Origin of the sequence: Roseomonas sp. KE0001 (assembly GCF_016107285.1) — a bacterium.
Taxonomy (GTDB): Bacteria; Pseudomonadota; Alphaproteobacteria; order Acetobacterales; family Acetobacteraceae; genus Pseudoroseomonas.
The window spans coordinates 273,600-328,719 of record NZ_RCVQ01000002.1; the positions used below are offsets into that span (position 1 = coordinate 273,600).

52 protein-coding genes (2 of these 52 only partly in view) are annotated in these 55,120 nt (G+C 73.7%); 16 read left to right on the plus strand and 36 right to left on the minus strand.

Annotated elements, in window-relative coordinates; translation table 11 throughout:
• The 9 genes from D9598_RS04840 to ddpX all read right to left on the minus strand — a co-directional run.
• A protein-coding gene (locus D9598_RS04840; protein ID WP_232476908.1) for a lysophospholipid acyltransferase family protein crosses the window boundary here: on the minus strand, positions 1–653 show its 5' portion. 205 nt of this gene lie to the left of the window's left edge; 653 of the gene's 858 nt are visible here — the first part of the coding sequence; its start codon is at positions 651–653; its stop codon lies beyond the left edge, outside the window.
• The gene (locus D9598_RS04845; protein WP_198365268.1) at positions 650–2,323 is read right to left on the minus strand and encodes an NAD(P)/FAD-dependent oxidoreductase; all 1,674 of its coding nucleotides are present in this window, start codon (positions 2,321–2,323) and stop codon (positions 650–652) included. The genes D9598_RS04840 and D9598_RS04845 overlap by 4 nt, the downstream gene beginning before the upstream one ends.
• Entirely contained in the window at positions 2,320–3,909 is a 1,590-nt protein-coding gene (gene crtI, locus D9598_RS04850) for a phytoene desaturase family protein (protein ID WP_198365269.1), read from the minus strand. Before crtI ends, D9598_RS04845 begins: the two co-directional genes overlap by 4 nt.
• A gap of 121 nt (positions 3,910–4,030) precedes the next feature.
• Complete coding sequence (gene galE / locus D9598_RS04855; protein ID WP_198365270.1) at positions 4,031–5,038, minus strand: UDP-glucose 4-epimerase GalE; 1,008 nt, start codon at positions 5,036–5,038, stop codon at positions 4,031–4,033.
• Between the two features lie 150 nt (positions 5,039–5,188).
• Positions 5,189–6,010 carry an exodeoxyribonuclease III gene (locus tag D9598_RS04860; RefSeq protein ID WP_198365271.1) on the minus strand — a complete coding sequence of 274 codons (822 nt, stop codon included), beginning with the start codon at positions 6,008–6,010 and terminating at the stop codon, positions 5,189–5,191.
• 106 nt (positions 6,011–6,116) lie between these two features.
• Positions 6,117–6,800, minus strand: a complete 684-nt coding sequence (locus tag D9598_RS04865) for a fumarylacetoacetate hydrolase family protein (protein WP_198365272.1) — start codon at positions 6,798–6,800, stop codon at positions 6,117–6,119.
• A gap of 250 nt (positions 6,801–7,050) precedes the next feature.
• Positions 7,051–7,851, minus strand: coding sequence for a gamma-glutamyl-gamma-aminobutyrate hydrolase family protein (locus D9598_RS04870; protein ID WP_198365273.1), 801 nt, complete (start codon positions 7,849–7,851; stop codon positions 7,051–7,053).
• Between the two features lie 72 nt (positions 7,852–7,923).
• Positions 7,924–8,577: an outer membrane lipoprotein carrier protein LolA gene (locus D9598_RS04875; protein ID WP_198365274.1), complete on the minus strand. Its 654-nt coding sequence runs from the start codon at positions 8,575–8,577 to the stop codon at positions 7,924–7,926.
• 40 nt (positions 8,578–8,617) lie between these two features.
• A complete protein-coding gene (gene ddpX, locus D9598_RS04880; protein ID WP_198365275.1) occupies positions 8,618–9,166 on the minus strand; it encodes a D-alanyl-D-alanine dipeptidase in 549 nt (182 codons plus the stop codon).
• Between the two features lie 61 nt (positions 9,167–9,227).
• Here ddpX and tsaB point away from each other — a divergent pair, with 61 nt between their 5' ends.
• Positions 9,228–9,893 (plus strand): tRNA (adenosine(37)-N6)-threonylcarbamoyltransferase complex dimerization subunit type 1 TsaB, encoded by a 666-nt coding sequence (tsaB, locus tag D9598_RS04885; protein WP_198365276.1) that lies wholly within the window; start codon positions 9,228–9,230, stop codon positions 9,891–9,893.
• Positions 9,886–10,341 carry a GNAT family N-acetyltransferase gene (locus D9598_RS04890; protein ID WP_198365277.1) on the plus strand — a complete coding sequence of 152 codons (456 nt, stop codon included), beginning with the start codon at positions 9,886–9,888 and terminating at the stop codon, positions 10,339–10,341. The genes tsaB and D9598_RS04890 overlap by 8 nt, the downstream gene beginning before the upstream one ends.
• Here the strand turns inward: D9598_RS04890 and D9598_RS04895 are convergent.
• Positions 10,316–10,579, minus strand: coding sequence for a sulfurtransferase TusA family protein (locus D9598_RS04895; protein WP_198365278.1), 264 nt, complete (start codon positions 10,577–10,579; stop codon positions 10,316–10,318). The two genes, D9598_RS04890 and D9598_RS04895, sit on opposite strands and share 26 nt — an antisense overlap.
• 128 nt (positions 10,580–10,707) lie before the next feature.
• Between D9598_RS04895 and D9598_RS04900 the strand changes: the two genes are divergently transcribed.
• From D9598_RS04900 to D9598_RS04915, 4 genes are all read left to right on the plus strand, one after another.
• A complete protein-coding gene (locus D9598_RS04900; protein ID WP_198365279.1) occupies positions 10,708–11,151 on the plus strand; it encodes a MucR family transcriptional regulator in 444 nt (147 codons plus the stop codon).
• Positions 11,152–11,414: 263 nt separating this feature from the next.
• Complete coding sequence (locus D9598_RS04905; RefSeq protein WP_198365280.1) at positions 11,415–11,939, plus strand: Fur family transcriptional regulator; 525 nt, start codon at positions 11,415–11,417, stop codon at positions 11,937–11,939.
• Positions 11,936–12,742 (plus strand): GNAT family N-acetyltransferase, encoded by an 807-nt coding sequence (locus D9598_RS04910; RefSeq protein WP_198365281.1) that lies wholly within the window; start codon positions 11,936–11,938, stop codon positions 12,740–12,742. Before D9598_RS04905 ends, D9598_RS04910 begins: the two co-directional genes overlap by 4 nt.
• Positions 12,743–12,776: 34 nt before the next feature.
• Positions 12,777–13,673 (plus strand): 1-acyl-sn-glycerol-3-phosphate acyltransferase, encoded by an 897-nt coding sequence (locus D9598_RS04915; RefSeq protein ID WP_232476909.1) that lies wholly within the window; start codon positions 12,777–12,779, stop codon positions 13,671–13,673.
• A gap of 42 nt (positions 13,674–13,715) precedes the next feature.
• Here D9598_RS04915 and D9598_RS04920 read toward each other — a convergent pair whose 3' ends face one another.
• The 6 genes from D9598_RS04920 to miaB form a co-directional block, all read right to left on the minus strand.
• On the minus strand, positions 13,716–14,168 hold the full coding sequence (locus D9598_RS04920; RefSeq protein WP_198365283.1) for a helix-turn-helix domain-containing protein: 453 nt from the start codon (positions 14,166–14,168) through the stop codon (positions 13,716–13,718).
• A 129-nt stretch (positions 14,169–14,297) separates the two neighbouring features.
• Positions 14,298–15,842, minus strand: coding sequence for an apolipoprotein N-acyltransferase (lnt, locus tag D9598_RS04925; RefSeq protein ID WP_198365284.1), 1,545 nt, complete (start codon positions 15,840–15,842; stop codon positions 14,298–14,300).
• Between the two features lie 125 nt (positions 15,843–15,967).
• On the minus strand, positions 15,968–16,876 hold the full coding sequence (locus tag D9598_RS04930; RefSeq protein WP_198365285.1) for a hemolysin family protein: 909 nt from the start codon (positions 16,874–16,876) through the stop codon (positions 15,968–15,970).
• Complete coding sequence (gene ybeY, locus D9598_RS04935) at positions 16,873–17,376, minus strand: rRNA maturation RNase YbeY (protein ID WP_370591933.1); 504 nt, start codon at positions 17,374–17,376, stop codon at positions 16,873–16,875. Before ybeY ends, D9598_RS04930 begins: the two co-directional genes overlap by 4 nt.
• Positions 17,377–17,395: 19 nt before the next feature.
• Entirely contained in the window at positions 17,396–18,475 is a 1,080-nt protein-coding gene (locus tag D9598_RS04940) for a PhoH family protein (RefSeq protein ID WP_198365572.1), read from the minus strand.
• A 56-nt stretch (positions 18,476–18,531) separates the two neighbouring features.
• Positions 18,532–19,908: a tRNA (N6-isopentenyl adenosine(37)-C2)-methylthiotransferase MiaB gene (miaB, locus tag D9598_RS04945; protein ID WP_198365287.1), complete on the minus strand. Its 1,377-nt coding sequence runs from the start codon at positions 19,906–19,908 to the stop codon at positions 18,532–18,534.
• A gap of 384 nt (positions 19,909–20,292) precedes the next feature.
• Here miaB and D9598_RS04950 point away from each other — a divergent pair, with 384 nt between their 5' ends.
• Complete coding sequence (locus D9598_RS04950) at positions 20,293–20,913, plus strand: LysE family translocator (RefSeq protein WP_198365288.1); 621 nt, start codon at positions 20,293–20,295, stop codon at positions 20,911–20,913.
• Positions 20,914–20,947: 34 nt separating this feature from the next.
• Here D9598_RS04950 and D9598_RS04955 read toward each other — a convergent pair whose 3' ends face one another.
• The gene (locus tag D9598_RS04955) at positions 20,948–21,424 is read right to left on the minus strand and encodes a GNAT family N-acetyltransferase (RefSeq protein WP_198365289.1); all 477 of its coding nucleotides are present in this window, start codon (positions 21,422–21,424) and stop codon (positions 20,948–20,950) included.
• A gap of 170 nt (positions 21,425–21,594) precedes the next feature.
• Here D9598_RS04955 and hemW point away from each other — a divergent pair, with 170 nt between their 5' ends.
• Positions 21,595–22,749, plus strand: coding sequence for a radical SAM family heme chaperone HemW (gene hemW / locus D9598_RS04960; RefSeq protein WP_198365573.1), 1,155 nt, complete (start codon positions 21,595–21,597; stop codon positions 22,747–22,749).
• A 28-nt stretch (positions 22,750–22,777) separates the two neighbouring features.
• Here the strand turns inward: hemW and D9598_RS04965 are convergent, their stop codons facing one another.
• The 5 genes from D9598_RS04965 to alaE form a co-directional block, all read right to left on the minus strand.
• Complete coding sequence (locus D9598_RS04965; protein WP_198365290.1) at positions 22,778–23,896, minus strand: glycosyltransferase family 2 protein; 1,119 nt, start codon at positions 23,894–23,896, stop codon at positions 22,778–22,780.
• Between the two features lie 102 nt (positions 23,897–23,998).
• On the minus strand, positions 23,999–25,138 hold the full coding sequence (locus tag D9598_RS04970; protein ID WP_198365291.1) for a hypothetical protein: 1,140 nt from the start codon (positions 25,136–25,138) through the stop codon (positions 23,999–24,001).
• Positions 25,139–25,213: 75 nt separating this feature from the next.
• Positions 25,214–26,197, minus strand: a complete 984-nt coding sequence (locus tag D9598_RS04975) for an L-threonylcarbamoyladenylate synthase (RefSeq protein ID WP_370591934.1) — start codon at positions 26,195–26,197, stop codon at positions 25,214–25,216.
• Entirely contained in the window at positions 26,194–26,955 is a 762-nt protein-coding gene (gene cysQ, locus D9598_RS04980) for a 3'(2'),5'-bisphosphate nucleotidase CysQ (protein WP_198365292.1), read from the minus strand. Before cysQ ends, D9598_RS04975 begins: the two co-directional genes overlap by 4 nt.
• A gap of 67 nt (positions 26,956–27,022) precedes the next feature.
• On the minus strand, positions 27,023–27,484 hold the full coding sequence (gene alaE, locus D9598_RS04985; protein ID WP_198365293.1) for an L-alanine exporter AlaE: 462 nt from the start codon (positions 27,482–27,484) through the stop codon (positions 27,023–27,025).
• 249 nt (positions 27,485–27,733) lie between these two features.
• Here alaE and D9598_RS04990 point away from each other — a divergent pair, with 249 nt between their 5' ends.
• From D9598_RS04990 to D9598_RS05000, 3 genes are all read left to right on the plus strand, one after another.
• Positions 27,734–29,221, plus strand: a complete 1,488-nt coding sequence (locus D9598_RS04990) for a leucyl aminopeptidase (protein ID WP_198365294.1) — start codon at positions 27,734–27,736, stop codon at positions 29,219–29,221.
• Positions 29,222–29,223: 2 nt separating this feature from the next.
• Entirely contained in the window at positions 29,224–30,675 is a 1,452-nt protein-coding gene (locus D9598_RS04995; protein WP_198365295.1) for a leucyl aminopeptidase family protein, read from the plus strand.
• 224 nt (positions 30,676–30,899) lie between these two features.
• Positions 30,900–31,346: a DNA polymerase III subunit chi gene (locus D9598_RS05000; RefSeq protein ID WP_198365296.1), complete on the plus strand. Its 447-nt coding sequence runs from the start codon at positions 30,900–30,902 to the stop codon at positions 31,344–31,346.
• A gap of 4 nt (positions 31,347–31,350) precedes the next feature.
• On the opposite strand, the gene D9598_RS05005 is transcribed toward D9598_RS05000, so the two are convergent.
• The 7 genes from D9598_RS05005 to D9598_RS05035 form a co-directional block, all read right to left on the minus strand.
• The gene (locus tag D9598_RS05005; RefSeq protein ID WP_198365297.1) at positions 31,351–32,163 is read right to left on the minus strand and encodes a creatininase family protein; all 813 of its coding nucleotides are present in this window, start codon (positions 32,161–32,163) and stop codon (positions 31,351–31,353) included.
• A gap of 64 nt (positions 32,164–32,227) precedes the next feature.
• Positions 32,228–33,727 (minus strand): phospholipase D family protein, encoded by a 1,500-nt coding sequence (locus D9598_RS05010; protein ID WP_198365298.1) that lies wholly within the window; start codon positions 33,725–33,727, stop codon positions 32,228–32,230.
• Positions 33,728–33,733: 6 nt separating this feature from the next.
• On the minus strand, positions 33,734–34,636 hold the full coding sequence (locus tag D9598_RS05015; RefSeq protein ID WP_198365299.1) for an endonuclease/exonuclease/phosphatase family protein: 903 nt from the start codon (positions 34,634–34,636) through the stop codon (positions 33,734–33,736).
• Between the two features lie 131 nt (positions 34,637–34,767).
• Positions 34,768–36,522 (minus strand): signal recognition particle-docking protein FtsY, encoded by a 1,755-nt coding sequence (gene ftsY, locus D9598_RS05020; RefSeq protein ID WP_232476910.1) that lies wholly within the window; start codon positions 36,520–36,522, stop codon positions 34,768–34,770.
• Between the two features lie 3 nt (positions 36,523–36,525).
• Positions 36,526–37,800, minus strand: a complete 1,275-nt coding sequence (gene mtaB, locus D9598_RS05025) for a tRNA (N(6)-L-threonylcarbamoyladenosine(37)-C(2))-methylthiotransferase MtaB (protein WP_198365300.1) — start codon at positions 37,798–37,800, stop codon at positions 36,526–36,528.
• Positions 37,801–37,810: 10 nt separating this feature from the next.
• Entirely contained in the window at positions 37,811–38,641 is an 831-nt protein-coding gene (dapF, locus tag D9598_RS05030; protein ID WP_198365301.1) for a diaminopimelate epimerase, read from the minus strand.
• 59 nt (positions 38,642–38,700) lie between these two features.
• Complete coding sequence (locus D9598_RS05035) at positions 38,701–40,041, minus strand: serine hydrolase (RefSeq protein WP_198365302.1); 1,341 nt, start codon at positions 40,039–40,041, stop codon at positions 38,701–38,703.
• Between the two features lie 339 nt (positions 40,042–40,380).
• Here D9598_RS05035 and rpmI point away from each other — a divergent pair, with 339 nt between their 5' ends.
• The 4 genes from rpmI to pheT all read left to right on the plus strand — a co-directional run bounded on the left by rpmI (position 40,381) and on the right by pheT (position 44,677).
• On the plus strand, positions 40,381–40,587 hold the full coding sequence (rpmI, locus tag D9598_RS05040; protein ID WP_198365303.1) for a 50S ribosomal protein L35: 207 nt from the start codon (positions 40,381–40,383) through the stop codon (positions 40,585–40,587).
• A gap of 16 nt (positions 40,588–40,603) precedes the next feature.
• Entirely contained in the window at positions 40,604–40,975 is a 372-nt protein-coding gene (gene rplT / locus D9598_RS05045) for a 50S ribosomal protein L20 (protein ID WP_198365304.1), read from the plus strand.
• A gap of 125 nt (positions 40,976–41,100) precedes the next feature.
• Positions 41,101–42,195 carry a phenylalanine--tRNA ligase subunit alpha gene (gene pheS / locus D9598_RS05050; protein WP_198365305.1) on the plus strand — a complete coding sequence of 365 codons (1,095 nt, stop codon included), beginning with the start codon at positions 41,101–41,103 and terminating at the stop codon, positions 42,193–42,195.
• A gap of 4 nt (positions 42,196–42,199) precedes the next feature.
• Positions 42,200–44,677 carry a phenylalanine--tRNA ligase subunit beta gene (gene pheT, locus D9598_RS05055; RefSeq protein WP_198365306.1) on the plus strand — a complete coding sequence of 826 codons (2,478 nt, stop codon included), beginning with the start codon at positions 42,200–42,202 and terminating at the stop codon, positions 44,675–44,677.
• A 30-nt stretch (positions 44,678–44,707) separates the two neighbouring features.
• Here the strand turns inward: pheT and mutL are convergent, their stop codons facing one another.
• Positions 44,708–46,534: a DNA mismatch repair endonuclease MutL gene (mutL, locus tag D9598_RS05060; RefSeq protein WP_198365307.1), complete on the minus strand. Its 1,827-nt coding sequence runs from the start codon at positions 46,532–46,534 to the stop codon at positions 44,708–44,710.
• Positions 46,535–46,651: 117 nt separating this feature from the next.
• Between mutL and D9598_RS05065 the strand changes: the two genes are divergently transcribed.
• Positions 46,652–47,374, plus strand: coding sequence for an MgtC/SapB family protein (locus D9598_RS05065; protein ID WP_198365308.1), 723 nt, complete (start codon positions 46,652–46,654; stop codon positions 47,372–47,374).
• Positions 47,375–47,383: 9 nt separating this feature from the next.
• On the opposite strand, the gene pgi is transcribed toward D9598_RS05065, so the two are convergent.
• The 6 genes from pgi to ileS form a co-directional block, all read right to left on the minus strand.
• Positions 47,384–49,048: a glucose-6-phosphate isomerase gene (gene pgi, locus D9598_RS05070; protein ID WP_198365309.1), complete on the minus strand. Its 1,665-nt coding sequence runs from the start codon at positions 49,046–49,048 to the stop codon at positions 47,384–47,386.
• 123 nt (positions 49,049–49,171) lie between these two features.
• Entirely contained in the window at positions 49,172–50,458 is a 1,287-nt protein-coding gene (locus tag D9598_RS05075; RefSeq protein ID WP_198365310.1) for a pitrilysin family protein, read from the minus strand.
• Positions 50,455–51,891: a pitrilysin family protein gene (locus tag D9598_RS05080; RefSeq protein WP_198365311.1), complete on the minus strand. Its 1,437-nt coding sequence runs from the start codon at positions 51,889–51,891 to the stop codon at positions 50,455–50,457. The genes D9598_RS05075 and D9598_RS05080 overlap by 4 nt, the downstream gene beginning before the upstream one ends.
• Before the next feature lie 29 nt (positions 51,892–51,920).
• The gene (locus tag D9598_RS05085) at positions 51,921–52,493 is read right to left on the minus strand and encodes a DUF3035 domain-containing protein (RefSeq protein WP_198365312.1); all 573 of its coding nucleotides are present in this window, start codon (positions 52,491–52,493) and stop codon (positions 51,921–51,923) included.
• Positions 52,490–52,987, minus strand: coding sequence for a signal peptidase II (lspA, locus tag D9598_RS05090; RefSeq protein ID WP_198365313.1), 498 nt, complete (start codon positions 52,985–52,987; stop codon positions 52,490–52,492). The genes D9598_RS05085 and lspA overlap by 4 nt, the downstream gene beginning before the upstream one ends.
• Positions 52,984–55,120 carry the 3' portion of an isoleucine--tRNA ligase gene (gene ileS, locus D9598_RS05095; RefSeq protein ID WP_198365314.1) on the minus strand. Its footprint extends 800 nt past the window's final position, so 2,137 of the gene's 2,937 nt are visible here — the last part of the coding sequence; its start codon lies beyond the right edge, outside the window; its stop codon occupies positions 52,984–52,986. The genes lspA and ileS overlap by 4 nt, the downstream gene beginning before the upstream one ends.

Below are 55,120 nucleotides of genomic sequence, written 5' to 3' on the forward strand. Positions count from 1 at the left end.
AGCCGGTCCATCGCCGCCGCCAGGGCCCCGGCGAGGGCCGCGGCCCGCTCAGGCCGAGGCATGGCGCGCAGCGCGGCGCCTGACAAGGGCGGACCGAAGCCGGCCAGCATCTCGGCGCGGCGCTCGGTCCAGAAGGGGTATTCCAGGGCGAGCGGCAGGAAGGCGGCGTCGGGGGCCAGCTCGGCCAGCCGCACCAGGCCGGGCGCGATCGGCACCGGGCGCTCGCGGACATCGGCGAAGCGGCCGGGAGCGTTCATCCAGAGCATGGCCTCGGGCCGCGCCAGCACGCCCCCGGCGGTGCGCAGGAAGGCGACGGCGCCGCGCGGCGAGTCGCGCTCGACGCCGAAGACGCCGATGCGGCGCATGAAGCCGTAGCGGGCCAGCGCCGCCGCCTCCATCGGGATGACCATCGGCCGGCCGGGGAAGAGCCGGCGCGAGAGCAGCATGAAGGCCACCCCGTCCCACCAGGAGGCGTGGCTGGCATAGACCACCAGCGGCACACCTGGCGGGGGCGCCGGCCGGGCATCGCGGGCCAGCCGCAGGGCCCGCATGTGGCGCCGGGCGAAGCGGGTGAAGACAAGGTCGAAGAAGGCGATCCGGCGCCGGGAATAGAGCGCCAGGGGGTCCTTGCCGTCGGGGCCGCCGGGTTTCATTCCGCCGCCAGCGCCGCCTCCCGGCCCTGCTCGCCGGCGTCACGCTCGCTGGCATCCCGCTCGCTGGCATCCCGCTGGCCGGCCCGCTCCGCCGCCGGGCTCATGCCGCGCCCGCCGAGATCCCGGTCCAGTGCGTCGGCGGCGATCCAGCCGGACATCATCACCATCGGCATGCCCGGCCCCGGATGCGCGGCGCCGCCGGCGAGGTAGAGACCCTTCACCCCGCGCGCCCGGTTGCCCGGCTTGAAGGCGCCGGTCCAGCGGCCGTGGCTGGCCAGGCCGTAGATGGCGCCGTCCAGGACCTTGTAGCGCTCGTGGATGTCCTGCGGCGTCAGGTGCCGCTCCACCACGATGCGGCGCTCGATATCCTCGAGCCCGGCGGTGCGCTTCAGCTTGTCGAGGATCACCTGCCGGTAGGCCGGCAGCATCCGGGACCAGTCCTGGCCGGGACGCAGATAGGGCGTGTGCACCAGCACGTAGAGCGCCTCGCCGCCCTCGGGCGCGACGGTGGGGTCGGTGGCGGCGGGGGCGGCGAGGTAGGCGGTGGGGTCGGGGGCGGGGATGCCCTTCCGGTAGATGGCGTCGAACTCCTCCTCGGCATCGCGCGAGAAGACGAAGTCGTGGTGCGCCAGATGCTCGTAGCGGCGGTCGAGGCCGAGATAGAGCACCACGCCCGAGCAGGCCGGCTCGTGCTTGCGGCGGTGGTAGCGGCGGGCCGGGGCGCCGCCGACCAGCTCGGCATAGGTGCGGATGGCGTCCATGTTGGAGATCACCGCATCGGCCGGGATGCGCTCGGCCCCGGCGATCACGGCGCGCACCGTGCGGCCCCCGGCGGCGTTCTCGATCTCCAGCCCCGTGACCTCGCAGCCCGGGCGGAGATCGACGCCGAGCTCGCCGGCGACGCGCGCCAGCCCCTCGGCCACCGCGCGGGTGCCGCCGCGTGGATACCAGATGCCCTCGGCCGCCTGCATGTCGCCGATGCCGCAGAGCACGGCCGGCGCCAGATAGGGCGAGGAGCCGACATACTGGCAGTAATGATCCAGCATCTGCGCCAGCCGGGCGTCCGGCACATGGCCGCGGATCACCCGGGCCACCGTCTGGCCCATGCGCAGCGCCAGCACCTCGCGCAGCGTGTCGGGGCGGAGATTGGCGCGGAAGTCGAGCGTGTCGGCGATGCCCTCCACCGGCTTCCAGAAGAAGAACTTCTCCGAGATGCCGTGCAACTCGCGGGCGACGTCCTGGAAGCGGCGATAGCCCGCGCCATTGCCGGGCGCGAAGCCCTCCATGGCGCGGGCCATGGCGCCGACGTCCTGCATCAGGTCGATGCGCGAGCCGTCCTCGAAGAAGCAGCGCCACTGCGGGTCGAGCCGGAGCAGCGGCACCTCCGCCGCCGGATCGCGTCCGGCCTCGGCCAGGATGCGGCGGAGCACGCGCGGCATGGTCAGGATGGTCGGGCCCATGTCGAAGCGGAAGCCGCGCGTGTTGCCCCCCTCCGCGCCGGAGGCCTCCCCTCGGGCTCCCCCTGGGGCCGGCAGGTTCAGCACCGCCGCCTTGCCGCCGAGCCAGGGGTTCTTGTCCAGCAGGGTGACGCGGTGGCCGCGCGCCGCCGCCACCACCGCCGCGGCCAGCCCGCCCAGCCCGCCCCCGATCACCACCACCCGCGCGCTCATGCCGTCAACTCCCGTGAGGCCTCCGCCTGTCTCCCCTCCAGATCCGGCGGCAGGGCGGTGGGGATGCCGCCCAGGCCGAGGTCGCGCGCCAGCAGGTCGGCGCTGATGCGCGCGCCTTCGTAGATCACCGGCAGGCCGCTGCCGGGATGCGTGCCGCCGCCCACCATGTAGAGCCTCTCGGTGTCGGCGAAGCGGTTGCCGGGGCGGCGGTGCAGCATCTGGCCGAGATCGTGCGCCAGGTTGAAGGTGGCGCCGAAGCCCACGGCATAGCGCGATTCCCACTCCTCCGGCGTCACCATGCGCTCGTGCCGGATGCGCGACTCGATGTCCGGCAGGCCGAGCGCGGCCAGCCGCCGCAGGGCGAGCGCGCGGAAGGCGGGAGCGGCCCGCGACCAGTCGATGCCGGCGCGCAGGTTGGAGACCGGCACCAGCAGGTAGAGGCTGCTGTGCCCGGCGGGCGCCATGCCCGGATCGGTGGCGACGGGATTGTGCAGATAGAGCGAAGGCTGAAGCGGCAGGCTGCCGCCCTCGATCTCGCGCAGGTTGCCGCGGTAGTCGCCCGAGAGCAGCACGGTATGGTGGGCGAGGTCGGGGAAGCGGCCCTCCACGCCGAGATAGAGCATGAAGGTGGAGCAGGAATAGCGCGCCTCGCGGATGCGCCGGTCGGACCAGCGGCGGCGCAGCGCGTCGGGGATCAGCCTTGGCGCGGCATGGGCGAAGTCGGCGTTCATCACCACGGCGTCCGCCGCCAGCACCGCGCCGCCGACCCGCACGCCGGTGGCGCGGCGGCCCTCGAAGACGATCGATTCGACCGGGCAGCCCAGCCGGATCTCGGCGCCCAGCCGGCCCGCAACGCGCGCCATCGCCGCCGCCACCGCGCCGCAGCCGCCGCGCGGGTGAAACACGCCGTGCTCGTATTCCAGGAAGGAGAGGATGGTGAAGAGGCTGGGGCAGCGGAACGGGCTCATCCCCAGATACTTGGTCTGGAAGGAGAAGATCAGCCGGGTGCGCGGATCGCGGAAATGGCGCTTCAGCTCGGCATCCACCGAGAGATGCGGCCGCAGATGCGGCAGGGCGCGCAGCATGTCGCGCCCCAGCAGGTCGGAGGCCGAGGCGAAGCCGCGCTCCAGCACGGGGCGGAAGGCGGCGAGCTTCTCGCGGTTGGCGGCCATGAAGCCGGCCAGGGCGGCGCCGTCGCGCGGGTCGAGCTTGCCGATCTCGGCCGCCATCCGCGGCAGGTCGGGCGTCGCGTCGATGGTCGGGCCGCCCTCGAAGACCAGCCGGTACTGCGGGTCGAGCCGCTCCATCGGCGCCTCGGCCCCGAGATCGGCGCCACAGGCGGCGAAGATCTCCGCCAGGATGCGCGGATACAGGAAGAAGGTCGGGCCGAGATCGAAGCGATAGCCTTCTGGCGTCTCCAGGATGCGGCTGCGCCCGCCGACGACGGCATCCTTCTCGAGCACGGTGACGCGGGCACCGCGCGCCGCCAGCAGCATGGCGGCGGCCAGGCCACCGGGCCCGGCACCGATGACGACGACATGGGGCCGGGAGGCCGGAGGGTGGCCCGATCTGGAGAAAAGCTTCATGCCGGCCGCGTCCACCTCTCTGCCTCAACCAGGGGGAGGTGCGGACGGGCGGGGATTTGCCAAGGGTGATGCGCGGCTCACGCTTCCGTGATATCCGCTGGTTTCCCCGGCCGGGCGGCGGTCAGGCGGCGCGGGCCACCCGGTCGCCGTAGCCCTCGGGGCGCGCCACCCGCCAGGCCCAGGCGGTGCGGACAATGTCGTCCAGCGCCGCGTAGCGCGGCGTCCAGCCGGTCTCCTCGCGCAGCCGGGCGTTGGAGGCGACAAGCACCGCCGGGTCGCCCGCGCGGCGCGGGCCGAAGCGGTGTGGCACCGGGCGGCCGCCGACGCGCTCCACCGCCTCGATCACCTGCTTCACCGAGTAGCCGCTGCCATTGCCCACATTGTAGCGCAGGCTGCGGCCCTCCTTCAGCACGTCGAGCACCCGCAGATGCGCGTCGGCGAGGTCGGTGACATGCACATAGTCGCGCAGGCAGGTGCCATCCGGCGTGTCGTAGTCGGTGCCGAAAACCGTGAGCTCCGGGCCGCGGCCGAGGGCGGCGTCGATCGCCAGCGGGATCAGGTGCGTCTCGGGGGCGTGGTCCTCGCCGAGGCGGCCCTGCGGATCGGCGCCGGCGGCGTTGAAGTAGCGCAGCGCGGCGGATTTCAGCCCATGCGCCTGATCGGCCCAGTCGAGCGCCGTCTCGGCCATCAGCTTGGACTGGCCATAGGCCGAGGCGGGCAGCAGCCGCGCCGTCTCGTCGATCGGCACGGTCTCGGGGTAGCCGAAGAGCGCGGCGGTGGAGGACAGCACGAAGCGCAGGCAGCCCGAGCGCGCCGCCTGCTCGGCGAGCGTCGCGGTGTTGGAGAGATTCTCCCGGAGGTAGCGCATCGGCTCGCGCATGCTCTCGCCGACGAGGGATAGGGCGGCGAAATGCAGCACGCCGTCGAAGCTCCAGCCGGCGAAGACCTCGGCCACCCGCCGCTGATCGGCCAGGTCGAACTCGAGCAGCTCCACACCCGGCGGCAGGGCGGCGCGATGGCCCTGCCGCAGATCATCGATGACGACCACCGTATCGCCGCGCTCGACCAGGGCGAGCACGACATGGCTGCCGACATAGCCGGCGCCTCCGGTGACGAGGTAACGCGCCATGCGGGATCCCTTCCTTACTGGGTCAGCTGCCAGGCTCGGCGCGAAAACTCTAGCGGCATGCTGCGATGCAGCGCAGCGAATTTTCCGTGTGCGTCCAGGCCGAGCGGGAGGTTGCCAGGAGTTGACAACAGATTGCAACCTTGAGTTGCGTCAAGCCGCCATTTTGCTCAGATCCAGCTCGATCATGACCGGCACGTGGTCGCTGGCCTGCGGCCATCCACGCGCGGCCTTGAGCACTGTCCAGCCGGTCAGGGCGGGAGCCAGGTCGTGGCTGACCCAGACATGGTCGAGCCGCCGGCCGCGATCCGCCGCCTCCCAGTCCCGCGCCCGGTAGGACCACCAAGTGTAGAGCTTCTCGCTCGGCGGCACGAAATGGCGCAGCGCATCGTACCAGTGGCCGGCCTGCTGCCAGGCGGTGAGCGCCTCGACCTCGACGGGCGTGTGGGAGACGATCTTCAGGAGCTGCCGGTGGCTCCAGACGTCGTGCTCCAGCGGGGCGATGTTCAGGTCGCCCACCAGCACGCTGCGCCGGGACGGGCCGCGCGCCCGGTTCCATGCCGCCGCCTCGGCGACGAAGTCGAGCTTGTGGGCGAATTTCGGGTTCAGCGCCGGGTCGGGGATGTCGCCGCCGGCGGGGACATAGAAGTCATGCAGCTCCAGCCCCCCCGGCACGTCGAGGTCGACGCCCAGGTGCCGGCAATCGCCCTTGGCGCACCAGTCCGGGTCGTCGCCGCGCGCGGTGAAGGGAATGCGCGAGAGGATGGCGGTGCCGTTGTAGCCCTTCATGCCGCGCACCGCCCGGTGGCCGAAGCCCAGGGCCGCCACGCCCTCGTGCGGGAACAGCGCGTCCGGGCACTTGGTCTCCTGCAGGCAGAGCACGTCCGGTTCCAGCGCGCGCACGAGTTCGGTCAGGAGCGGCAGGCGCAGCCGGACCGAGTTGATGTTCCAGGTGACGATGCGGAGCTTGGACATGGGCGGCAGCAATAGGCGCGGGCGAGGGCGGGAAAAAGGCGCCGGCCCGATAAAAAAAGCCCGATAAAAAGGGCCGGCGGCGCCCCACCGCCGGCCCGCGGCCGGATCAGACCAGCCGGGTGCGGACCGTGCCGACGCCCTCGACCTCGCCTTCCAGCACATCGCCCCGCACCACGGCGGCAACGCCCTCCGGCGTGCCGGTCATGATCAGGTCGCCGGGCGCCAGGGTGACGAGACGCGAGAGGTTGGCGATGATCTCCGGCACCGACCAGATCATCTTCGACAGATCGCTGCTCTGCCGCACCTGCCCGTTCACCTTGAGCTCGATCCGGCCCCTGGAGGGATCGACGCCCTCGGCCCGGACGATCGGGCCGATCGGGCAGGACTGGTCGAAGCCCTTGGCCATGTCCCAGGGCTTGCCGGTCTTCTTGGCCTGGGCCTGGAGGTCGCGGCGGGTCATGTCGAGGCCGGCGGCATAGCCCCAGACATGCCTCAGCGCCTCCGATTCCGCGATATCCTTGCCGCCGGTGCCGATGGCGATGACCAGCTCCATCTCGTGATGCAGGTCGGAGGTGGCGGGCGGATAGGCCGTGTCGGCCCCGCCGGTCACCACGGCATCGAAGGGCTTGGTGAAATAGAAGGGCTGCTCTCGCGTCGGATCGCCACCCATCTCGCGGGTATGCTCGGCATAATTGCGGCCGACGCAGAAAATCCGGCGAACGGGAAAGCTGCCGCCGCCCTGCACGGGGACGCTGGCGGCGGGGGGGGCGGCAATGACGTGGTCGGACATGGATTCCTCCGTCTCGGGAGCCGGAGCTTAGACCCGGTGGCGGAGGCATGAAATGGGGGGAGGGGCGCGGAGAGGGCGGCGCCCGGCCAGGGGGGTGGCCGGGCGCCTTGGGGGGATCATTCCTTGGGGGAATGGTCGGGTCGGCTGGGGTACCGATCCGGTATCAAGATGGCAGGTTTACGGGGAAAAATAAGGGTTTTCCACAGCAGTTCAAAAACGTTTGATCGCCCCTCTTGAGGCTTGGCTGTGGCTATTCCGCCGCAATCGCCGCTGTGGCCGCGCCATGCCGCTGGCCTGCCCATCGGCAGGCCTCGGCGCCGAAGCACTCGAAGAGCCGGCGCGAGAGCGCGTCCTCCGCCCAGTCGTATTCCGGATGCCACTGCACGCCAACGGCGAATCCCTTGGCGTGCTCGACATGCGCCGCCTCGATGGTGCCGTCCGGTGCCCAGGCCTCGGGCACCAGGCGCGGCGCCGGCCGGGCCACGCCCTGGTTGTGCAGCGAGTTCACCGGCACCGAGTCGGGAGACCAGGCCAGGCCGGCCCAGAGCCGCGCCAGCCGGCCCTCGGGGGAGACGCGGATCGCATGCGCCTTGCCGGTGCGGACGCGCGGAAGCGCCTGATCGACCGGCGTCGAATGATCCAGCCGGCCGGGCAGATCCTGGATACGCTGGTCCAGCGTGCCGCCGAGGGCCACGTTCAGCTCCTGGAAGCCCCGGCAGATGGCCAGCAGCGGCATGCCGGTGGCCAGCGCGGCGCGGATCAGCGGCAGCGTGGTGGCGTCCCGGTCCGGATCCTCCGGCGTGCCCTCGAGATGCGGCGGCCCGGCATAGAGGCCCGGCTGCACGTTGGAGCGGCTGCCGGTGAGCAGCAGCCCGTCGAGCCGTGGCAGGATCTCCTCCGCCACGCCCTCGCCGGCCGCGGGGATCAGCAGCGGCACGCCGCCGACCGGCCCCAGCACCACCTTGATGTAGTGGTCCGACACCGCGTGGTTGGGCATGGCGAAGGCCCCGAAGGCCTTCATGCAGCAGGGGATACCGATCAGCGGGCGCATGCGCCAAAGGTCGCGCCGCGCGGTGGCGCAATCAAGGCATGATTTCGCCGTGTCCGGGCGGTCAGGGCTGCGTCAGCGGCGGCCCTCGTCCTCGAAGAAGCGGGGATCGTTGAAGGTGAAGAGACGGCGGTCCAGCGGCATCCCGGTCTGGATCTGCGTCAGCGTCACCCGCGTCTGGCGGCCCTGGCCGTCCACCACGACCCATTGCCGCAACTCCATCGGCTCCTCCTGCAGCACGAGGGTGAGGCGCCCCTCGGCCGGGTTCTCCCGCCGCCGCAGGGTGATGCCGAGGAAGCCGCCCTGGCGCTCGACACCCATCACCTCGACATCGCCGCCGAAGCGGATCTGCGGCCGCAGCAGCAGGCCGAGCGGGGTGGAGGAGACGGGGACGATGGAGGGCTGCTTCAGCTCGCGGTCATAATAGAGGAACTGGCTGTCCGAGGCGACGAGCAGCAGCGGCTCCGGCGGGTCGTACTCGAAGCGCATCCGGCCGGGCCGGGCGATGAAGGCGGTGCCCTCGGCCGAGCCGCCGTTCTGCGCCACCTGCAGGAAGCGCGCCCGCAGCGTGGTGATGCCGTTGAGATAGGCCTCCGCCCGGGCCAGCAGGGCCTGTTGCTGCTGCGGCGTCAGCCGCTGCTGGGCACGGGCGGCCGAGGGGAAGGCCAAGGGGAAGGCCAAGGGGAGAGCCAGAGCCAGGGCGGAGAGCAGGGCGGTGCGGCGGAGCATGGCGCCTATCTGGCGTCGCATCGGGGCGAAAGGAAGGCCGTCACATCGGGCCCGCCGGCACGGCGGCCGCCGCCAGCGGCGGGAAGTCGCGGAATTCGGGGAGCTGGTAGTGCCACCATTCCAGCCGGTAGTGGTCCCACCCGGCGGCGGTCATCAGCCCGAGCAGCAGGGCGCGGTTGCGCTGATCCTCCGCCGGCACGCCCGGATGGCCATGCGCCGATTCCGGCGCGACGGCGTCGAAGCCGGTGCCCATCGGCAGCTCCGCCCCCGTCGCCGCGTCACAGAGCGTCAGGTCCACCGCGGCGCCGCGTGGATGGACGCCGCCGCGCCGCGGGTCGGAGACGAAGCGCTTGTCCTCCACCGCGTGCCACAGCGCCCATTGCGCCTCGATCGGGCGGAAGGCGTCGAAGACCTTGAGCCGCAGGCCCCAGGCGCGGGCCTGGTCGCGCGCGGCCAGCAGGCGCCGGCGGGCGAGCGGCAGCAGCAGCGCCACCGGGCGGCGGTAGATCGGCACGCCGGCCAGGTTGTCGGGCGTGGCGTAGCGGAGGTCGAGGAGGAGGCCGTCCTCCTCCGTGATCGGCTGGAGCATGGCCGCATCCTGGCACTCCGGCCCGGTTTCGTTGAGGCCCGTTTCGGCCTATGCAGCGGCGATGCGGATCCTGGCACTGGATGGCGCCCTGGCGCGGGCCTCGGCGGCGGTTTGGACGGAGGGGCGGGTCGCCGCCGCCGCCCAGGCCGATGGCGCGCGGGGCCAGGCGGTGGCGCTGCCGCCGATGGCCGCGCGCGTGCTGCGCGAGGCGGGGCTGGCGGCGCCCGAGCTGGACGCGGTGGCGGCGGTGGTGGGGCCGGGCGGCTTCACCGGCCTGCGCGCCGCGCTGGCGCTGGCGCAGGGTCTGGCCCTGGGCGCCGGCTGCCCCGCCTTCGGCGTCACCACCGGCGAGGCGCTGCTGGCTGCCCTGCCGCCGGCGTCGCGGGCCGGCCGGCCGGCCTGGTCGGTCACCGACACCCGGCGCGGCCACCTGTTGCTGGAGAGCTTCGCCCCGGATGCCGAGACGCCGGAGGGGCCGCCACGCCCCTTCGATCTGGCGGCGCTGTCGCCGCCGCCCGAGGGGCTGGTGCTGGTCGGCGACATGGCGCCTCTGGTCGCGGCGGCGCTGCGGGAGCGCGGCGCGGCGCCCTGGCTCAGCGACAGCCTGCTGCCCGAGGCCGGCGCGGTCGCCGCGCTGGTGGCGCGGCGGCTGGCCTCGGGCCTGCCGCTCCGGCCGGCCCTGCCGCTCTATGTCGAGCCGCCGGCGGTGCGGGGGCCGCATGACTGAGGCGGCCCCCGCGTCCGCGCCCGAGTCGGTGGGGGCCGAGGCGGCGGCGGCGCTGGCCCCGCTGCACGCCGCCGCCTTCCCGCCGGCGGAGCGGTGGGGCGCCGAGGCGCTGTGCCTGATGCTGGAGATGCCGGGCGCCTTCGCCCTGCTCTGCCCGGAGGAGGGCTTCATCATCGCCCGGGTGGCGGCGGACGAGGCGGAGATCCTGACGCTGGCGGTGGTGCCGGAGGCGCGCCGCCGGGGGGTGGCGCGGCGGCTGCTGCAGGCGGCGTCGCGCCAGGCGGCCGGGCGCGGTGCCGCGCGCCTCTTCCTGGAGGTCGCGGTCGGCAATGCCGCGGCACGGGGCCTCTATGAAGGCGCCGGCTTCACCGTGGCCGGGCTGCGGCCCCGGTACTACGCCGATGGCGGGGACGCGCTGGTGCTCAGCCGCCGCCTTTGCGGAGCCTGAGCCAGAGGCTGCCATCCGGTTGCTCGGTGGCGTCGAGCACGGCATGGCCCTGCTCGACGGCGGTGCGCGGGATATTGGCGCGCGGCTCCTCGCCCCGGAGCTTGACCAGCAGAATTCCGCCGGGCGCCAGCCGGTCCAGTGCCAACCGCGTGCGAACGAAGGTCATCGGGCAAGTCTCGGTTGTGATATCGATGGACTTGTCATGGTGTAATTCTTGTGACGCGCGGTCCTGGGACATGCTCTTCATCGTCTTCGATTTTTGCCGATTGGGCGTTGCGAAACACCTTAACCTGCCGATATCTTGACTCAAGTCATGACGTTGGCGGCGTCTAGGCTGTGTTCACATTTCTGCATAAAGGCTGAGGGATGTCTGAAGAACAGGGCGCCCGGGAATTGCTCGGACTAACGGCCCAGATCGTCGCTGCGCATGTTTCCAACAATCCCGTGCCGCTGGCCGAGGTGCCTTTACTGATCGAGCAGGTCCATCGCACGCTGCACGGACTTGGCGCCGCGCCGATCGTCGCGCCGGCCCCGGTCGAGCGGCCGCAGCCCGCCGTGCCGGTGAAGAAGTCCGTCACGGACGAGTATCTTGTCTGTCTCGAGGACGGCAAGAAGCTCAAGATGCTGAAGCGTCATCTCAAGACCGCCTATGACATGACGCCGGAGCAGTATCGCGAACGCTGGGGCCTGCCGCCGGATTACCCGATGGTGGCGCCGAACTACGCCCGCCACCGCTCCTCCCTGGCCAAGAAGATCGGCCTCGGCACCAAGCCGCGCACCACCCGCCCGCGGCGCGGCGCGGCGGGCTGAGGTTTCCCACCCTCCGGCGCCAGCGGCGGAGGGGCGCGCAGGGCAGGTTTTCGCTGGCGCCTTGCCTTGCCGGGGCGATAGTGGCATGGCAGCCGCGTCGGCGGTCGCGGTGACTCGTGGCGCGGGCATGGTGATGGTCCACAGGGCCACCGGTGGCGCCGGGACGGGCCCGGCTTGGCGGCCCCCGCCATCGTGTCATACAAGCCGGAGGACGGAGAGGCGGACCTTCGCCGCCCGGCACAGGAGAGCTTCCGACCATCCCCATGGACACGCGCACCGATACGCCCCAGACCGCCGCGGCCACCAAGCCCGATCCTCTGCGCATCGAGCGGCTGTGTGTCGAGCGCGGCCTGAAGATGACGGGGCAGCGCCGGCTGATCGCGCGCGTGCTCTCGGAATCGCTCGACCATCCGGATGTCGAGGAACTCTACCGCCGCGCCCTGGCCCTCGATTCGCGCGTCTCCATCGCCACGGTCTATCGCACCGTGCGGCTGCTGGAGGAGAAGGGCATCCTGGAGCGGCATGACTTCGGCGGCGGCCGCGCCCGCTACGAGCCGACCGATCATGGCCACCACTACCACCTGATCGACATCGATTCCGGCAAGGTCATCGAGTTCTCCGACGCGCAGCACGAGGCCCTGGCCGAGGCCATCGCCGCGCGCCTCGGCTTCAGCCTGATCGGCCACCGGCTGGAACTCTTCGGCCGCCGCGCGCCCGAGGCGAAGGGCGCGGCCGGGGCCACGACGGCGCGCCGCTCCGGGCGCCGCCGCGCCGGAGAGGATGCATGATCGCTGCGGAGGCCGGCTTCGGGGAACTGCGCAGCGGCAATCTCGGCGTCCGGATCGCGACCACGGCGGCCGAGATCGACGCGGCCCAGGCGCTCCGCTACCGCGTCTTCTACGAGGAGATGGGCGCCCAGCCCGATGCCGCCGCCGCCGCCGCCCGGCGGGACAGCGATGCCTTCGATGCCGTGGCCGACCATCTGCTGGTGCTGGACCACAACCTGGGCGAGGACGCCGCGGCGGTGGTGGGCACCTATCGCCTGATCCGCCGGCAGGCCGCGGAGCGCGCGGGCGGCTTCTACTCGGCCTCGGAATACGATCTGGGCCCGCTGCTGGACACCTGCGAGCGGGTGCTGGAGCTGGGCCGCTCCTGCGTCGACACCGCCTATCGCAGCAAGGCCGCGATGCAGCTGCTCTGGTCCGGCATCGCCGCCTATGTCGCCAAGCACCGGGTGGAGCTGATGTTCGGTTGCGCCAGTTTGCGCGGCACCGACCTCAACGCCCTGGCGATGCAGCTCACCTACCTCTACCGCAACCACCTGGCGCCGCCGGAGATACGGCCGCGCGCCCTCGCCGAGCGCTATGTGGCCATGGATCTGATGGAGGCCGCGCGCGTCGATCCACGTGCCGCGCTGGCCGATCTGCCGCCGCTGGTGAAGGGCTATCTGCGGTTGGGCGGCTTCGTCGGCGACGGGGCGGTGATCGACGATCAGTTCAACACCACCGATGTCTGCGTCGTGGTCAAGACCGATCTGGTGACCCGGAAGTATTCCCGCCACTACGAGCTGCAGCTGGGCGGCAGGGACTGAGGCTGGCATCAGGCCGGAAGGAAGGATGCCGCCGATGCCCGATGGCCAGGACAGCCGCGCCGCGCCGCGCCGCAGGGACATGCCGCGCAAGGCCGCCCTGCCGGAGGGGACCCCCTCGCTCTGGGAGCAGCCGGCGGAATCCGGGCGGCGGCTGCGCGCTATCCGGCGCACCGTCTCGGTCGTGCTCTGGACCCTGGCCTGCATCCCGGTGCAGAGCGTGCTGGTGCGGCTGCCGGGGGGTGGCAAGCGGCGCTTCGCCCGGTTCTACCACCGGGTCGCCTGCCGGCTGATCGGCCTGCGGCTGCGCGTGGTCGGCGCGCCGGCGCCGGATCATCCGACGCTCTTCCTGTCGAACCATTCCTCGTGGCTGGACATCCCGGTGCTGGGCGCCACGCTGGAGGCGGCCTTCGTCTCCAAGGCGGAGGTCGGCGAATGGCCAGTGGTCCGGACCGTGGCCCGGCTGGGCCGAACGGTCTTCGTCAGCCGCAGCCGTGGCCGCACTGGCGACGAGGCCCGGGCGATGCGCGACCGCCTGCGGGAAGGCGGCAGCCTGATCCTCTTCCCCGAGGGCACCAGCAACGACGGCACCCGCGTGCTGCCGTTCCGGTCCTCCTTCCTGGCGGTGGCGGATGCGGCGACGCGCGTGCAGCCGGTCTCGGTGGTCTATGACCGGGTCGGCGGCCTGCCCGCGGGCCGGCGCGACCGGCCGGATTACGCCTGGTATGGCGACATGGAGATCGGCAGCCACTTCTGGCGGCTGGTGCATCGCCCGCCGGCGCAGGTCACGGTGCTGCTGCACCCGCCGGTCGATCCGAAGGAGTTCCCCAACCGCAAGGTGTTGAGCGCGGCGGTCGAACGTGTTGTGGGCGAGGGAGCGGCACAGTTGCGGCAGAATCGCCCGGCCACTCCGCTGGCGATCCCGATGAGGTAGGGCCGGCTTCCCGCCTGCCTTACCCCGGCCTGCCCCGCGCCATCAGACGTCGGTGGGCGCGAGGCTCTTGATCAGGTCGAAGACGCGTTTGCGGACGGCCGGCTCGGTGATCCGGTAATAGGCGCGGACCAACTCCAGCGTCTCCCTCTTGTGGAGGGTGTCATCCTCGAAGCCTTCCTGGCTCTCGGCGAAGCCGCCCATGCGCGAGCGCAGGGCGCCGTTGCCGCCCATGGCGTCGGGCATGTCGTCGAAGAAGAAACCGATCGGCACATCGAGCACCCGCGCCAGGTCGAACAGGCGGCTGGCGCCGATCCGGTTGACGCCGCGCTCGTACTTCTGGACCTGCTGGAAGGTCAGGCCGAGCGCCTCGCCCAGCTTCTCCTGGCTCATCCCCATCAGGGTACGGCGCAGCCGGACACGGGTTCCGACATGCACGTCGATCGGGCTCGGCCGGTGTTCCCGCTCAGTGCGCTCCTGAACTTCGCCGCTCGCCATGCTGAAACCTCCGCCAGTTGCCACAGACCGCTAGGTCTGCTGCGGATCCGGGCGGGGTTCCACCCGCCAGCTCCCTGCATGACCATCGCCTTGCTCTGTTGTAGGATCTAAGGATCGGGTAGCTTTTTGTCAACTCTTTCGAGAATTCTCAATTATGATACGAATCCGGTCACCAAACCCTTGTTTCGGTGTGCCGGATGGCAGTTTCGCAACTCCAAACGCCAGTGCCGCGAAAAGGATTGCAAAAATATCACCGAAACGTGCAAATGGGGTGGCAGGCCGGGCGCCCGGCAGGGACGCCAGGACGCTGCCCTCCTCGCCCAGCCCGATCCGTGCCGTCACCCGGCCCGAGGCGTCGAAGACCGCGGAAACGCCGGTCTGCGCCACCCGCACCAGCGGCAGCCCTTCCTCCACCGCGCGGAGCCGCGCCGCCGCCAGATGCTGGTAGGGGCCGGCGGAGACGCCAAACCAGGCATCATTGGTGATGTTGAGCAGCCAGGCCGGGCGCGACGCGGGCGCCACCGCGCCGGGGAAGATCACCTCGTAGCAGATCAACGGGCTGAACGGCGGCAGGCCGGCCGGGGCCAGCGCCACCGGGCCGGGGCCGGCGGAGAAATCCAGCCCGCCCTGCACCACGCGAATCGGGATCAGCCCGCGTAGCGGCATGTACTCGCCGAAGGGCACGAGATGCGCCTTGTCGTAGACGGCAAGCAGCCGCCCGTCCGGCGCGATGGCGGAGAGGCTGTTGAACACGCGCTCCGCCCGCTGGTCCGCCCCCCATTCGGCGCGCACCGATCCGGCCAGCAGCACCGCGCCGGGGGGCAGCACGCGGCTGGCATAGTCGCGGGCGGCGGGATCGTTCGGCAGCAGGAAGGGGCTGGCGGTCTCGGGCCAGATGACCACCAGCGGCACCTCCGCCGGGGCCTGAACGGCTCCTGATTGACTCAACTCCAGGTAGCGACGAAAGATCGGCCACCTCTGATCCTCGCGCCACTTCGCTTCCTGCGCGACATTGCCCTGGACCAGCAGAAGATTGACCCCCGGCGGCGCCGGCTCCGGCTGGGCCAGGCGCAGCCCGCCGAACAGGCCGAGCGCCGCCAGGGCCAGGGCGCCCGCCGCCCAGCCGCGCCGGCCGAATCGCGGCAGGCCCGCCAGCAGCAGCGTCAGCAGGGACAGGCCGTGCACGCCGATCCAGGCGGCGGATTGCAGCGGCAGGGCATGGAAGGCCCAGACCGTGCCGAGGAGGTTCCAGGGAAAGCCGGTGAGGAGGTGGCCGCGCAGGATCTCCATCGCCACCCAGGCGCCGGCCAGGGCCAGCCAGCGCCGCCAGCCTGGCCGGGCCCACCAGGCCAGCAGGCAGGCCACCGCGACATAGGCGGCCAGCGGCAGGGCCAGCCCCGGCACGGCGATCGGCACCAGCCAGCCCCAGCGCCAGGGATCGGTCAGCAGGGCGTGGCTGATCCAGTAGAGGCCAAGGAGGTGATGCCCCCAGCCCCAGGCCAGGCCGGTCAGGGCGGCGCGCTTCCAGTCCGGTGCCGCGTCCAGCAGGCGCAGCAGGCCGGGAATGGCCAGCAGCAGCACCGGCACGAGGTACAGCGGCGGCAGGGCCAGGGCCGAGAGGAGGCCGAGCCCGAAGGCGGCGAGCAAGGGGCGGCGCAGGAGCAGGGAGGACAAGGCGACGGCTATCCCTCGACATCGCGGGAGGCGCCGGCTTAGCGCGGATGGCGCGCGGGCGGAATTGCCGGAGGCCCACGGCCGGGGCCAGGGGGAGGGGCGGGGCGGCCCCCCCGGCCGCGCGGCTATTCCGCGGCGGCCTTCTGGGTGGCCGCGTTCACCCCCGGGCGTCGCACCCGCAGGCGGCGAATGCGGCGCGGATCGGCGTCCAGCACGCGGAACTCGAGCCCGGAGGAATGCGAGACCAGCTCGCCCCGGGCCGGCACGCGCCCGGCCAGGGTGAAGACCAGGCCGCCCACCGTGTCGATGTCCTGCTCCCGCTCGTCCTCGGTCAGCACCGGGCCGATCCGGCCCTCGAAGGTCTCGATCGGGGTCCGGGCATCGAGGTCGATCAACCCGTCGGGGCGCTCGACGATCTGCGGCGGGGCGTCCTCGTCGTGCTCGTCCGAGATGTCGCCGGTGATGGTCTCGACCAGGTCCTCGATGGTCACCAGCCCGTCGATGCCGCCATACTCGTCCACCACCAGCGCCAGATGCATGCGCGCCTGGCGCATCTGCAGCAGCAGGTCCAGCACCGGAATGGAGGGCACGACGAAGAGCGGCTTGCGGATCACCGCGGCCATGCTGAAGGGCGCCTCGCGCCCGACGCTGGCGAAGACGTCCTTGATGTGGACCATGCCGACGATCTCGTCGAGCTGCTCGCGGTAGACCGGGAAGCGGCTGTGGCCCTCGCGCTGGATCAGCCGGATGGCCTGCTCCAGCGTCAGGTCCTCGGACATGGCGACGATATCGGCGCGCGGCACCATGACATCGGCCGCCGTCTTGCCGCGCAGCTTGAGCACATTGGCCAGCATGGCGCGCTCCTGCGCGTCCAGCTCGGGGCGTGGCGGGCCGTCATGCTCGTGGTGCTCGTTGTGGTCCCGGCCCTCGACCAGGGCCTCCACCTGATCGCGCACGCTCTCGGCGGCGCGGCGCCGCAGCAGGCCCTGCAGCCTCCAGAGGATGCCCTCGCGGGTCTCGCGCGTCTCGCTCATGTCACGCCCCGCCAGGGGTTGGGCATGTTGAGGCGGCGCATGATGCGGGCCTCGGCGCGCTCCATGCGGCGGGCCTCGCCGGCGGCGATGTGGTCATGGCCGCCCAGATGCAGCGTGCCATGCGCCACCAGATGCGCCAGATGCGCGGCCACGCGGCGCCGGGCGCCTCGCGCCTCGCGCCGCACCACGCCGAGGGCGAGAGCGATGTCGCCCAGATGGCCGAAGCCTTCTCCCGGGAAGGAGAGCACGTTGGTCGGCTTGACCTTGCCGCGATGCCGCCCGTTCAGCCGCTTCACCGAGCGATCGTCGGTCAGCAGCACGGTCATCGCCCCGGCCGGAGCGCCCGGCGGGGCCTCCCGCAGGTCGAAGCCGTCGCTGGCCATCTCGGCCCAGGCGGCTTCAGCGGCGCGGCGCGCCAGTTCCTCGGCCCGCGGCACCACCGCGCGCCATGCCGGGGCATCGATGACAACGACGACCTCCGGCTCCGAAAGCCCAGCCACCCCTCGGTGGCCGGGCGCACTACTTCCCGGTTCCATCACTCTCCTTCCTGCCGCGGCGGGCCAGTCCCGCCCCGGCGCCGTCCGGCCCGCCCTGTCTGGCGAGGCCACCGGCCGACTGATCGGCACGGTTATACGCGGCGACGATGCGCGCCACCAGCGGATGTCGCACCACGTCCTGCTCGCCGAAGCGGCTGACGCCGATGCCCTCCACCCCGTCGAGGATGGCGAGCGCCTCCACCAGCCCCGACCGCTGCCCCGGCGGCAGGTCCACCTGGGAGGGATCGCCGGTGACGACCATCCGGGTGCCCTCGCCCATGCGGGTGAGGAACATCTTGATCTGCGCCGGGGTGGTGTTCTGCGCCTCGTCCAGGATGGCGTAGCAATGCGCCAGCGTGCGGCCGCGCATGAAGGCGAGCGGCGCGATCTCGATCTCGCCCGAGACGATGCGCCGCTGCACCTGGTCGGCCGGCATCATGTCGTGCAGCGCGTCGTAGAGCGGGCGGAGATAGGGATCGACCTTCTCCTTCATGTCGCCGGGCAGGAAGCCGAGCCGCTCGCCGGCCTCCACCGCCGGGCGCGAGAGCACGATGCGGTCGACCCGCCCGGCCTGCAGCAGGGCCACGCCCTGGGCCACGGCGAGGTAGGTCTTGCCGGTGCCGGCCGGGCCGATGCCGAAGACCATGTCGCGCCGCGCCAGCTGTTCGATATAGGCCGCCTGGGCGTGGCTGCGCGGCGCGATGGCGCCCTTGCGGGTGCGGATCGCCGGCAGGTCGGCCAGCGGCAGGCGCGGCTCGGCGCCGCCCTCGGGCGCGGCGGGCTGGCCTTCCGCCAGCCGCAGCGCCGCCTCCAGCTCGGCCATGCCCACCGTCTCGCCCCGCTCCAGCTGCCGCCACAGGCTGCGCAGCGCCAGCTCCGCCACGTGGCTGCCCTCGGGCGCGCCGATGATGGACAGGCGGTTGCCCCGGCTGGCCAGCCGCACGCCCAGCCGCTGCTCGATCCGCGCCAGGTGCCGGTCATGCTCGCCATAGAGCAGCGGCAGCAGCGCGTTGTCGTCGAACTGCAGGGTGACGGAGCGGGCGGCGGAGACGGTGTCAGCCATCAGGGGCCGGTCCAGGGCGCGGGGATTGGCGCGGAGCGCGATGGGGGCGGTGTTGCTCAAGCGCAGGCAAGCTCCTTCTCTTCGAGAAGCAGGGCGGAGAGGGAATTCGGGTGCGCGGCGGCGATGCGCGCCCGGGCCAGGCTGCCGGCCAGGCGGGCCGGGCCGGTCACATGCACCGGCTGCAGCCAGGGGGTGCGGCCCACCATCTGGCCGGGATGCCGCCCCGGCCCGGTGAACAGGATCTCGCACTCCCGCCCGACGCAGGCGCGGTTGAAATCATCCTGCTGGCGCCGCAGCAGCGCCTGCAATTCCTGCAGCCGCGCATCCTTCACCGCCTCGGCCACCTGGAGGGGCTGGCCGGCGGCGGGGGTGCCGGGACGCGGCGAATACTTGAAGGAATAGGCCAGGGCGAAGCCGACCTTCTCCACCAGCGCCATGGTCGCCGCGTGGTCGGCATCCGTCTCGCCCGGATGGCCGACGATGAAGTCGGAGGAGAGCGCCATGTCGGGCCGCGCCTCGCGCAGCTGGTCGGCGATGCGGAGGAACAGCTCGGCCTTGTGCTGGCGGTTCATCGCCTGGAGCACCCTGTCCGAGCCGCTCTGCACCGGCAGGTGCAGGAAGGGCATCAGCTGCGGGATGCGGCCATGCGCCGCGATCAGCGCATCGTCCATGTCGCGCGGGTGGCTGGTGGTGTAGCGCAGCCGCGCCAGCCCATCGATCTCCGCCAGCGCGTACAGCAGGCGCGACAGCGTCCAGGCCGAGCCGTCCGGCGCCTCGCCATGCCAGGCGTTCACGTTCTGCCCGAGCAGCGCGATCTCCCGCGCGCCGCCGGCGACCAGCCGCCGCGCCTCGGCCAGGATGGCGGCGACGGGGCGGGAGAACTCGGCACCGCGCGTGTAGGGCACCACGCAGAAGGAACAGAACTTGTCGCAGCCCTCCTGGATGGTCAGGAAGGCGATCGGGCCCTGGCTGGCGTTCACCTCGGGCAGCAGGTCGAATTTCTGTTCCACCGGGAAATCGGTGTCGATCTGCGCGCCCGCCGCGCGGCTGGCGCGGGCCACCATCTCCGGCAGGCGGTGATAGGTCTGCGGCCCCAGCACGATATCGACCCAGGGGGCGCGGGCGGTGATCTCGGCGCCCTCGGCCTGGGCCACGCAGCCGGCGACCGCCAGCACCATCTTCTGCCCCGCCGCTTCCTTCCCGGCCTTCAGCAGGCGCAGCCGGCCGAGGTCCGAGAACACCTTCTCCGCCGCCTTCTCGCGGATATGGCAGGTGTTGAGGATGACCATGTCGGCCTCCTCCGGCGTCTCGGCCGGGCCATAGCCCAGCGGCGCCAGGACATCCGCCATGCGGGCGCTGTCATAGACGTTCATCTGGCAGCCCCAGGTGCGGATGAAGAGCCGCTTGCGCGGGGCGGTGGGCGAGGTGGTCATGACGTGAAGCACCCTGGACATCGGGGGGAGGGCGGTGCCCGGCGGCACAGGCCGGCCAGGGCCACCCCGGTCCGGGGCGGCGAACTGGGCGGATGTGCGGGGCGCGTGGCCGCGGGTCAAGCGGCTTCACCCCCCGAGACCGCGGATTCGAGCGGCGATCCAGGGCGCGTCATGCTGGAGGCAGAGTTGCGGATGCGGCCTCGCCGGGTCAAGCCAATCCGGTCGCGGCGACATGACGTTGCGGAGAATTCCGCCGCCCCCGGACCAGACCGGCCTGCCGTCAGGCCGCATCAGGCATCGCTTCCCGGCGATTCCGCCGCGGGCGGCGCCGCGCTAGGCTCCGCCCCGGCCGGGTTGGGTGCCCTGTGCCGGGCGGAGCCACGCATGACCATCACGCAATCCCTGCTCGCCTTCCTGCTCGCCGCCGGGCTGCTGACGGTGACGCCGGGGCTCGACACCGCGCTGGTGCTGCGGACCGCGACCGCCGAGGGCGCGCGGCAGGCGGCCCGGGCGGCCTTCGGCATCAACCTCGGCTGCCTGCTCTGGGGCGCGGCGGTGGCGCTCGGCCTGGGGGCGCTGCTGGCCGCCTCGCAGCTCGCCTTCGAGGCGCTGCGATGGGCCGGCGCCGCCTATCTCTGCTGGCTCGGCCTGCGCCTGCTCTGGCGGCCGCGCGAGCGCTTCGCGGCGGAGCCGGCGGCCACCGGGCTCCGCCTCGGCTGGTTCGCCAGGGGGCTGCTGAGCAATCTGCTGAACCCCAAGATCGGCGTCTTCTACATCTCCTTCCTGCCGCAGTTCGTCCCCGCCGGCCTGCCCGCCGCGCCCTGGACCTTCCTGCTCGCCGTCCTGCACGTGGCGATGGGCATCGCCTGGTGCGCCGCCCTGATCCTGGCCAGCCAGCCCCTCGGGCGCCTGCTGCGCCGTCCCGCCGTGCTGCGCTGGATGGACCGGCTGACCGGGGGCGTCTTCATCGGCTTCGGCGTCCATCTGGCCCTGGGCCGGCGCTGACGCGCCGCCGGGTCCGCCCCTCGGGCCCGCCGCCTCAGTCCAGGCGCCGGCGCATATGGATGACGACGCCGAGGGGCGGCAGGCTCTCCTCATGCGTCACCGCATAGCCCAGCCTCGCGTAGAGCCGCAGGTTCTCGAGGAAGCGGCTGTTGGTGTAGAGCCGCAGCTCCGCCAGGCCGAGCCCGCGCGCCACCGCCTCCGCATGGGCGAGCAGGGCGCGGCCGAGGCCCCGGCCCTGGCAGTCCGGCGCGACGGCGACATTGACGATCAACAGGTGGTCGGCCTCGGGCCGTAGCTCGATCAGCGCCACCATCCGGCCGTCGCGCTCCACGACGTCGATGCGGTGCTCCCGCACCGCCCGGTCGTAATCGGCCGTCATCGGCCGCGGCTCGCGGCCGATGACCGGCACCCAGCGCGCATAGGCGGCCCGGGTCAGGTCACGGACGGCGCCGGCCTCGGCCGGGGTCGCGCGGCGCAGTCCGGCGGGCGGCGCGGAGATCGGGTCGGGCATCGGCTCTCTCCTGCGGGTCCGGTTCCGGGTCACGGAAGGCCGGACACCCCGACAGTCGCACCGGAAGCGCGGCGAGAGGAAGGGGCCGGATGTCCTTCCGCCCGCGGATGGCAGGCCGGCGCGCGGCCGCGCTTCCCTCCGGCCATCGTCGGCGCCATATCGCCGCCAGCATGTCCGAACCCCTCGCGCTCTATGTCCACTGGCCCTTCTGCGCCGCCAAGTGCCCCTATTGCGACTTCAACAGCCATGTCCGCGAGCGTGTCGACGCCGCGCGCTTCGGCGCCGCGCTGCGGCGGGAGCTGGCCTATGAGGCGGGGCGGGTGGGGCGGCGGAAGCTGGCCTCGATCTTCTTCGGTGGTGGCACGCCCAGCCTGATGCCGCCCGGCGTCGTCGCGGCCGTCATCGAGGATGCGCTTCGCCTCTTCGACCCGCTGCCCGACATCGAGATCACGCTGGAGGCCAACCCGACCAGCGTCGAGATCTCGCGCCTGGCCGAGATCCGCGCCGCCGGGGTGAACCGCGCCAGCCTCGGCGTGCAGTCGCTGGAGGAGGCGGCGCTGCGCTTCCTCGGCCGCAGGCACGACGCGGCCCAGGCCATCGCCGCGCTGGAGGCGGCGCGCGGCCTCTTCCCGCGCCTCTCCTTCGACCTGATCTATGCCCGGCCGGGGCAGCGGGAGGCGGACTGGCGGGCCGAGCTGCGCCGGGCGCTCGATCTCGCCGCCGACCATCTCTCGCTCTACCAGCTCACCATCGAGCCCGGCACCCGCTTCGCGACGGAGCATGCGCGCGGCGCCTTCGTCCTGCCGGAAGGCGACGAGGCCGCCGCGCTCTACTCCGCCACGGCCGAGGAGGCGGCGCGCTACGGCCTGCTGCCCTACGAGGTCTCGAACTACGCGCGGCCGGGCGCGGAGAGCCGGCACAACCTCGCCTACTGGCGCTATGGCGACACGATCGGCATCGGCGCCGGGGCGCACCAGCGGCTGGACCTGGGCGAAGGGCTGGTGGCGGCGCGGCGGCACCGGGCGCCGGAGGAATGGCTGGCCCGGGTCGAGGCCACCGGCCACGGCATCACCGCGACCGAGATCCTGGCGCCCGCCGACCGCGCGCGCGAGGCGCTGCTGATGGGGCTGCGCCTCTCCGAGGGGGTGGACCCGGCGCGGCTGGCGGCGCGCACCGGCGTCCCGCTGGAGGAGGCGGTGGACCCGGCGATGCTCGCCGCCTGCCTGGAGGAGGACTACCTGCGCTGGACGCCGGAAGGCCGGCTGGCGGCGACGCGGGAGGGGCGGCTCCGGCTGGACCTGATGCTGCCCGTTCTGCTGCGCTGACGGCCCTGCTGCGCTGAGCCGCGGCGCCTCAGCCGCCCGTGTTGCGTCCCCGGAACTCGCGGCTGTTGAACATGATGCCGCGCAGGCTGCGCACCGAGCGGCGGCCGACATACTGCTCGAAGATATGCTCGCCCTCCGGCAGGCGGTCGAGCAGCAGGCGGTAGAGATCCTCGACATCCTGCCGCGTCAGCGGCCGCTCGGGGTCCCAGTGGCGGCCGGAATAGCGCGCCAGGAAACCGTCGAACTCGCGCTCGCGGAACTGGCGGAAATGCGCCTGCTGCCGTGCCAGGATGTCGGCGATGCGCGCCGCGCCGGGCGCCTCGAGCGGGATGTCGCCGCGCGTGGCCGCCTCCATCCGGTCGTAGCCCAGCTCGCGGAAGCGCTTCTCGCTGAAGGAGGCGCCCTTCTCGCCGATGTAGCGGGCGAAGCACATGTCGGTCATCACCCGGGCGATGCCGAGCTGCGCGCAGGCCACGGCCTTCAGGGCATCCTGCGAGGACTTGTCGATCGCCATCGGCTGGCCTTCCAGCCAGCGGAAGACGCCGAGATGGTTGCGGTTGGGGTAGTCGGTCCTGCCCAGGATGTCGAAATAGGGCTTGAGCCAGGCATCCACCCGGCGCCAGGCGTCGCGCCGCAGGGCGAAGCCCCAGTGATGGTCCAGCGGCACGATCTGGACCCGCCCCGGGTCGGGGCTGGCGCGGTGATCGCCGTAGGCCGCGAAGTAGCCGACCTCGGGGAAGCCGGCGAGGGCCTCGCGCAGCCGCTCCATCATCAGCAGGTAGAAGGGGCCCAGCTCCAGATCGTCCTCGAAGAAGTAGGCCGTCTCGGCCTGCATCGTCTCGAAGGCGTGGCGCTCGCCCCGGCGCAGGTTGAAGGCGATGCCGAGATTCTCTGTGCTGGCCACGACCTGCCCGCCGGGGAAGATGGCGCGGAAGGCGGCGACGCTCTCGGCCATGGCCGCGTCCTCCGCGTAGCGGACGCCGGAGCGGCGGGAGACCGGGCCGTCCTGCATCAGCACGATGCGCGACTCATCCAGCGTGACGCCCTGCTGCGCCTTCAGCGACTCGCAGAAGCGTCGGAGGTAGTGGCCGCGATCGAAGGCGAAGATGACGATCGGCACCGTGATCGGGCGCGGGGTCTCGGCCATGCCGGAAGGGTCTCCTGAGATCCGGGGCCTGCCGCGTGCCGTCCCCACAGGGGTTGCTAGTCCTGGTGGCGCGCCTCGGCAAGGCGCAACCGGAAGCGGGGCTCAGTCGGCCGGCGGCAGGTAGAAGGTCTTGCTGCGGCCCTCGCGGCTGCGCAGCAGGGTGGTGCGGATCTGCCGTACCGTGCGGTGCCCGACATTGCGCGCGAAATACGCCTCGTCCTCCGGCAGGCGGTCGAGCAGGACGCGCCAGACCTCCTCGATGTCCTGCCGCGTCGCCGGCCGGTCGGGGTCGAAGAGCCGCTGCCCCATCTCGGCCAGCTGCGCCTCGTAGCGCGTCTCGCGATAGGCGACGTCGCGCGCGCGGCGGGCGGCGGCGAGCCGGTCGAGCGCCGCCGCCTCCAGGTGCGGCGGCGTCTCCGGCCAGCGCGTGACGAAGTCCATCCGGTCGAAGCCGTTGCGCCGGTAGCTGTCGGCGCGGAAGGATTCGCCCCGCTCGCCGATGTAGCGGGCGTAGCAGACATCGGTGTTGACGCGGGCGAAGCCGAGATCGGAGCAGGCCAGGGTCTTGGCCACGTCCTGCGAGGAGAGGGCGCTGGCGACCGGCTTGTCGCGGTACAGGCCGGCCAGGTGGAGATGCGGCCGGCCCTGATAATCGATCCGCCGCCAGACCTCGAGGAAGGGGGCGAGCCAGGGCTGCATGGCGCGCCAGCAGCGGCGCGTCAGGCCGAAGCCCCAGTGGTGCTCCATCTGGACGAGGCGCGGATGATCGGCATCGCTGGCCTGGCGGTGCCGGCCATAGGCCGCGAAGTAGCCGAGCCGGGGCAGCGCCGCCGCCTGCGCCGCCAGATGCTCCAGCATGGCCAGGTAGAAGGGGCCGAGCTCCAGATCCTCCTCGAAGAAATAGCCGATCTCGGCGTCCAGCTCCTCGAAGACCAGGGCCTCGCCGCGCTGCAGGTTCATGGCGATGCCGAGATTGGCCGGCGCGGCATGCACCTGCCCGCCGGGGAAGTGCCGGCGGAAGGTGGCGATGGCCTGCTCGATCGCCGCATCGGCGGCGAGGCGGAGCTGGGAGCGCGGCGAGACGGCGCCGTCCTGCAGCAGGTGGATGCGGCTCTCGTCGAGGCTGACGCCCTGCTGCGCCCGGAGCGAGGCGCAGAGGCGATCGAGATAGTCGGGGCGCGCGAAGGAATAGATGACAATCGGGACGGTGAGGCGGGGTGCCCGTTGCATCGGCTGCTGCATCCCGAAAGGCATCCTTGCGCGGTGGCCAGCGGCTCCGCTGGCCACCGCCCATATCGCCGCCCTGCCGCCGTGGCGTCAAGCCTCCGGTCGTGGTGCGGAGGCGCGGGACAACCGATCGTTGATGGCCTCCCCGAGCCCTCCCGCGGGAATGGGCATGGCGGCGATGCCGGTCAGGCCGCGCTGGCGGCCTTCGTCGTCCAGCCAGCGCAGGCCGGAGAACAGCCGGGCGGCGGCCTCCACCGTGTCGCCCGCCGCGCTGAGCTGCCAGCACAGCGCGGCGCCCGGCAGGGGAGGGCCGAAGGCCAGCAGCGCCTCGCCGGGGCGAAGGGTCCGCGCCTCCAGCCGCAGCGGCAGCACCGGGGCGTAATGCGAGGCCAGCAGGCCGGGGGAGGGGCGGGCTTCCTCCGCCCCGCCGCCCGCCGCCGGGCGGTCCAGCGGGCCGAGCAGGGCGGCGATCGCCTCCGCCGCCACGCCGCCGGGGCGCAGCAGGACCGGGCGCGGGCCGCTGAGGTCGAGCACCGTGCTCTCCAGCCCGACCGCGCAGGCCCCCCCCTCCAGCACCGCGTCGATGCGCCCGGACAGCCCGTCCAGCACATGCGGGGCGGTGGTCGGCGAGACACGGCCGGAGGGATTGGCCGAGGGCGCGGCCACCGGCACCGCGGCGGCGCGCAGCAGGGCCCGGGCCAGGGGATGCGCCGGCACGCGCACGGCGAGCGTCGGCAGGCCGGCGCCGGTCAGCAGGTCGATGCGGCTGCCCGGCGCGCGCGGCAGCACCAGGGTCAGCGGCCCGGGCCAGAAGCGCGCGGCGAGGCGCCGGGCGCGGTCGTCGGCGACCACCTCGGCGAAGGCGGCCTCCGCCTCGGGGAAGTGGCTGATCAGCGGGTTGAAGCGCGGCCGGCCCTTGGCGGCGAAGATGCGCGCCACGGCCTCCGGGTTTCGCGCATCGGCGCCGAGGCCATAGACCGTCTCAGTCGGGAAGGCGACCAGCCCGCCCTGGCGCAGCAGCGCCGCCGCGTGCGCGACGCCGCCCTCCGCCGGGTCCAGCAGCACGGTGCTCACGCGGCGCCGTGGCAGAGGAAGGGCTGGTTCTCCCAGCCGGGCTTGCCGTAGGCCAGCGGCGTGCCGTCGAAATTCGTCACCCGGCCGCCGGCCGCCACCAGCACCGCCTCGGGCGCCGCGGTATCCCATTCCATGGTGCGGCCGAAGCGCGGATAGAGATCGGCCACGCCCTCGGCCAGGCGGCAGAACTTCACCGCCGAGCCGATCTGCACGATGCGCGCCACCCGCCGCCCGGCGAGGAATTCCGGCAGGCGCGGATCGTCCCTGTAATGACGGCTGGCCATGACGGTGAGGCCCTCCGGCGGCGGGCGGCGGGCCTGGATCGGGCGCTCGCCCGCCGCGTCGCGCTTCCACGCGCCCCGGCCGACGAGGCCGGTGAACAGCTCGCCGGTGGCCGGGATGGCGACGGCGCCGAGCAGCGGCCGGCCCTTCTCGACGAGGCCGATATTGACCGTGAACTCCTCCCGCCCGGCGGCGAATTCCCGCGTGCCGTCGAGCGGATCGACCAGCCAGTAGCGCGGCGCGGCGGCTGTGATGATCCCGGCCGAGCATTCCTCCTCCGCCACCACGGGGATCTCCGGCGTGGCCTCGCGCAGCCCCTCGGTGATCAGCGCCTCGGCCAGGCGGTCGGCGGCGGTGACGGGGCTCATATCCTCCTTCCGCTCCACGGCGAAGCCGGCATCGCGCACGGTGAGGATGGCGGCGGCGGCGCGCTGGGCGAGGCGCGCGGCGAGGGCGAGGAGGTCTTGCTCGGTCATGGTGCGGGAGGGTGTAGCACCACGGGAGCCGCGCCGCGCGAGTCTTGCGGGGACCGCCGCGCCGGCCTCAGCCGTTCAGGCTCATCGGCCGCATGCCGCCCGGGGGGAGGCCGAACCGTGCCCGGACCCAGTTCAGGAAGGCGCCATAGGGGCGCCCCAGGGCCAGCATCATCGCCGTGGCGCCGAGGATCCCGAGCAGCAGGCCTCGCCCCGAGGCACCGCTGACCGCGATGATCGCCGCGTAGATCGGGACCTGGAAGCTGACCAGCGCCAGGCTGTCCCACAGCAGCCGCGACAGGCGGCCCGGCCGGGCGCGCCGCATCAGCCAGTCCCGCCAGAGGCCATAGGGGCGGCCGATGGGGATCATCAGGGCCGCGCCCAGCAGCCGGGCCTGGCCCACCTGCTCCCAGCTCATGCCGGCGATGAAGCGCTCGTTGATGACCCCCGTGGTGGTGAAGAACAGGAGGAGGGCGGTGGTATCGGCGACGAAGGCGCGGCGCCGCGGAGGAGGCTGCGAGGGGAGGGTCATGTCCTGGCCTTGGCTGGGGCATCGGGTGGCGATAGGCTCCGAGCCCGACAGTGGACCCTCGCGTGACGGCCCTGTCGACCGCCGGGGCGGCCCGCGGCCAGGAGGGCATCCGGCCCCCGCCATGGCCGCGCGGGGCGGCGGCGCTGCCCCCTGGCGTCCCTCCCCTTGGCGTCCCTCCCCCTGGCATCCCGTCGACCCGGTGTTATCGTTCGGGCGACACCGCCGACGCGCACCAGCCAGGACTCCGCGATGACCGATATCCTCTTCGTCAAGCCCGCCCTTCCCCGCTCCGGCGCCCTGGTGCTGCCGCTGGCCGAGGGCTTCACCCTGGCGGGGCTGGCGCGGGAGGCGGATGCGGCGACGGAGGGTGCCGTCACGCGCGCGCTGGAGGCGGCGGGCTTCAAGGGGCGGAAGGGGCAGATCTGCACCCTCTGGGCGCCGGGCGGGAAGGGCGGGCATCTCTCCCGCATCGTGGCCATCGGCCTGGGCGCCACGCCCGACGCGCGGACGGCCGAGGCGGCGGGCGGGGCGGCCTGGCCGCTGATCGCGGGCGATCCCGAGGCCTTCATCGCGACCGACGGGCTGAACGCCGCGCTGACCGCCGCCTTCGCCTCCGGCGCCCGGCTGCGGAGCTACCGCTTCGACAAGTACCGCACCCGGGAGAAGGCCGAGGACAGGCCGAAGCTGGTGCGCCTCTCCCTCGCCAGCGCCGCGCCCTCCGAGGCCAAGGCCGCCTTCGCCACGCTCTCGGCCATCGCCGACGGCGTCTTCCTGGCGCGCGACCTGGTCAGCGAGCCGCCCAACGTGCTCTTCCCCGAGGAGATGGCCGAGCGCTGCCGCGGGCTGGAGAAGCTCGGCGTCGAGGTCGAGGTGCTGGGGCCGAAGGAGCTGAGCAAGCTGGGCTTCGGCGCGATGCTCGGCGTGGCGCAGGGCAGCGCGCGCGAGCCGCGCGTCGTGGTCATGCAATGGAAGGGCGCCGGGCCCGCCAGCGACGCGCCGCCGGTCGCGCTGATCGGCAAGGGCGTCACCTTCGACACCGGCGGCATCTCGCTCAAATCCGCCGGCGGCATGGAGGACATGAAGTACGACATGGCCGGCGCCGGGGCCGTCATCGGCGCCATGGCGGCGATCGCCGGGCGCAAGGCACGGGCCGATGTCGTCGGGCTGGTCGGGCTGGTGGAGAACATGCCCTCCGGCACGGCGCAGCGGCCGGGCGATGTCGTGACCTCCTATTCCGGCCAGACCATCGAGGTGATCAACACCGACGCCGAGGGGCGGCTCGTCCTGGCCGATCTGCTCTGGTACGCGCGGGAGCGCTTCCGGCCGCGCTGCATGATCGACCTCGCGACCCTGACCGGCGCCATCATCGTCGCCCTCGGCCACGAGCATGCCGGCCTGTTCAGCAACGACGACGACCTGGCGCAGAAGCTGCTGGCGGCCGGCGCGGAGGTCGAGGAGAAGCTCTGGCGCATGCCGCTGGGCGAGGCCTACGACAAGCTGATCCGGTCCGACATCGCCGACATGAAGAACGTCGGCGGCCGGCCGGGCGGCTCGATCAGCGCGGCGCAGTTCATCCAGCGCTTCATCGACACGCGCGAGGGCCATGTCGCCTGGGCGCATCTCGACATCGCCGGCACCGCCTGGGCCACCAAGGACGGCGCGACCACGCCCAAGGGCGCGACCGCCTTCGGCGTGCGGCTGCTCGACCGTCTGGTGGCCGGGCACTACGAAGGCTGAGCGTGGCGTCGGAGCCGGCCGATGCGGCGCGCTTCCGGCCGATGCGGCTGCGGCTGCGCGGGCGGCTGGGGCGCAAGGCGGCGGCGCGCCCGCGCCTGCTGCCCTGGCCGCCCGGCGCGCCCGCCCCGCTGCCCGACCTCGCCGAACGGCCCGCGGCGCCCTGCTGGCGGGAGGGCCGGCTGCTGCTGCCGGTGCCGGCGGACCAGGCCGATCCTCCCGCCTGGAATTCTTCCGCCTGGGATCCTCCCGCCTGGGAACGGGCCGCCGCCGCCGCCCTGCCGGCCCTGCCGGAGGGGACGCGCCGCGCCGTGCTCGATGCCCGCCACCTGTCGCCGGCGCAGGCGCTGGCGCTGGCCCGTGGCCTCGCCCTGGCGGCGCCCGGCGGCTTCCGGCTCGACCTGTGGCATGACCGGCCGGAGGCGCTGGCGCCGCTCTGGCAGGCGGAGCGGGCGATGCTGAAGGCGGTGGCGCGGGCCCGCCGCTGGGTCGCCACGCCGGCCAACCGCTTGACCCCCGCCCGCTTCGCCCGCGCGTTGAAGCGGCTGGAGCGGCACGGCATCGCGGTGCAGGTGCTGGGCCGCGGGGCGCTGGAGCGGGCCGGCTTCGGCGGGCTGCTGGCGGTGGGCGGCGGCTCGGCCCATCCGCCCCGCCTGGTCGTCCTGCGCTGGGCCGGGCGGCTGGCGGTGCCGCCGGTGGTCTTCGTCGGCAAGGGCATCACCTTCGACACCGGCGGGCTCGGCCTCAAGCGCGGCGCGGGGATGGAGGTGATGCGGGAGGACATGGCCGGCGCCGCCGCCTGCGCCGGGGCGATGCTGGCCCTGGCGCTGCGCGACAGCCCCGCCCCCGCCGCCGCCGTGCTGCCGATGGCCGAGAATGCCATCGGCGCCGCCGCCTACCGGCCGGGCGATGTCGTCGCCACCCTCTCCGGCCGGACGGTGGAGGTGGTGGACACCGATGCCGAGGGCCGGCTGATCCTGGCCGATGCGCTGAACTATGCCGTGCGCGCCTTCCGGCCCGAGGCGGTGATCGACCTCGCCACTCTGACCGGCGCCGCCATCACGGCGCTGGGCCACCACCGCGCCGCCCTCTACGGCAACGACCCGGTGCTGGCCGCGGCGCTCTGCGCAGCGGGGGAGGCGGTGGGCGAGCGGCTCTGGCCGATGCCGCTGCCGCAGGCCGGAGACGCGGCGCTGGACAGCGACATCGCCGATCTGCGGCAATGCGCGCCGCGGGATCCCTCCGGGCGGGCGCAGCCCGATGCCGGCCACGCCGCCGCCTTCCTCCACGAATTCCTGGGCGACGACCCGCCGGCCTGGGCGCATCTCGACATGGCCGGCATGGTGGGCGAGGCGGCGCGCGGCGAGGATGCCCCGCTCTCGCTTCCCGGCGGCTTCGGCGTGCGGCTGCTGGCCGGGCTCGTCGCGGCGCGCTTCGAGGACCCGCACCGGATCTGAGGGGGTCCCGAGAAGCGACCGGGAAGGCGCCGTCGCGCCCCGCGGGGCCGCTAGTGTGGCACGGGCTCCGCCCGTCCGCCGGCAGCGGGCCGGGCAGGAGAACAACCGGCTCTGCGGGGCCAGCTCCGCATTCGCTCTGCGTCCTCACCATCGAGGCGCACGGTACGGGCCGACCCGCCGCGCCCCGCGTGATGGCCGGCGGCGGGCATGGTATAAGCCGGGGCATGAGCGAGATCGGCTTCTACCACCTGACCCGCACGCCGCTGGAGGCGGCGCTGCCGAAGCTGCTCGGCCGGGTGCTGGCCGGCGGCGGGCGCGCCGTGGTGCGGGTGGGCGATCCGCTGCGGCTGGCGAGCCTCGACACCTCCCTCTGGCTCAGCGCCGATCCCGACTGGCTGCCGCATGGCACGCCGCAGACGGGACATGCGGAGCTGCAGCCCATCTGGCTGACCGAGGCGGACGAGGCCCCGAACGGCGCCCGCTTCCTCTTCCTGGTCGATGGCGCCGCCAGCGCCCGGCTGGGTGAGTACGACCGCGTCTTCGACCTGTTCGACGGGCAGGACGAGGCCGCGGTCGCCGCCGCGCGCGGCCGCTGGGCGGCCGCCCGCGGCGCCGGCCATGCGCTGACCTACTGGCAGCAGGGGGCGCGCGGCTGGGAGAAGAAGGCCTGAAGGCCTACCCGGCCTGACCCCGGGCCGGTTCCCAGACCATGTCCGGCGCGCGCCAGAGCAGGGGGTCGCGCATCGCCGCCGCCAGCGCGTCCGAGACGAGGTCCAGCAGCTTCTCGCCCTTCTCCGCCGTGGCGGCCCGCGGATCGCCGCGCACGCCGGTGCGGGGCGCCCGCTCGGCGAAGGACCAGAAGCGCTGGAAGGGGCCGGGATGCGCCGTGCTGTCATCGGCCAGCGCCTCGGCGATGCGCTCCCGCCGCACCTGGCCAGGGTCGATCGCCAGCCAGAAGCTGGTCTCCGCCTCGCAGGCGTGCTGCACGCCGGGCTGGGTGTCGAGCAGCGCGCCGAGCGCGGGGCCGGCGACATGGAAGACGGTGGTCGCCACCACGGGCATGGCGAATTCCAGGCAGAGCTCGCGCGCCGCGACCGCCAGCGGATCGATATTGCCGCCATGGCTGTTCACCAGGAACAGCCGCCGGAAGCCCTGCGCCTTCAGCGAGCGGCAGACGCAGGCGAGCACGGCGCGGAAGGCGGCGTAATCCAGGGTGATGGTGCCGCCGAAGGGGAGATGGTGCTCGGACATGCCGGTCCAGAGTGGCGGCAGCACCACCACGGGGGCGCCCGCGCCGGCGGCCTTGGCGGCGGCGCGCAGGCAGCAGGCATGGCCGATCATGCTGTCGGTCCAGACCGGCAGATGCGGCCCGTGCTGCTCCAGCGAGGCGACGGGCAGCACCACCAGCGCCTCCCGTGCCGCCAGTTCGCGCAGCTCCGGCGCCGTGCGGCGCTCCCAGCGGCAGAGATCCTCGGGCGTTTCGGTCATGGGCGGTGTCCTTCGCTGCGGGATGCGGCGACGGAACCACGGCGCGGGTGCGGCGTGAAGCCCGCTAGAGCTGCGCCTCGATCGGCAGCCAGCGCACCAGGCGGGCCAGGGCCCGGCGGGCGAGCGGCGCCTCGGGCTCGTGCGCCGTGCTGCCCTCGTCATCGGTCCAGAGAAGGTGCCCGCGCGGGTCGCGGGTGACGCGGTAGCTGCGCTCCGGGCCGCAGAGCCGGTCGCGCTCCACCGCCAGCTTCTCCGCCAGGCCGGGATGGCGGGCGAAGGCGCCCATCTCGGTGTTGAGGTTGGCCGAGCGCGGGTCGAGGTTGAAGGAACCGACGAAGACCTGGTCGCCATCCACCATCAGTGCCTTGGTGTGCAGGCTCGCGCCCTTGGAGCCGAAGACGCCGCTGTCATGCCGACCGCTGCGCTTCAGCTCGTGGAGCGCGACGCCGAGTTCCACCAGGCGCGGCCGGTAGCGGGCATAGCCGCTGTGCACCGCCACCACATCGGTCGCGGCCAGGGAATTGGTGATGACGGTGATGGCCACGCCGCGCCGGGCCAGGGCCTCGATCACCGCCATGCCGGCTTCGCCGGGCACGAAATAGGGCGAGATCAGCAGGGCCTCCCGCCGGGCGCCGAGCAGCATCGCCTCCACCGCCGGCGCCACGCCGCCCGGCACGCCACGCCCCTGGGCCTTGGCCGGCGGGTCGGAGAGCACGCGCAGGCCTTCCGGCCCGTCCTCGGGCACCGGCAGCAGGGCATGGTCGCGCTCCAGCCAGCGGCCGTGCTCGGCGCGGAGCGCCTGCAGGTAGGGGTGTACCTTGGCGGTCTCGGGGATGGCGTCCAGCTCCGCCCGGAAGGCGGCCAGCGCCTCCTGGCTGGCGCGGCGGGCGACGCGGCGGAAGCGCTCGACCGGCCGGGCCAGGCTGCTGGCCCAGTAGCTGTCGAAGACCCGCTGCGCCTGCTGGGCGGCCTGACCCGCGATCAGCATGTCGAGGTCGCGGAAGTTGAAGTCGCCCGCGCCGTCGAAATAGGCATCCGCGATATTGCGCCCGCCGACCAGGGCCATGGCGCCATCCACCACCCAGTTCTTGTTGTGCATGCGGTGGTTGAGATGCCAGCCGCCGAGGGCGAATTCGAGCCCCAGGCCGAACTGGCCGAGGAAACGGAAGCGCGCGGTGTTGAACAGCCGCAGCTCGATGCGCGGATGCACGTCGAGCAGGGCGATGCGGCGCTCCGGCCCGAGGACGTAGCTGTCATCGAGAAGGATGCGGACCCGGACGCCGCGATCCGCCGCGCGCAGCACCTCGCGCGCCAGCAGGCCGCCGGTCACGTCGTCCGACCACCGGTAGTACTGCAGATCCAGGCCATGGCCGGCGGCGCGCGCCATGACGGCCCGCAGCATGAAGGCCTCCAGCCCGCCGGGGACCAGCGCCGCGCCGCTGGCCGTGCCGAGGCTGCGCGTCATCCGCCCGACCGCGCGCACCGCCTCGCTCGGGCGCGGCGGCTCACCGGCCACGATGGGGGCCATGGCGGGCACCGTGCCGCGGAGGGGGGCGTGGAGCATGGTTAATCAGGCTGCGGCGGCCACATCGCCGGCCAGCGCCGCCTGGTCCGGCGTGAGGATCAGCCGGGCCTTCAGCGGCAGATGGTCGGAGGCGACGCGCGCCAGCGGGGTGTCATGGACCTGCACGTCCCGCACAACGCCGCGCGGCCAGCCCAGGATGCGGTCCAGCGCGAAGACCGGCAGGCGGGAGGGAAAGCTGGCCGGCCCGAAGCCCAGGCTGCCGAACAGCGACTCCAGCGGCCGCAGCGAGGAGCGCCGCCCCGGGCGCCATTCATTGAGGTCGCCCATCATCACCGTCGGCATGCTCTCGCCCTGGCCGATGCTCTCCAGGATGGCGGCCGCCTGCCGCATCCGGCAGCGCTTGAGCAGGCCGAAATGCGCCGCGACGACGCGCAGCGGCCCTGCGGCAAGCTCCAGCTCGGCGATCACCGCGCCGCGCGGCTCGGCTCCGGGCAGGGCCAGGCGCTGCAGCCGCACCGGCGTGCCCCGCCGCACCAGCAGGGCATTGCCGTGCCAGCCATGCCCGTCCGGCAGGCGGGACACCGGCAGCAGGGAGAGGCCGCAATCGCGCAGCGCCGCGGTGTCCAGCAGGCCGGTCCGGCGCCCGAAGCGGCGGTCCGCCTCCTGCACCGCGACGATGTCGGCTTCGAGCTCGGCGATGACGCCGGCGATCCGCGCCGGATCGAAGCGCCGGTCGAGGCCGACGCATTTGTGCACGTTGTAGGAGGCGACGCGGATCTCGGCCGCCGCCTGCTCGGGCGCGGGCGGCACCGGCTGGGAGGGGAGGTCCGGGATGCCATGCGCCCTGCGGAGTGCGGGTGGCCGCTTGCCACCGGCCAAGGGGGCATCGGCCAAGGGGGCGCCGACGAGGGGGCGGCCCTCCGCCGGTTCGCCCGGGGGCGGGGTCATTCTGGGCTCCGGAACTGCACGCGGGTCTCCGCCAGGGATGGAGGGCGGCAAGACGGGCCGCCTTGCCCGGATAAAGCTAGGAAAGCGGCGCGGAAATTCCAAGCTTGGCCGGCGCGACGGCCCCCGGCGCGTCAGCTCAGGCCGAGCAGGGAACGGGCGAAGTCCCGCGCCGAGAAGGGCCGCAGGTCGGCGGCCTTCTCGCCGACGCCCACCGCATGCACCGGCAGGGCGAATTCCTGCGCCAGGGCCACCACCACGCCGCCCTTGGCCGAGCCGTCCAGCTTGGTCACCACCAGCCCGGTGACGTTCACCATCTCGGAGAAGACCTTGCACTGCTGGGTGGCGTTCTGCCCGGTGGTGGCATCCAGCACCAGCAGGACGGAATGCGGCGCGGTGGGATCGAGGCGCTGCAGGACGCGCACCACCTTGCGCAGCTCCTCCATCAGCGCCGTCTTGTTGTGCAGCCGGCCGGCGGTGTCGACCAGCAGCACCTCGGTGCCCCTCTCCTGTGCCTGCCGCAGCGCATCGAAGGCGAGGCCGGCGGCATCCGCGCCTTCCCGGGCGGGCGCCACCACGTCGCAGCCGGTGCGGCCGCCCCAGATCTGCAGCTGCTCGACGGCGGCGGCGCGGAAGGTGTCGCCGGCGACGAAGGTGACACTGCGACCCTGCTCGCGGAACTGCTGGCCGAGCTTGGCGATGGTGGTGGTCTTGCCGGTGCCGTTGACGCCGACCACCAGCACGACATGCGGCCGCTTCTGCGGGTCCAGCACCAGCGGCTTCGTGACCGGCTCCAGGATGGTGGCGATCTCGGCGGCGAGCGCCTCGCGCACCTCCTCATCCGTCACCTCCTTGCCGAAGCGGGTGCGGCGGAAGCCCTCGACGATGCGCGCCGAGGCGGCGACGCCGAGATCGGCGGTGATCAGCGCCTCCTCCAGCTCCTCCAGCGCCGCCTCGTCCAGCTTGCGCTTGGTGAAGAGGCCGGTCAGCCCGTCGGTCAGCTTGCTGGTGGAGCGTGAGAGCCCGGCCTTCAGGCGTGAGAACCAGCCGCCCCGCTGCGGCTCCCCGGTCTCGGCCGGGGTGGTCCCGGGCGGCGGCTCCGGCGCCCGATAGGCGGTGGCGGAGCCGGGAGGCGTCGCGGGCGGCGAGGGTTCGGGGGGCGCGGGCTCGGGCGTGGGCGGCTCGGGCGTGGGCGGCTCCGGCTTGGGCGGCGCCGGCGGCGGGGCCGGTCTCCCCGGTCCAGGGACGGGCCCAGGGGCAGGAGCAGGGGCAGGGGCAGGGGCGGGGGCAGGCGCGGCGGGCGCCGGCTCCGGCGCGGGCACTTCCGGCGGCGCCGCTGGCGCGGCCGGCGGGGCGGCGGGCGGCACCTCCGGCGGGGCCGGCCTCGGTCCCACCGGGCGGTCCGGGGGCGGAATCTCCTGCGGCGGGCGGTCCCAGCCCGGCGGCACGCCGGCCGGGCGCGGCGCCGGCGGCGGCGCCGGATGCTCCGGCGGGGCCGGTGGCGGCAGATCGGCGGGGGTGGGTGGCGGCACCTCGGCGGGCGGGGCGGCGGGTTCCGTCCGGTCGGGCGCCAGGGGCGGGACCTCGGGGGGGGAGGCCGGCAGGTCGCCCGGCGGCACCGGTCGGGCCGGGCCCGGAGATGTGGCCAGGTCCGGGAAGCCGGACCGCGTCTCGGCCGGCGCCACCGGGCTCGGGCGCGGCGCCGCCGCCGGACGCTGGTCGTCCGGCTCGGGCGCGCTGCGGGTCTCGGCGGGGGCCGGGGCGGTGGTGGCGGGGTGCGCCTCGGCCGCCGGCGGGGACTGCCCCTCGGCCTCGGGCGGCGGCGCGCTCTCCGCGTCCTTGTCCTTCTCGCGCCCGGTCAGCCGGGCCCAGAGATCGCGCAGGGCCATGGCTCAGCCCTCCCCGGCGGGGGCGGCGGCGAGCAGCCCCTCGGCATCGGCGCCCGTCACGCGCAGGCGCAGCAGCTGGCCATGCCGCGCCGCCGGCCCGCCGCACAGGCGCAGCGGGGCGAAGTGTTCGGTGTGGCCGCGATCGGGACCTTCCATCAGCACGGTTTCCTCCTGTCCCAATCGGGCTTGGTAGAAGCGGAGCGCGGCCGCCTGGCCGGCCTGGCGCAGCCGCGCGGCCCGCTCGCGGCGCAGGGCGGTCGGCAGTTGCGGCATGCGGGCGGCCGGCGTGCCGGGCCGTTCGGAATACGGGAAGACGTGCAGGAAGTGCAGCCCCATCCTCTCCACCAGCGCGAGGCTGGCGGCGAACTGCGCCTCGGTCTCGGTCGGGAAGCCGGCGATCAGGTCGGCCCCCAGCGCGAGGCCGGGCCGCAGCGCCCGCGCCCGGGCGGCGAGGGCGAGCGCCTGTTCCGGCGTGTGGCGGCGCTTCATCCGCTTCAGGATCAGCCCGTCGCCATGCTGCAGCGAAAGGTGCAGGTGCGGCATCAGGCGCGGCTCGTCGGCGAGCAGCCGCCAGAGATCGTCGTCGATCGCGGCCGGATCGAGCGAGGAGAGGCGCAGCCGGGGCAGTTCCGGCACCAGGGCCAGCAGGCGGCGCACCATCTGGCCCAGGCGCGGCCGGCCCGGCAGGTCGCTGCCGTAGCTGGCGATGTCCACTCCGGTCAGCACCACCTCGCCGCAGCCGGTGCGGGCCAGGCCGCGCACCTCGCCGACGATGGCGCCGAGCGGCACGGAGCGCGAGGCGCCCCGCCCCTGGGGAATGACGCAGAAGGTGCAACGGTGGTCGCACCCCTGCTGCACCTGCACGAAGGCGCGGGCGCGGCCGGCGAAATCGGTCACCGGCCGAGGCGCGGGGGCCTCCGCCGCCGCGCCGGGCGTGGCCTCCAGCGCCCAGGTGGCGGGCGCGAGCTTCCCGCCATTGCCGATGACGCGGGCGACACCGGGCAGGGCGGCCCAGCGCGCCGGGGCGATCTCCGCGGCGCAGCCGGTGACGAGGATGCGGCGGTCCGGATGCTCCCGGGCGGCGCGGCGGATGGCCTTGGCGGCCTGCCGCTCGGCCTCCGCCGTCACGGCGCAGGTGTTGACCAGGATGACGCCGCTGTGCCCGGCCCGCAGCGCCAGCTCGCGCATGGCGACGCTCTCATAGGTGTTGAGCCGGCAGCCGAAGCTGAGCAGCTGGACCGGCTCGTCGCCCGCCGGGCGCGCCGGCGCCGCGCTCAAGGGGCCCCGCTCATGCCGGCCAGGCGTCGAGGTCGAGGGTGCCGAGGAAGGCGGTGGCGACCGGGCCGCCCATCAGCACCCCGCCCTCCAGCCGCCATTCGAGCATCAGGCTGCCCCCTGGCAGGTCGATCCGGGCGCGCCGCCCGGCCAGGCCGCGGCGATGCGCGTTGACCAGCGTGGCGCAGGCGCCCGAGCCGCAGGCCAGCGTCGCGCCGGCGCCGCGTTCCCAGATCCCGAGGCGGATATGCTCGGGCGAGAGGATCTGCGCGAAGCCGATATTGGCGCGCTCGGGGAAGAGCGGGTGGTGCTCCAGCGCCGGGCCCAGCGCGCGCCAGTCCAGCGCGTCCAGATCCTCGACGAAGAAGGTGACATGCGGATTGCCCATCGAGCAGGCGGCGGGATCGGCCAGGCCGGCGGATTCGAGGGGCAGATGCGCCGTGTCCATCGCCTCGGCCAGCGGCACGTCCTGCCAGCCGAGCAGCGGCGCGCCCATGTCGACGCGGATGCCGCCATCCGGCGCGCGCTCCGCCGGCAGGTCGCCGCGCACGGTGCGCACCACCACCTGGTCCCGCCCGGTCTCGGCCATCAGCAGGCTGGCGATGCAGCGCGTGGCATTGCCGCAGGCGCCGGCCTCGGAGCCGTCGGGGTTCCAAATGCGCATGAAGACGTCGGCGCCCGTGCCGGGCGGCTCCATGACGATGAGCTGGTCGCAGCCGATGCCCCGGTGCCGGTCGGCCAGGGCGGCGACGCGGGCCGGGGTGAGGGGCAGGGCGGCGGGACGGGCGTCGAGCACGACGAAGTCGTTCCCCAGCCCGTGCATCTTGCGGAACGGTGTGGACACGGCTGCCTATATAGGCGCGGCGCGGCGGCGGTGGAACCCGCGCGCCCGCCGCGCCCGCCTCACTCGCCAGCCGCCTCCAGCGTGCCGTACACCGCCTCGCGCACCGCATTGGCCGCCGGGCCGCCATTCACCCCGGTCTGCGTCATCACCACCGTGACGATGCGGTGGGCCGGATCGACGAAGAAGCCGGTGCCGTAGATGCCGCCCCAGCCATAGGTGCCCGGGCCCTGCCTGGTCTTCCCCGCCACCGGATCGGTCAGCACGGAGAAGCCGTAGCCGAAGGCATAGCCCGGGCCGCGCAGGTCGATCGGATAGGCGCCAGTCTGCGGCCGGGTCATCTCCGCCACCGTCTCCGGCTTCAGGATGCGCGCGCCGTCCAGCTCGCCGCCGCGCAGCAGCATGCGCGCGAAGCGGCCGTAGTCGCCGATGGTCGCGGTGGCGCCGGCGCCGCCGGAAGGATAGGCGGCGGCGCTGAAGGCGCGGTTCGGATCGGCCGTCCAGGTGCCGCCCGAGAGCGGGTAGGGCACCACCTGCGGGCTGGCCATCGGCCGCAGCGTCCCCGCCGCATCCGGATAGAGCGCCGTGACCATGCGCGGCCGGGCGCTCTCCGGCACGTGGAAGGCGAAGCTCCCGAGGCCGAGCGGCGTGGCGATGTGCCGGGCGACATAGGCGTCGAGCGGCTCGCCGCTGGCGCGGGTGACGATGGCGCCGAGCACGTCGGTGGCCAGGGAATAGTGCCAGCCGCTGCCGGGCTGCATGGCGAGCGGCGCCCGCGCGAGGCGGCGCATGTTGTCGTCGAGCGCGCGCCCGGGGGCCGCCAGCCCGTCATCCACGCCGAGGCGGCGATAGGCCTCGACCACGCCGGGCACATTGAGGAAGGTGTAGGACAGGCCCGAGGTGTGGCGCAGCAGGTCGCGCACGGTGGGCTGGCGCGCGGCGGGCACGGTGCGGTCCCGCGCGGCGGTCCCGGCCGGGCCGCCCGTCTGCCCGCCCGCCTGGGGCGCGCGGACGCGGAGGTTGCGGAACTCCGGCAGCCAGCGGCCGACCGGATCGTCCAGCCCGATCCGGCCCTGCTCGACCAGCTGCATCACCGCGACCGAGGTGAAGGGCTTGGTCATGCTGGCCAGACGGAACAGGCTGTCCGGCGCCGGCGGCGTGCCGTTGCCGGGCGCGGTCTCGCCGGCGCTGCCGCTGTAGAGCACCGTGCCGTCCTCGCGCAGCACCAGCGCCGCGATGGCCCCGACCTTGCCGGATTGCACCTGCTCGCGCAGCGCCGCGTCGAGCACGGCCTGGCGGGAGGCAGGGGGGGCGGTCGGGCTGGCGCAGGAGGAGAGCGCGAGGGCGGCCAGCGGCAGCAGCGCCGTGACGAGGCGGCGGCGGATGGGGAATGGCGGTGACATCGTGTCCTCCAGGCGAGATCTTTATCGGGGCGCGGCCTTCTCGGGGCGCGTTTCGTTTCGCCATCGTGCAGGCTGGCGCAAGGTCGGGATTACGGCAAGGCCCGCGCCACGCCGGCGGGAGGGGACAGGTACGGGGGGAGCGCCCATGCCGGGCGCGCGGGGCAGCCCCCGCCGGCCGGGAAGGCCCGCTCCGGAGGCTTGTCTCGCGGGGCGGGTGACTGTATAGGCCCGCCTCCGCTATCCGCGCGTCCGGGCCTGTAGGGCATGCCCGGCCGCGGCTTCGTGTCCTGATTGTGACTTGACGGTTGCAATTGGGACTCCGATCTCAAGGAGACCGAAATGCCCAAGATGAAGACCAAGTCGAGCGTGAAGAAGCGCTTCAAGCTGACCGCCACGGGCCTGGTGAAGGCCGGCGTCGGCAACAAGCGCCACATGCTCACCGCCAAGACCAACAAGATGAAGCGGCAGAACCGTGGGACCTTCGTGCTGAACAAGCAGGACGGCGACACGGTGAAGCAGTGGATGCCCTACGGCTCGGCCCGGTAAGGTAAGGATCTGAACCATGGCTCGTGTCAAGCGCGGCGTCACCGCCCATGCCCGTCACAAGAAGGTCCTGAAGCTCGCCAAGGGCTATGTGGGCCGGTCCTCCACCGGCTACCGCCCCGCGCTCGAGCGGGTCGAGAAGGCGCTGCAATACGCCTATCGCGACCGCCGGGTGAAGAAGCGCGAGTTCCGCGGCCTGTGGATCCAGCGCATCAACGCGGCCGTGCGCGAGCATGGCCTGACCTACTCGAAGTTCATCGCCGGCCTGAAGGCGGCGAACATCGAGCTGGACCGCAAGGTGCTGGCCGCCATCGCCTTCGATGACGCCGCCTCCTTCGGCGCCCTGGTCGAGAAGGCCAAGGCGGCGCTGCCGGCTTCCGCCGAAGCGTGATCTCCGCCCCCGCCTGGGCGGGGGAGTGAGGACAGAGCCGCCGCCGCCCGGGTGAGAGCCCGGGCGTCCGGCGGCTTTTTTCGTATCGGGCTTCCGAGACCCGGCGACGGATGGGACCGAGTGACATGACCGATGACCTGGCCGCCCTGCGGGCGGAGACCGAGGCGGCGCTGGCGGCGGCGGGCGACCTGCGCGCGCTCGATGCCGTGCGTGTCGCGACCCTGGGCAAGAGCGGCAGCCTGACCGCGCTGCTGAAGGGGCTGGGCGCGGTGGCGCCCGAGGCGCGCAAGGAGCGCGGCGGCGCCGTGAACCGCCTCAAGGGCGAGCTGGAGCAGGCCTTCGAGGCCCGCCGCCTGGTGCTGGAGGAGGCCGCGCTGGAGGCCCGCCTCGCCGCCGAGCGGATGGACGTGACCCTGCCGCCCCGCCCCCACCCGCCGGCGGGCGCCGAGGCCGGGGCCATCCATCCCATCGCCCGCACGGTGGAGGAGCTGACGGCGATCTTCGGCGCCATGGGCTTCGGCGTGGCGGAGGGGCCGGACATCGAGGGCGACTGGTTCAACTTCGGGGCGCTGAACATCCCCGACCACCATCCCGCCCGGCAGGACCACGACACCTTCTACCTGCCGGCCACGGCGGGCGGCTCGCGGCCGGTGCTGCGCACCCATACCTCGCCGGTGCAGATCCGCACCATGCTCTCCCAGGAGCCGCCGATCCGCGTCATCGTCCCCGGCCGCACCTGGCGCGCCGATCACGACGCGACCCATTCCCCGATGTTCCATCAGGTCGAGGGGCTGGTGATCGACCGCGGCATCACCCTGGCGCATCTGAAGGGCTGCCTGATCGACTTCCTGCGCGCCTTCTTCGGCATCCGCGACCTGCCGGTGCGTTTCCGCTCCTCCTACTTTCCCTTCACCGAGCCCTCGATGGAGGTGGATATCGGCTGGAACCGCAGGACCGGCGAGCTGGGCAAGGCCCAGGGGGGAGGCAACGACTGGCTGGAGATCCTGGGCTCCGGCATGGTGCATCCCCGCGTCCTGGCCAATTGCGGCATCGACCCGCGCGAGTGGCAGGGCTTCGCCTTCGGCATGGGGATCGAGCGCATCACCATGCTCAAGCACGGCATCCCCGACCTCCGGCCGTTCTACGAAAGCGACATCCGCTGGCTCCGGCACTACGGGCACAGCCCGCTCTCCCCGGCCTCCCTGGCGGAAGGGGTGTGAGACGATGAAGTTCTCCCTGTCCTGGCTGAAGCGGCACCTCGAGACCGAGGCGACGCTGGAGCGGATCACCGCCACCCTCAACAGCATCGGCCTGGAGGTGGAGGGCGTCGAGGACCGGGGCGCGGCGCTGGCGCCCTTCCGCATCGCCCATGTCGTCGAGGCCACGCAGCACCCGAATGCCGACCGCCTGCGCGCGCTGAAGGTCGATGACGGCTCCGGCACGCTGCTCTCCGTGGTCTGCGGCGCGCCCAATGCCCGCGCCGGCATGAAGGGCGTGCTGGGCCTGCCCGGCGCCGTCATCCCCGGCTCCGGCATCACGCTGAAGGTGGGCGAGATCCGCGGCGTGAAGAGCGAGGGCATGATGTGCTCCGCCCGCGAGCTCGGCCTCGGCGAGGATCACGACGGCATCCTCGACCTGCCGGCCGACGCGCCGGTGGGCGCCGCCTACGCCGCCTGGGCCGGGCTCGACGATCCGGTGGTGGAGATCTCGGTCACGCCGAACCGGGGCGATGCGCTCTCGGTGCGCGGCATCGCCCGCGACCTCGCCGCCGCCGGGCTCGGCCGGCTGCTGCCCTTCGCGCCGGAGACGGTGCCGGGCGTCTATCCCGCGCCGTTGCGCTGGGTGATCGAGGACCGCGAGGCCTGCCCCTGGGTGCTGGGCCGCGCCGTGCGGGGCCTGCGCAACGGCGCCTCGCCGCAATGGCTGCGCGACCGGCTGACCGCCATCGGCCTGCGTCCGATCAACGCCCTGGTCGACATCACCAACTTCTTCACCTTCGACCTCGGCCGGCCGCTGCATGTCTTCGATGTCGCCAAGGTGAAGGGCGACACCCTGGTCCTGCGGCGCGGCCGGGAGGGCGAGAGCTTCCTGGCGCTGAACGGCAAGGAGGTCTCGGTCACGCCGGAGGACTGCGTCATCGCCGATGCCGCGGCGGTGGAATCCCTGGCCGGCATCATGGGCGGCGAGCATTCCGGCTCGGACGAGGGCACCACCGAGGTCTTCATCGAATGCGCCCTCTTCGATCCGGTGCGCATCGCCCTCTCCGGCCGGCGGCACGGGCTGCGCTCCGACGCGCGGCAGCGCTTCGAGCGCGGCATCGACCCCGCGCTGCTGCCCGACGCGCTGGAGGCGGCGACGGCGATGGTCATCGCGCTCTGCGGCGGCGAGGCCTCGGAGATCGCCGAGGCGGGGGCCGAGCCGTCCTGGCGGCGCGAGGCCAGCCTGCGCTTCGAGCGCATCGCCGGCCTGGGCGGCGCCGAGATCGCGCCCGAGGCGGCGGTGGCGACGCTGGAGCGGCTGGGCTTCGGCGTGCTGTCGCGCGACGCGGAGCGGGTGACGGTCTCCGTCCCCCCCTGGCGCAACGACATCGCGGCGATGGGCGCGGAGGCCCTGGTCCAGGCGCCCGGCCTGCCGGAGGCCAAGGCGCGCGCCGCCGCCGAGGGCCGCGCCGCCATCGAGCCGGAATGCGACCTGCTGGAGGAGGTGCTGCGCATCCACGGGCTGGACCGCATCCCGCCCGCCTCGCTGCCGGTCGCCTCGCCGGTGCCGCTGCCCGCCCTGACGCCACGCCAGGCGCGGGCCGGGCTGGCGCGGCGGGTGCTGGCGGCGCGCGGGATGCTGGACTGCGTCTCCTTCGGCTTCCTCGACCGCGCCACGGCGGCGCGCTTCGGCGACGTGCCGGAGCGGTTGCGGCTGGAGAACCCGATCGCCGCCGATCTCGACCAGATGCGCCCCACCCCCCTGGCCAGCCTGGCCCTGGCCGCCGCGCGCAACCAGGCGCGCGGCTGGCCGGACCTCGCGCTCTGCGAGCTGGGCGGCGCCTATGCCGATGCCGCGCCCGAGGGCCAGGCGCTGCTCGCCGCCGGTCTGCGCGCCGGCGCCACGCCGCGTCACTGGGCCGAGCCCTCGCGGCCGGTGGACGCGATGGACGCCAAGGGCGATGCGCTGGCGGTGCTGACGGCGCTCGGCGTGCCGATGGCGGCGCTCAGCGTCACCGCCGATGCGCCGGCGCATTATCATCCCGGCCGTTCCGGCGTGGTGCGGCAGGGGCCGAGGATGGTGCTGGCCCGCTTCGGCGCGCTGCATCCGAGGCTCTGCGCCGCGCTCGGCCTCGCGGGCGCGGTGGTCGGCTTCGAGGTCTTCCTCGACGCCATCCCGGAGCCGAAGCGCCGGAAGAAGGGCCTGCCCGACCTGCCCGCCTTCCAGCCGCTGCGGCGCGACTTCGCCTTCCTGGTCGATGCCGCCGTGCCGGCCGAGTCGCTGCTGCGCGCCGCGCGCGGCGCCGAGCGCGAGCTGATCGCCGAGGTGTCGCTGTTCGACCGCTATGCCGGGGAGAAGCTGCCCGAGGGCAAGGTCTCGCTGGCGCTGGAGGTGGTGCTGCAGCCGCGCGCCGCCAGCCTGACCGATGCCGAGATCGAGGCGGTGGGGGCGAGGATCGTCGCCGCCGTGGGCAAGGCGACCGGCGCGACGCTGCGCGGCTGAGGCCGGCGGGGGGCCGCGCGCTCCCCGCCGTCAGCGGCGGCCGAACATCCTCTCGAATTCGGCGCGGCCGAGGCGCAGCCAGGTCGGCCGGCCATGGCTGCAGGTGCCGGCGCGCGGCGTCGCCTCCATCTGGCGCAGCAGCGCGTCCATCTCCTCCGGCTTGAGGCGCCGCCCGGCGCGGATCGAGCCATGACAGGCCAGCCGCGCCACGGCCATGTCGAGCCGCCGTTCCAGCGCCGTGCTGTCCTCCCATTCCGCCAGCTCGGCGCAGAGGTCGCGCAGCAGCGGCGCCGGGTCGGGATTGCCGAGCAGGGCCGGCATGGCGCGCACCAGCGCGGCGCCGGGGCCGAAGCCCTCCAGCTCCAGCCCCAGCCGCTCCAGCAGCGGCGCCGCCTCCAGCAGGCGGGCGAGGTCCGTGGCCGGCAGATCGACCACGGCGGGCAGCAGCAGGGGCTGGCGGCGCACCTCGCCCTCCAGGAGCTGCGCCTTCAGCGCCTCATGCGTCAGCCGCTCATGCGCCGCGTGCTGATCGACCAGCACCAGCGCGCCATCCGGCGCCTCGGCCAGGATGTAGGTGTCCATCAGCTGCGCCAGCGGGCGGCCCAGGGGCCTGTCGCCGGCGGGCGCCTCCCGGACGGGGATCCGGCCCCCGGCGGCCGGCGCGGCCGGCCAGGAGGAGGGCGGCGGCAGGCGCAGGCCCGGCTGCCAGGGCGGAGGCAGGGGCGGAGGCATGGGCGGCGGCGCCAGGCCGGGCTCGCGCGCCTCGGCGAAGCCGGGCACGGCAGCGCCGGCCGGGGCCGCCAGCGCCGCCTCGCCGGGCCAGGAAGCCGGCCCGCCGCCGGTCTCCCCACCGGTCTCCCTGGCCTGCGGCCCGGCGCCCACCGCCAGGGCACGCCGCAGGGCCGAGATCAGCGCGCCGCGCACCAGCCCCGCCTCGCGGAAGCGCAGCTCGGTCTTCATCGGATGGACGTTCACGTCCACCATCTCCGGCGGCAGCTCGAGGAAGAGCACCGCGACCGGGTGCCGCCCGGCGGCGATCAGGTCGCGGTAGGCGACGCGCAGCGCGGCGCGCAGCAGCGGGTCGCGCACCGGGCGGCGGTTGACCACCAGATGCTGCTCCGCCGCCGTGGCGCGGGTCAGCGCCGGCAGGGCGGCCATGCCGTCCAGGTCGAGGTCGCTCCACCGCCCCGTGACCGGCACGGCGGCGCGGGCGAAGTCCGGCCCCAGCAGGGCGGCGAGCCGCGCCGTCCGGTCGGCGGGGGCGAGGGTCAGGACGCGGCGCCCCTCCACCTCGACGGTGAAGGCCACCTCGGGCCAGGCCAGCGCCAGGCGGCGCACCGCCTCCACCGCGTGGCCGGCCTCGGTCGGCGGCGTCCTGAGGAACTTGCGCCGGGCGGGGGTGGCGAAGAACAGGTCGCGCACCTCGACCCGCGTGCCGGGCGCGCCGGCGGCGGGCCGCACCTCGCCCTTGCTCCCCCCCTCCACCGCCAGGCTGTGCGCCTCGCCGCCGGGCGGGCGGCTGGTGAGGGTGAGTCGCGCCACCGCGCCGATCGAGGGCAGCGCCTCGCCGCGGAAGCCCAGGGTGGCGATGCGGAACAGCGCCGCCTCCTCCGGCAGCTTGGAGGTGGCGTGGCGCTCGACGCAGAGGGCGAGGTCGGCCGGGGACATGCCGGCACCGTCATCCTCCACCAGGATGCGGCCGATGCCGCCTCCCTCCAGCGCGACATGGATGCGCCGCGCCCCGGCATCCAGCGCGTTCTCCACCAGCTCCTTCACGGCGGCGGCGGGGCGCTCCACCACCTCGCCCGCGGCGATGCGGTCGGCGGTGGTGGCGGAGAGCAGGCGGATGCGGTCCATGCCCCGCTCTAGCGCCCCGGCCGGGGGGAGCGGAAGGGCGCCGGGCTTGTCACGCCCCCCGCCATCCGGAATGCTCCCGCCCCGTGGTCACCGCCGGCATGAGGGTCAGCGCCTCCCATGAGCCCGAGCTTTCTCGAGACGACCAGCCTGTCCTCGCTGCTCGACACCGCCGTCAGCCTGACCGCCGCCTTCGTCCTCGGCACGCTGATCGGCGCCGAGCGGCAGTACCGCCAGCGCAGCGCGGGGCTGCGCACCAATGTGCTGGTGGCGCTGGGGGCGACCGCCTTCGTCGATCTGGCGCACCGCATGATCGGCCCGACGGAGGCGGTGCGCGTGGTCTCCAACGTGGTCACCGGCATCGGCTTCCTCGGCGCCGGCGTGATCATGAAGGAGGGGCTGAACATCCGCGGCCTCAACACCGCCGCGACGCTCTGGTGCTCGGCGGCGGTCGGCGCCTGCGCGGGGGCGGACATGCTGGCCGAGGCGGGGCTGCTCACCCTGGCCGTCCTGGCCGGCAACACGCTGCTGCGGCCGCTGGTCAACCGCATCAACCGCATCCCGATCAACGAGCGCAATGTCGAGGCGACCTATCAGGTTAAGGCCCTCGTCACCCGTAGCGCCATGCCGCAGCTGCGCGAACTGCTCGTCGAGCGGCTGGAGGAGGCGCAATACCCGGTGGCCGATGTCGCGGCGGAGGAGCGCGGCGCCGACCTGGCCGAGGTGACCGCGACGCTGGTCGCGACCGCCGTGGAGCCGGCGGAGCTGAGGGAGGTGATCGCCGGGCTGCAACGCCAGCCCGGCATCATCCACGTCACCTGGGACGGCAGCGTGAAGGACTGAGGCGCCGGCTTATCCCTCCGGCAGGCCCTGCAGCGCGCGGAGGCGGGCGATCAGCCCGGCCGTCGAACCGTCATGCGCCCCCGGCCGGCCCTCCGGCGCCAGCTCCGGCAGGATCGAGCCGGCCAGCTTCTTGCCCAGCTCGACGCCCCACTGATCGAAGGCGTCGATGCTCCAGAGCGCGCCCAGGCAGAACACCTTGTGCTCGTAGAGCGCGATCAGCGCGCCGAGGCTGCGGGGCGTGAGGCGCTCCAGCAGCAGGGTGACGCTGGGGCGGTCCCCGGGGAAGAGGCGGTGCGGCAGCAGGCGGGTGATCTCGGCCGGGTCGGTGCCGGCGGCGCGCATCTCGGCCTCGACCTCGGCGGCGCCGCGGCCGCGCAGCAGCGCCTCGGCCTGGGCCAGGCCATTGGCCAGCAGCAGGCGGTGGCTGGCGGCGTGGTCGTGGTCCGGGTTGGCGATCAGGATGAAATCCGCCGGGACCGGCGTGGTGCCCTGGTGCAGCAACTGCATGAAGGAGTGCTGCGCGTTGGTGCCCGGCTCGCCGAAGATCACCGGCCCGGTGTCGCGCACCGCCTCCTGGCCCGAGAGCAGCGTCCGCTTGCCCAGGCTCTCCATCTCGAGCTGCTGCAGATGCGCCGGGAAGCGCGCCAGCCGCTGGTCGTAGGGCAGGATGGCCTGGGCCTTCAGCCCGAGTCCGTTGACATGCCAGGCCGAGACCAGGGCCAGCAGCAGCGGCAGGTTGTCGGCCGGCGCGGCGCCGAGGAAATGCTCGTCCATCTCCCGCGCCCCGGCCAGCAGCGCCGCGAAGGCCTCCCAGCCGCAGGCCAGCGCGATGGACAGGCCGATGGCCGACCAGAGCGAGAAGCGGCCGCCCACCCAGTCGTGGAAGCCGAACACGCGGTCGGCGGGCACGCCGAAGGCGGCGGTGGCCTCGAGATTGGTCGAGAGGGCGGCGAGATGCGCCTTCGCCCCCTCGGCCCCCAGCGCCGCCTCCAGCCAGCCGCGCACGAGATGCGCATTGGCCATGGTCTCGGCGGTGGTGAAGGTCTTGGAGGCGACCAGCACCAGGGTGCGCGCCGGGTCGAGCCCGGCCCGGATCGCCTCCCACTGGTGCGCGTCGGCATTGGCGAGGTAATGCGCGCGGAGCGGCGCGGCGGGGGTCCAGAGCGCGCCCGTGACCATGGCCGGGCCGAGGTCGGAGCCGCCGATGCCGATGTTCACCACATCGGTGAAGGCCTCGCCGCCGGCGCCGCGGATCTCGCCCGCATGCACGGCGCGGGTGAAGCGCTGCATGGCCGCCAGCGTGTCGGCCACCGGGCCGGAGGCGTCCTCGAAGGTGCCGTCGGCCCGCAGGGCGCGGAAGCCGGCGGAGCGCGGCGCCCGCAGCGCCATGTGCAGCACGGCGCGGCTCTCGGTCTCGTTGATCTGGGCGCCCGCCGCCATGGCGTCGCGCTGGGCCATCACCTCCTGGGCGGTGGCGAGGTCGAGCAGGGCGGCCAGGACCTCCTCGTCGATGGCGGTGCGCGAGAAGTCCAGCAACAGCCCCGCCGCCTCGCAGTGGAAACGGCGGAAGCGCTGCGGATCGGCCTCGAAGAGGGCGCGGATGCGGCCCGCTCCGGGCTGCCGGGCCAGCTGCTCGATGCGGCCCCAGGCCGCCTCGCGCGGTGTCAGACTCATGGCGCTCCCTTCCGTGTCCATGCGGCCGGGGAGGCTAGAACAGAAGCTGGCGGGAGGGAATTGGCGGATCGAGGAGATGCGGCCAAAAACAAAAGACTAGATGAGCGACGGCCGGGAGGGCCCTCAGAGCCCTTCCGGCTGGCCCGCCACGGTCACGGACAGCGCCCCGGGCTGCAGCAGCCGCCCGGCCAGCTTCGCCGCGTGGTCGCGGGAGATGGCGGCCAGCCGCTCGGGCCGGCGGGCCAGCCAGTCCAGCGGCCGGCCGTTGCGGCGCATGGCCAGCAGGGTGGCGGCGATGCGCCGGCTGTCGGTGAACTGCAACGGCTGGCTGCCGGTCATGAAGGCGATGGCCTCCTCCATCTCCGCCGCCGTGGGGCCGTCCTCCGCCATGCGGCGCCACTCGGCGCGCAGCACGGTGAGCAGCTCGCCCACCCGGGCATTGGCGGTGGAGCAGGAGCCGACCAGCACGCCCTGGCCGAGGATCGGGTCCAGCCCGGCGCCGATGCCATAGGTCAGGCCGCGCTCCTCGCGGATGCTGCGGGTCAGGCGCGCGGTGAAGCCGCCGCCGGAGAGGATGCGCAGCAGCACCTGCGCCGCTTCCCAGTCGGCGTCGCGCACCGGCAGACCGGGCTGACCGAAGAGGATGGCCGATTGCGGCGCCGCCACCGGCACCACCTGGGTGCCGAAGCGGGCGAAGTCCGGCAGGGGCGGCGGCGGCTCGGAGCGGCCCGGGGGCAGGGCGCCCAGCAGCTGCGGCAGCAGCGCGGCCAGCTCCGTGGCCGTGATGGCGCCGGAGGCGGCGATCAGCAGGCCGGCCTCGCCCTGGCCCTGGTGCAGGTGGCGCGCCAGGGCCGCCCGCATCTGCTCGACGGTGAGCCGCGCCAGGCTCTCCTCGGTGCCGCCGGCGGGGCGGCCGGCCGGGTGGCCGGGAAAGCCGGCGGCCCAGAAGGCGCGCGAGGCGCGGCCACGTGGCCCCTCCAGCGCCTGCCGCGCCCCGGCGATCGCCCGGGCCCGCAGGCGGGAGACCGCCTCCTCCTCGAAGCGCGGCGCCGTCATGGCCAGCCGCGCCAGCCGGACCGCCTCGGGCAGCGCCGGCTTGAGGGCGCGCAGGCTGCCCTCGAAGGTGTCGCGGTCGGCGCTGAAGCCGAGGCCGATCGCCTCGTCCTGCAGCGCATCGGCGAAATCGGCGGCGGAGAGGTCCCCGGCGCCCTCGGTCATCAGGGCGGCGGCGAGGCGGGCGCAGCCCTCCTGGCCCTCGGGGTCCAGCGCGGCGCCGCCGGGCCAGGACCAGGCCAGGCTGACCACCGGCACCGAATGGTCCTCGGCCAGCCAGGCGGTGAAGCCGCCGCCCTCGACCACCTGGATCGGTAGGGAGAAGCCGGCGGCGGGCGCGGCGGAGGCGCCGCTCATGCCGCGCCCTCCGGCAGCAGCCAGCCGGTCATCGAGGGTCGCGAGAGCACGGCGCGCGCCGCCGCCTCCACCTGCGGCGGGGTGACGGCGCGGATGCGCGCCGGCCAGAATTCGACGCTCTCCAGCGGCAGCCCGTTGGCCAGCGCACCGCCCAGGATGCGGGGCGCTGCGCCGAGGCTGTCCAGCGCCAGCAGCACGCCGGCGGTGAGCTGGCGGATCGAGCGCGCCACCTCGGCCTCGGTCACGCCACCGTCGAGCAGCCGGGCGACCTCGGCCGCCACGGCGCCTTCCAGCGCGGCGGTCGTGGTCTCGCGGCGCGGGGTGGCGAAGATCTCCAGGCTGCCCGTGCCGATGGCGTCGCCGTCATAGGCGCAGCCGGCGGAGACGGCGAGGCCGCTCTGCACCAGCGCCTTGTGCAGCCGCGAGCCCTGACCGCCGCCCAGCAGATGCGCCAGCACCTCCAGCGGGTGCACATGCTCGGCCGGCGCGCCGCCCTGGGTCTGCCCCTGGGTCTGCCCCTGGGACTGCCCTTGGGGCTGGCTCGGCGCCACCCAGCCGCGCAGGAAGGCGGCCTCCTGCAGGGTCGCCTCGCGCTGCACCAGCCGGTCGCGCAGCGGCGAGCCGGGCGCCGGGGCGCGATCGCGGGCGGCCTTGTCATGGGGCGCGGGGCGGGAGGGGATGGCGCCGTAATGCTGCTCGGCCATGCGCGCCACCGCCTCGCGCGACACCGCGCCGGTGACCAGCAGGGTGGCATTGGCCGGCACGTAGTAGCGGCCGAAGAAGTCCAGCATGTCGTCGCGGCTCAGCGCGGCGATATCCTCGGGCCAGCCGATCAGCGGCCGGCCCCGCCAGTGCTGGCGGCCCCAGAAGGCGGCGTCCCAGGTCTCCCGGAAGCGGCCGCGCGGCGTGCTCTCGGTGCGCTGGCGCCGCTCCTCCTGCACCACCTGCCGCTCCGGCTCGATCTCGTCGGCGGGGAAGAGGGCGGCGGCCATGCGGTCGGCCTCCATGCCGGCCACGAGGTCGAGCCGGCCGGCCTCGACATGCTGGTGATAGGCCGTGACGTCGCGGGAGGTGAAGGCGTTGTCCTGCCCGCCCTCGCGCGCCACCAGGCGCGAGAAGGCGCCGGAGGGCACGTTCGGGCTGCCCTTGAACATCATGTGCTCGAGGAAGTGGGCGAGGCCGGAGCGGCCGGCCGGGTCCTCGCCGGCGCCGGCGCTGTAGAAGACGTAATGCGCGACAACGGGCGCGCGCCGGTTCTCCGCATGCACCACGGTCAGGCCGTTGGGCAGCGTCCAGAGGCTGGCGCCGAAGAGCGGGCGCTCGCCGGCCGGCGGCGCGGCGGCGGGGGCGGCCGCGCGCGCCGGCGGCAGCACGGCGAGCGCGGGCAGGGCGGCGGCGGCGGACAGCGCCGCGCGGCGGGTGAGGGCGGACATCGCGTCCTCACATGGGGCTTCGGGCGGGTTCAGAACAGCCCCGAGAACAGGCCCGTCCGGCGCCGCTGGATGATGGCGGTCTCGCCCTCCTCCGGACTGCGGCCGAGGGCGGCGTTCTCCCGCAGGCGCTGCGCCTCGCGCTGCGGATCGACGACGGTGCCGGGCGGCGGCGCGTCCTTCCAGAACATCAGCCGGTCCACCACGCTGCGGTCGGGCTGGTCGAGCCGGAGGCTTTCCTCGTCGACCCGCCGGCGGATGTCGGGCGTGCTTCCGCCGGTGCCGGCCTGGGCCAGCAGCGCGCTCTCGCCGGAGGAGGGCGCGGCGGCGGCGCCGACGCCGAAGGAGGCGCCGGGCGCCACGGTCGCCTCGCCGGCCTCGCGGCCACGCAGCTCCTGCGGGCGCGGCACGCCGGGGCGGGGCTGCGGCAGGTCGCCCAGGCTCGGCGGCAGGGAGAGCGGCGCGCGGGTCACGACACTGAACTCGTCCGGCGCGTCCCGGGTGAAGCCCAGGGTGCGCGAGGTGTCGGAGCCGCAGCCGGCGAGCAGCAGGCCGCAGGCCAGGGCGGTGCCGGAGAGAGCGGCACGGGTGGAGAGCTGCCTCATGGCGTTTCCTTAGCGGTCCGGCCGGGCCGGAACAAGGCATCGGCGATCAGTGCCGCCACGCCCAGGACGATGGCGGCATCGGCGACGTTGAAGACATACCAGTGGAAGCTGCCAATCCGGAAATCGGCGAAGTCCACCACCGCGCCGAAGCGCAGCCGGTCGATGACATTGCCGATGGCGCCGCCGATGATGCCGCCCAGCGCCAGCGCGCTCAGCCGGTTCTCGGCCCGTGCCAGCCAGCGCAGCAGCAGCGCGACCACGGCCAGCGCCAGCACCGCGAGGCCGATCCGGTGCCAGGGGCTGTCCCCGGCCAGCAGGCCGAAGGTGACGCCGCGGTTCCAGACCATGGTGAGGTCGAAGCCGACCGCGCCGAGATCGACGAGCCGCACCTGGAAGCGTTCCGGCAGGCGGAGCACCTCCAGGATCCACCACTTGCTGATCTGGTCCGCCGCCAGGATGCCGGCGGCGAAGGGCAGGCCGAGCTTGAGGCTCATGCGGCGGCTTCGACCACCGCCTCGCAGCGGCGGCAGAGGGTGGGATGGGCGGCGGACTGGCCGACCTCGGGCAGCACCTTCCAGCAGCGCTCGCACTTCCCGCCCGGGGCGAGGGCGAATTCGGTGGCCGCGCCGGCCACGCCCTCGACCGTGAAGGCCGCCTCGGGCGGCGGAGCGGCGCTCAGCATCAGGTCGGAGGTGATGCAGAGCTCGGCCCAGGCGGCCGGCGGCAGCAGCTCGATCTCGGCCGGGGCGAGGTGCAGCGTCGGCGCCGCCTGCAGCGAGGAGCCGATGGTGCCGGCGCCGCGCGCCTTCTCCAGCGCCCCCGTGACGCTGCGGCGGATCTCCCGCAGCCGCTGCCACTTCGCCGCCAGGACGTCATCCCGCCAGGCCGCCGGCAGCACCGGGAAGTCCCGCAGATGGACGGAATCCGTCTCGGAGGGGAAGCGGGCGAGCCAGGCCTCCTCGGCGGTGAAGGGCATCACCGGGGCGAGCCAGGCGGTCAGGCAGCGGTGCAGCGCGTCCAGCACCGTGCGGGCGGCGCGGCGGCGGTGGCTGTCGCGCGCGTCGCAATAGAGGCTGTCCTTGCGGATGTCGAAATAGAAGGCCGAGAGGTCCGTCGCGCAGAAGCCGTGGATCTCGGGATAGACGCCGTTCCAGTCGTAATCCGCGGCGGCCTTGCGCAGCCGCGCGTCCAGCTCGGTCAGCCGGTGCAGCACCCAGCGCTCCAGCTCGGGGAGCTGGTCGTGCGGCAGGATCTCGCTTTCCTCGAAGCCGTCGAGATTGCCGAGCAGCCAGCGCAGCGTGTTGCGGATGCGGCGGTAGAGCTCCGCCTGCTGGCCGAGGATGGTCTTGCCGATGCGCAGGTCGTCCGCGGTGTCGGAATTCATCACCCAGAGGCGCAGGATGTCGGCGCCGTACTGCTGCGTCACCTCCTGCGGCGCGGTGACGTTGCCGAGCGACTTCGACATCTTCCGCCCGCCCTCGTCGAGCACGAAGCCGTGCGTCAGGATGGCCTTGAAGGGGGCGAAGCCATTGGTGCCGATGCTCTCCAGCAGGGAGGAGTGGAACCAGCCGCGATGCTGGTCCGAGCCCTCCAGGTAGAGATCGGCCGGCACCGGCAGGCCGCGGTCGCGCAGCACGAAGGCGTGGGTCGAGCCGGATTCGAACCAGACATCGACGATGTCCATCACCTGCTCGTAATCATCCGGGTCGCGGAGTTCGCCCCCGCCGGCTGAGCCGGCCTCTCCGTTTCCGCCGGTTGAGCCGGCCTCGCCATTCAGGAAGCGGGCGGCGGCGCCGGGCCTGTACCAGGCATCCGCCCCTTCCTCGGCGAAGGCGGCGCAGATGCGGTCCAGCACCGCCTGGTCGCGCAGCACCGCGCCGGTCTTCTTCTCGACGAAGACGGCGATCGGCACGCCCCAGGCGCGCTGGCGGCTGATGCACCAGTCCGGCCGCGCCGCCACCATGGAGCCGATGCGGTTGCGCCCCATGTCGGGCACGAAGCGGGTGTTGGCGATGGCCTCCAGCGCCTTGGCGCGGATCTGGTTGCCATCGTCCATGGCGATGAACCATTGCGGCGTGGCGCGGAAGATGACCGGCTTCTTCGAGCGCCAGCTGTGCGGGTAGCTGTGGGTGACGAAGCCCTTGCCGGCCAGGTGCCCTGTCTCGGTCAGCGCCGCCCAGACCGGCTCATGCGCCTTGAACACATGGATGCCGGTGAAGCCCGGCGCCTGCACCGTGTAGGTGCCGTCATCGGCGACGCATTCCGGCACGCCGATGCCATGCGCGCGGGTCAGGCGGAAATCGTCCTCGCCATGCGCCGGCGCCATGTGCACGAGGCCGGTGCCGGCCTCGGTGGTGACGAAATCGCCCTCCAGCAGCGGCACGTCGAACCGGTAGCCGCCCTGGGCACCGCTCCAGTCGCGCAGCGGATGCGCGGCGATGGCGCCGGCCAGTTCCGTGCCCTTGAGGACGCGCTTCACGGAGAAGGCGGCGAGGCCCACTTCCTTGGCGAAGGCGCCGATCAGCGCCTCGGCCACGATGAAGCGCTGGCCGGGGCGGACCAGCGCCACGCCCTCCGCCACGGCATCGACGACCAGCAGCGCGTAGTCGATCTCCCCGCCATAGGCC

Coding starts and splice junctions, on each gene's coding strand:
- D9598_RS04845 (WP_198365268.1), bottom strand. CDS start 2,323: ATGAGCGCGCGGGTGGTGGTGATCGGGGGCGGGCTGGGCGGGCTGGCC.
- crtI (WP_198365269.1), bottom strand. CDS start 3,909: ATGAAGCTTTTCTCCAGATCGGGCCACCCTCCGGCCTCCCGGCCCCAT.
- galE (WP_198365270.1), bottom strand. CDS start 5,038: ATGGCGCGTTACCTCGTCACCGGAGGCGCCGGCTATGTCGGCAGCCAT.
- D9598_RS04860 (WP_198365271.1), bottom strand. CDS start 6,010: ATGTCCAAGCTCCGCATCGTCACCTGGAACATCAACTCGGTCCGGCTG.
- D9598_RS04865 (WP_198365272.1), bottom strand. CDS start 6,800: ATGTCCGACCACGTCATTGCCGCCCCCCCCGCCGCCAGCGTCCCCGTG.
- D9598_RS04870 (WP_198365273.1), bottom strand. CDS start 7,851: ATGCGCCCGCTGATCGGTATCCCCTGCTGCATGAAGGCCTTCGGGGCC.
- D9598_RS04875 (WP_198365274.1), bottom strand. CDS start 8,577: ATGCTCCGCCGCACCGCCCTGCTCTCCGCCCTGGCTCTGGCTCTCCCC.
- ddpX (WP_198365275.1), bottom strand. CDS start 9,166: ATGCTCCAGCCGATCACGGAGGAGGACGGCCTCCTCCTCGACCTCCGC.
- tsaB (WP_198365276.1), top strand. CDS start 9,228: ATGCGGATCCTGGCACTGGATGGCGCCCTGGCGCGGGCCTCGGCGGCG.
- D9598_RS04890 (WP_198365277.1), top strand. CDS start 9,886: ATGACTGAGGCGGCCCCCGCGTCCGCGCCCGAGTCGGTGGGGGCCGAG.
- D9598_RS04895 (WP_198365278.1), bottom strand. CDS start 10,579: ATGTCCCAGGACCGCGCGTCACAAGAATTACACCATGACAAGTCCATC.
- D9598_RS04900 (WP_198365279.1), top strand. CDS start 10,708: ATGTCTGAAGAACAGGGCGCCCGGGAATTGCTCGGACTAACGGCCCAG.
- D9598_RS04905 (WP_198365280.1), top strand. CDS start 11,415: ATGGACACGCGCACCGATACGCCCCAGACCGCCGCGGCCACCAAGCCC.
- D9598_RS04910 (WP_198365281.1), top strand. CDS start 11,936: ATGATCGCTGCGGAGGCCGGCTTCGGGGAACTGCGCAGCGGCAATCTC.
- D9598_RS04915 (WP_232476909.1), top strand. CDS start 12,777: ATGCCCGATGGCCAGGACAGCCGCGCCGCGCCGCGCCGCAGGGACATG.
- D9598_RS04920 (WP_198365283.1), bottom strand. CDS start 14,168: ATGGCGAGCGGCGAAGTTCAGGAGCGCACTGAGCGGGAACACCGGCCG.
- D9598_RS04930 (WP_198365285.1), bottom strand. CDS start 16,876: ATGAGCGAGACGCGCGAGACCCGCGAGGGCATCCTCTGGAGGCTGCAG.
- D9598_RS04940 (WP_198365572.1), bottom strand. CDS start 18,475: ATGGCTGACACCGTCTCCGCCGCCCGCTCCGTCACCCTGCAGTTCGAC.
- miaB (WP_198365287.1), bottom strand. CDS start 19,908: ATGACCACCTCGCCCACCGCCCCGCGCAAGCGGCTCTTCATCCGCACC.
- D9598_RS04950 (WP_198365288.1), top strand. CDS start 20,293: ATGACCATCACGCAATCCCTGCTCGCCTTCCTGCTCGCCGCCGGGCTG.
- D9598_RS04955 (WP_198365289.1), bottom strand. CDS start 21,424: ATGCCCGACCCGATCTCCGCGCCGCCCGCCGGACTGCGCCGCGCGACC.
- hemW (WP_198365573.1), top strand. CDS start 21,595: ATGTCCGAACCCCTCGCGCTCTATGTCCACTGGCCCTTCTGCGCCGCC.
- D9598_RS04965 (WP_198365290.1), bottom strand. CDS start 23,896: ATGGCCGAGACCCCGCGCCCGATCACGGTGCCGATCGTCATCTTCGCC.
- D9598_RS04970 (WP_198365291.1), bottom strand. CDS start 25,138: ATGCAGCAGCCGATGCAACGGGCACCCCGCCTCACCGTCCCGATTGTC.
- cysQ (WP_198365292.1), bottom strand. CDS start 26,955: ATGACCGAGCAAGACCTCCTCGCCCTCGCCGCGCGCCTCGCCCAGCGC.
- alaE (WP_198365293.1), bottom strand. CDS start 27,484: ATGACCCTCCCCTCGCAGCCTCCTCCGCGGCGCCGCGCCTTCGTCGCC.
- D9598_RS04990 (WP_198365294.1), top strand. CDS start 27,734: ATGACCGATATCCTCTTCGTCAAGCCCGCCCTTCCCCGCTCCGGCGCC.
- D9598_RS05000 (WP_198365296.1), top strand. CDS start 30,900: ATGAGCGAGATCGGCTTCTACCACCTGACCCGCACGCCGCTGGAGGCG.
- D9598_RS05005 (WP_198365297.1), bottom strand. CDS start 32,163: ATGACCGAAACGCCCGAGGATCTCTGCCGCTGGGAGCGCCGCACGGCG.
- D9598_RS05010 (WP_198365298.1), bottom strand. CDS start 33,727: ATGCTCCACGCCCCCCTCCGCGGCACGGTGCCCGCCATGGCCCCCATC.
- D9598_RS05015 (WP_198365299.1), bottom strand. CDS start 34,636: ATGACCCCGCCCCCGGGCGAACCGGCGGAGGGCCGCCCCCTCGTCGGC.
- ftsY (WP_232476910.1), bottom strand. CDS start 36,522: ATGGCCCTGCGCGATCTCTGGGCCCGGCTGACCGGGCGCGAGAAGGAC.
- D9598_RS05035 (WP_198365302.1), bottom strand. CDS start 40,041: ATGTCACCGCCATTCCCCATCCGCCGCCGCCTCGTCACGGCGCTGCTG.
- rpmI (WP_198365303.1), top strand. CDS start 40,381: ATGCCCAAGATGAAGACCAAGTCGAGCGTGAAGAAGCGCTTCAAGCTG.
- rplT (WP_198365304.1), top strand. CDS start 40,604: ATGGCTCGTGTCAAGCGCGGCGTCACCGCCCATGCCCGTCACAAGAAG.
- pheS (WP_198365305.1), top strand. CDS start 41,101: ATGACCGATGACCTGGCCGCCCTGCGGGCGGAGACCGAGGCGGCGCTG.
- pheT (WP_198365306.1), top strand. CDS start 42,200: ATGAAGTTCTCCCTGTCCTGGCTGAAGCGGCACCTCGAGACCGAGGCG.
- mutL (WP_198365307.1), bottom strand. CDS start 46,534: ATGGACCGCATCCGCCTGCTCTCCGCCACCACCGCCGACCGCATCGCC.
- D9598_RS05065 (WP_198365308.1), top strand. CDS start 46,652: ATGAGCCCGAGCTTTCTCGAGACGACCAGCCTGTCCTCGCTGCTCGAC.
- pgi (WP_198365309.1), bottom strand. CDS start 49,048: ATGAGTCTGACACCGCGCGAGGCGGCCTGGGGCCGCATCGAGCAGCTG.
- D9598_RS05075 (WP_198365310.1), bottom strand. CDS start 50,458: ATGAGCGGCGCCTCCGCCGCGCCCGCCGCCGGCTTCTCCCTACCGATC.
- D9598_RS05080 (WP_198365311.1), bottom strand. CDS start 51,891: ATGTCCGCCCTCACCCGCCGCGCGGCGCTGTCCGCCGCCGCCGCCCTG.
- D9598_RS05085 (WP_198365312.1), bottom strand. CDS start 52,493: ATGAGGCAGCTCTCCACCCGTGCCGCTCTCTCCGGCACCGCCCTGGCC.
- lspA (WP_198365313.1), bottom strand. CDS start 52,987: ATGAGCCTCAAGCTCGGCCTGCCCTTCGCCGCCGGCATCCTGGCGGCG.